The sequence below is a fragment of the Vibrio sp. ZF57 genome, from assembly GCF_001691235.1.
Taxonomy (GTDB): domain Bacteria; phylum Pseudomonadota; class Gammaproteobacteria; order Enterobacterales; family Vibrionaceae; genus Vibrio; species Vibrio crassostreae_C.
The window spans coordinates 1-57,671 of sequence record NZ_MAKD01000012.1 but is presented as its reverse complement, the minus strand read 5'-3'; the positions used below and the strand labels follow the sequence as shown (position 1 = coordinate 57,671).

At 45.9% G+C, this 57,671-nt stretch carries 54 protein-coding genes (1 of these 54 running past the window's edge); 5 read left to right on the top strand and 49 right to left on the bottom strand.

Annotated features, from left to right (window positions below; all coding sequences use genetic code 11):
* Positions 1-39, bottom strand: partial view of a phosphohistidine phosphatase SixA gene (gene sixA, locus A6D97_RS01375; RefSeq protein ID WP_017064097.1) — the 5' end (the start) only. It extends 426 nt beyond the left edge of the window; only the first 39 of its 465 coding nucleotides appear in the window; it begins with the start codon at positions 37-39; its stop codon lies off the left edge, out of view.
* Positions 40-344: 305 nt separating this feature from the next.
* On the opposite strand from sixA, the gene A6D97_RS01370 reads away from it, so the two are divergent.
* Positions 345-3,122: an insulinase family protein gene (locus A6D97_RS01370; RefSeq protein ID WP_065583673.1), complete on the top strand. Its 2,778-nt coding sequence runs from the start codon at positions 345-347 to the stop codon at positions 3,120-3,122.
* 303 nt (positions 3,123-3,425) lie between these two features.
* Here A6D97_RS01370 and fadJ read toward each other — a convergent pair whose 3' ends face one another.
* Complete coding sequence (gene fadJ, locus A6D97_RS01365; RefSeq protein WP_065583672.1) at positions 3,426-5,642, bottom strand: fatty acid oxidation complex subunit alpha FadJ; 2,217 nt, start codon at positions 5,640-5,642, stop codon at positions 3,426-3,428.
* On the bottom strand, positions 5,642-6,949 hold the full coding sequence (fadI, locus tag A6D97_RS01360; protein WP_065583671.1) for an acetyl-CoA C-acyltransferase FadI: 1,308 nt from the start codon (positions 6,947-6,949) through the stop codon (positions 5,642-5,644). Before fadI ends, fadJ begins: the two co-directional genes overlap by 1 nt.
* A 553-nt stretch (positions 6,950-7,502) precedes the next feature.
* On the opposite strand from fadI, the gene A6D97_RS01355 reads away from it, so the two are divergent.
* The 4 genes from A6D97_RS01355 (at position 7,503) to A6D97_RS01340 (ending at position 11,936) form a co-directional block, all read left to right on the top strand.
* Positions 7,503-8,051, top strand: coding sequence for a sigma-70 family RNA polymerase sigma factor (locus tag A6D97_RS01355; protein ID WP_017060646.1), 549 nt, complete (start codon positions 7,503-7,505; stop codon positions 8,049-8,051).
* The gene (locus tag A6D97_RS01350) at positions 8,044-8,772 is read left to right on the top strand and encodes a DUF3379 domain-containing protein (RefSeq protein ID WP_065583670.1); all 729 of its coding nucleotides are present in this window, start codon (positions 8,044-8,046) and stop codon (positions 8,770-8,772) included. Before A6D97_RS01355 ends, A6D97_RS01350 begins: the two co-directional genes overlap by 8 nt.
* 297 nt (positions 8,773-9,069) lie before the next feature.
* Positions 9,070-10,335 (top strand): outer membrane protein transport protein, encoded by a 1,266-nt coding sequence (locus tag A6D97_RS01345; protein WP_065583669.1) that lies wholly within the window; start codon positions 9,070-9,072, stop codon positions 10,333-10,335.
* 296 nt (positions 10,336-10,631) lie between these two features.
* Positions 10,632-11,936 carry an outer membrane protein transport protein gene (locus A6D97_RS01340; RefSeq protein ID WP_065583668.1) on the top strand — a complete coding sequence of 435 codons (1,305 nt, stop codon included), beginning with the start codon at positions 10,632-10,634 and terminating at the stop codon, positions 11,934-11,936.
* A gap of 89 nt (positions 11,937-12,025) precedes the next feature.
* Here the strand turns inward: A6D97_RS01340 and A6D97_RS01335 are convergent, their stop codons facing one another.
* From A6D97_RS01335 to A6D97_RS01110, 46 genes are all read right to left on the bottom strand, one after another.
* Positions 12,026-12,811 (bottom strand): MlaA family lipoprotein, encoded by a 786-nt coding sequence (locus A6D97_RS01335; protein ID WP_017071951.1) that lies wholly within the window; start codon positions 12,809-12,811, stop codon positions 12,026-12,028.
* Between the two features lie 124 nt (positions 12,812-12,935).
* The gene (gene ccmI / locus A6D97_RS01330; protein ID WP_017071950.1) at positions 12,936-14,156 is read right to left on the bottom strand and encodes a c-type cytochrome biogenesis protein CcmI; all 1,221 of its coding nucleotides are present in this window, start codon (positions 14,154-14,156) and stop codon (positions 12,936-12,938) included.
* Entirely contained in the window at positions 14,156-14,647 is a 492-nt protein-coding gene (locus A6D97_RS01325; RefSeq protein ID WP_065583667.1) for a cytochrome c-type biogenesis protein, read from the bottom strand. The genes ccmI and A6D97_RS01325 overlap by 1 nt, the downstream gene beginning before the upstream one ends.
* Complete coding sequence (locus A6D97_RS01320; RefSeq protein ID WP_017060653.1) at positions 14,644-15,195, bottom strand: DsbE family thiol:disulfide interchange protein; 552 nt, start codon at positions 15,193-15,195, stop codon at positions 14,644-14,646. The genes A6D97_RS01325 and A6D97_RS01320 overlap by 4 nt, the downstream gene beginning before the upstream one ends.
* A gap of 5 nt (positions 15,196-15,200) precedes the next feature.
* A complete protein-coding gene (locus tag A6D97_RS01315) occupies positions 15,201-17,171 on the bottom strand; it encodes a heme lyase CcmF/NrfE family subunit (RefSeq protein ID WP_065583666.1) in 1,971 nt (656 codons plus the stop codon).
* The gene (gene ccmE, locus A6D97_RS01310) at positions 17,168-17,650 is read right to left on the bottom strand and encodes a cytochrome c maturation protein CcmE (protein ID WP_017060655.1); all 483 of its coding nucleotides are present in this window, start codon (positions 17,648-17,650) and stop codon (positions 17,168-17,170) included. The genes A6D97_RS01315 and ccmE overlap by 4 nt, the downstream gene beginning before the upstream one ends.
* The gene (gene ccmD / locus A6D97_RS01305; RefSeq protein ID WP_009848525.1) at positions 17,647-17,853 is read right to left on the bottom strand and encodes a heme exporter protein CcmD; all 207 of its coding nucleotides are present in this window, start codon (positions 17,851-17,853) and stop codon (positions 17,647-17,649) included. Before ccmD ends, ccmE begins: the two co-directional genes overlap by 4 nt.
* Positions 17,854-17,867: 14 nt before the next feature.
* Positions 17,868-18,608: a heme ABC transporter permease gene (locus A6D97_RS01300; protein WP_017064107.1), complete on the bottom strand. Its 741-nt coding sequence runs from the start codon at positions 18,606-18,608 to the stop codon at positions 17,868-17,870.
* Between the two features lie 148 nt (positions 18,609-18,756).
* Positions 18,757-19,425, bottom strand: a complete 669-nt coding sequence (gene ccmB / locus A6D97_RS01295; protein ID WP_017060658.1) for a heme exporter protein CcmB — start codon at positions 19,423-19,425, stop codon at positions 18,757-18,759.
* Position 19,426: 1 nt separating this feature from the next.
* Positions 19,427-20,044 carry a cytochrome c biogenesis heme-transporting ATPase CcmA gene (gene ccmA / locus A6D97_RS01290; RefSeq protein ID WP_017060659.1) on the bottom strand — a complete coding sequence of 206 codons (618 nt, stop codon included), beginning with the start codon at positions 20,042-20,044 and terminating at the stop codon, positions 19,427-19,429.
* 278 nt (positions 20,045-20,322) lie between these two features.
* Complete coding sequence (locus A6D97_RS01285; protein WP_017060660.1) at positions 20,323-20,835, bottom strand: DUF2802 domain-containing protein; 513 nt, start codon at positions 20,833-20,835, stop codon at positions 20,323-20,325.
* Positions 20,835-21,329 carry a chemotaxis protein CheW gene (locus A6D97_RS01280; RefSeq protein ID WP_017064109.1) on the bottom strand — a complete coding sequence of 165 codons (495 nt, stop codon included), beginning with the start codon at positions 21,327-21,329 and terminating at the stop codon, positions 20,835-20,837. Before A6D97_RS01280 ends, A6D97_RS01285 begins: the two co-directional genes overlap by 1 nt.
* Before the next feature lie 72 nt (positions 21,330-21,401).
* On the bottom strand, positions 21,402-22,496 hold the full coding sequence (locus A6D97_RS01275) for a chemotaxis protein CheW (RefSeq protein WP_065583665.1): 1,095 nt from the start codon (positions 22,494-22,496) through the stop codon (positions 21,402-21,404).
* Positions 22,483-23,265: a ParA family protein gene (locus A6D97_RS01270; RefSeq protein WP_017071206.1), complete on the bottom strand. Its 783-nt coding sequence runs from the start codon at positions 23,263-23,265 to the stop codon at positions 22,483-22,485. The genes A6D97_RS01275 and A6D97_RS01270 overlap by 14 nt, the downstream gene beginning before the upstream one ends.
* Positions 23,266-23,275: 10 nt before the next feature.
* Positions 23,276-24,400 (bottom strand): chemotaxis response regulator protein-glutamate methylesterase, encoded by a 1,125-nt coding sequence (locus A6D97_RS01265; protein ID WP_017060664.1) that lies wholly within the window; start codon positions 24,398-24,400, stop codon positions 23,276-23,278.
* A gap of 13 nt (positions 24,401-24,413) precedes the next feature.
* A complete protein-coding gene (locus A6D97_RS01260; RefSeq protein ID WP_065583664.1) occupies positions 24,414-26,606 on the bottom strand; it encodes a chemotaxis protein CheA in 2,193 nt (730 codons plus the stop codon).
* Between the two features lie 9 nt (positions 26,607-26,615).
* Entirely contained in the window at positions 26,616-27,347 is a 732-nt protein-coding gene (locus tag A6D97_RS01255; RefSeq protein ID WP_017064113.1) for a protein phosphatase CheZ, read from the bottom strand.
* A 105-nt stretch (positions 27,348-27,452) separates the two neighbouring features.
* Positions 27,453-27,821, bottom strand: a complete 369-nt coding sequence (gene cheY / locus A6D97_RS01250; RefSeq protein ID WP_016767062.1) for a chemotaxis response regulator CheY — start codon at positions 27,819-27,821, stop codon at positions 27,453-27,455.
* Between the two features lie 42 nt (positions 27,822-27,863).
* The gene (locus tag A6D97_RS01245) at positions 27,864-28,598 is read right to left on the bottom strand and encodes an RNA polymerase sigma factor FliA (protein ID WP_017060667.1); all 735 of its coding nucleotides are present in this window, start codon (positions 28,596-28,598) and stop codon (positions 27,864-27,866) included.
* Positions 28,591-29,478, bottom strand: a complete 888-nt coding sequence (locus tag A6D97_RS01240; RefSeq protein ID WP_017060668.1) for a MinD/ParA family protein — start codon at positions 29,476-29,478, stop codon at positions 28,591-28,593. Before A6D97_RS01240 ends, A6D97_RS01245 begins: the two co-directional genes overlap by 8 nt.
* Positions 29,479-29,491: 13 nt before the next feature.
* Positions 29,492-31,045 carry a flagellar biosynthesis protein FlhF gene (gene flhF, locus A6D97_RS01235; protein WP_065583663.1) on the bottom strand — a complete coding sequence of 518 codons (1,554 nt, stop codon included), beginning with the start codon at positions 31,043-31,045 and terminating at the stop codon, positions 29,492-29,494.
* Positions 31,046-31,072: 27 nt separating this feature from the next.
* Complete coding sequence (flhA, locus tag A6D97_RS01230) at positions 31,073-33,172, bottom strand: flagellar biosynthesis protein FlhA (RefSeq protein WP_017064115.1); 2,100 nt, start codon at positions 33,170-33,172, stop codon at positions 31,073-31,075.
* 211 nt (positions 33,173-33,383) lie between these two features.
* Complete coding sequence (flhB, locus tag A6D97_RS01225) at positions 33,384-34,514, bottom strand: flagellar biosynthesis protein FlhB (RefSeq protein WP_017060671.1); 1,131 nt, start codon at positions 34,512-34,514, stop codon at positions 33,384-33,386.
* 9 nt (positions 34,515-34,523) lie between these two features.
* Positions 34,524-35,306, bottom strand: coding sequence for a flagellar biosynthetic protein FliR (gene fliR / locus A6D97_RS01220; RefSeq protein WP_065583662.1), 783 nt, complete (start codon positions 35,304-35,306; stop codon positions 34,524-34,526).
* Between the two features lie 6 nt (positions 35,307-35,312).
* Positions 35,313-35,582 carry a flagellar biosynthesis protein FliQ gene (gene fliQ, locus A6D97_RS01215; RefSeq protein ID WP_029235191.1) on the bottom strand — a complete coding sequence of 90 codons (270 nt, stop codon included), beginning with the start codon at positions 35,580-35,582 and terminating at the stop codon, positions 35,313-35,315.
* Positions 35,583-35,593: 11 nt separating this feature from the next.
* Positions 35,594-36,523, bottom strand: coding sequence for a flagellar type III secretion system pore protein FliP (fliP, locus tag A6D97_RS01210; protein ID WP_170791796.1), 930 nt, complete (start codon positions 36,521-36,523; stop codon positions 35,594-35,596).
* On the bottom strand, positions 36,510-36,950 hold the full coding sequence (gene fliO, locus A6D97_RS01205) for a flagellar biosynthetic protein FliO (RefSeq protein WP_017060675.1): 441 nt from the start codon (positions 36,948-36,950) through the stop codon (positions 36,510-36,512). The genes fliP and fliO overlap by 14 nt, the downstream gene beginning before the upstream one ends.
* Positions 36,950-37,360 carry a flagellar motor switch protein FliN gene (gene fliN, locus A6D97_RS01200; RefSeq protein ID WP_004736208.1) on the bottom strand — a complete coding sequence of 137 codons (411 nt, stop codon included), beginning with the start codon at positions 37,358-37,360 and terminating at the stop codon, positions 36,950-36,952. The genes fliO and fliN overlap by 1 nt, the downstream gene beginning before the upstream one ends.
* Positions 37,361-37,389: 29 nt before the next feature.
* A complete protein-coding gene (gene fliM, locus A6D97_RS01195; protein ID WP_017060676.1) occupies positions 37,390-38,436 on the bottom strand; it encodes a flagellar motor switch protein FliM in 1,047 nt (348 codons plus the stop codon).
* 7 nt (positions 38,437-38,443) lie between these two features.
* Positions 38,444-38,932: a flagellar basal body-associated protein FliL gene (gene fliL / locus A6D97_RS01190; RefSeq protein ID WP_017060677.1), complete on the bottom strand. Its 489-nt coding sequence runs from the start codon at positions 38,930-38,932 to the stop codon at positions 38,444-38,446.
* A gap of 90 nt (positions 38,933-39,022) precedes the next feature.
* The gene (locus A6D97_RS01185) at positions 39,023-41,152 is read right to left on the bottom strand and encodes a flagellar hook-length control protein FliK (RefSeq protein ID WP_065583661.1); all 2,130 of its coding nucleotides are present in this window, start codon (positions 41,150-41,152) and stop codon (positions 39,023-39,025) included.
* A 182-nt stretch (positions 41,153-41,334) separates the two neighbouring features.
* Complete coding sequence (gene fliJ, locus A6D97_RS01180) at positions 41,335-41,772, bottom strand: flagellar export protein FliJ (RefSeq protein WP_017060679.1); 438 nt, start codon at positions 41,770-41,772, stop codon at positions 41,335-41,337.
* Between the two features lie 19 nt (positions 41,773-41,791).
* Positions 41,792-43,111, bottom strand: a complete 1,320-nt coding sequence (gene fliI / locus A6D97_RS01175) for a flagellar protein export ATPase FliI (protein WP_017060680.1) — start codon at positions 43,109-43,111, stop codon at positions 41,792-41,794.
* Positions 43,111-43,911 (bottom strand): flagellar assembly protein FliH, encoded by an 801-nt coding sequence (gene fliH, locus A6D97_RS01170; RefSeq protein WP_017060681.1) that lies wholly within the window; start codon positions 43,909-43,911, stop codon positions 43,111-43,113. Before fliH ends, fliI begins: the two co-directional genes overlap by 1 nt.
* A 124-nt stretch (positions 43,912-44,035) precedes the next feature.
* Positions 44,036-45,097, bottom strand: a complete 1,062-nt coding sequence (gene fliG, locus A6D97_RS01165) for a flagellar motor switch protein FliG (RefSeq protein ID WP_017060682.1) — start codon at positions 45,095-45,097, stop codon at positions 44,036-44,038.
* The gene (gene fliF / locus A6D97_RS01160) at positions 45,090-46,832 is read right to left on the bottom strand and encodes a flagellar basal-body MS-ring/collar protein FliF (protein ID WP_017060683.1); all 1,743 of its coding nucleotides are present in this window, start codon (positions 46,830-46,832) and stop codon (positions 45,090-45,092) included. Before fliF ends, fliG begins: the two co-directional genes overlap by 8 nt.
* Before the next feature lie 16 nt (positions 46,833-46,848).
* Positions 46,849-47,160: a flagellar hook-basal body complex protein FliE gene (fliE, locus tag A6D97_RS01155; RefSeq protein ID WP_017060684.1), complete on the bottom strand. Its 312-nt coding sequence runs from the start codon at positions 47,158-47,160 to the stop codon at positions 46,849-46,851.
* A gap of 132 nt (positions 47,161-47,292) precedes the next feature.
* Positions 47,293-48,702, bottom strand: a complete 1,410-nt coding sequence (locus tag A6D97_RS01150; protein ID WP_017060685.1) for a sigma-54 dependent transcriptional regulator — start codon at positions 48,700-48,702, stop codon at positions 47,293-47,295.
* Between the two features lie 30 nt (positions 48,703-48,732).
* Positions 48,733-49,776, bottom strand: coding sequence for an ATP-binding protein (locus A6D97_RS01145; RefSeq protein WP_065583660.1), 1,044 nt, complete (start codon positions 49,774-49,776; stop codon positions 48,733-48,735).
* Between the two features lie 184 nt (positions 49,777-49,960).
* Entirely contained in the window at positions 49,961-51,427 is a 1,467-nt protein-coding gene (locus A6D97_RS01140) for a sigma-54 dependent transcriptional regulator (RefSeq protein ID WP_065583659.1), read from the bottom strand.
* 228 nt (positions 51,428-51,655) lie between these two features.
* Positions 51,656-52,066 (bottom strand): flagellar export chaperone FliS, encoded by a 411-nt coding sequence (gene fliS, locus A6D97_RS01135; protein WP_004736194.1) that lies wholly within the window; start codon positions 52,064-52,066, stop codon positions 51,656-51,658.
* 12 nt (positions 52,067-52,078) lie between these two features.
* Entirely contained in the window at positions 52,079-52,384 is a 306-nt protein-coding gene (locus tag A6D97_RS01130; protein WP_017060688.1) for a flagellar protein FliT, read from the bottom strand.
* A gap of 3 nt (positions 52,385-52,387) precedes the next feature.
* Entirely contained in the window at positions 52,388-54,415 is a 2,028-nt protein-coding gene (fliD, locus tag A6D97_RS01125) for a flagellar filament capping protein FliD (protein ID WP_065583658.1), read from the bottom strand.
* 22 nt (positions 54,416-54,437) lie between these two features.
* Positions 54,438-54,863 carry a flagellar protein FlaG gene (gene flaG, locus A6D97_RS01120; protein WP_017066380.1) on the bottom strand — a complete coding sequence of 142 codons (426 nt, stop codon included), beginning with the start codon at positions 54,861-54,863 and terminating at the stop codon, positions 54,438-54,440.
* Between the two features lie 81 nt (positions 54,864-54,944).
* Positions 54,945-56,075: a flagellin gene (locus A6D97_RS01115; protein WP_048611345.1), complete on the bottom strand. Its 1,131-nt coding sequence runs from the start codon at positions 56,073-56,075 to the stop codon at positions 54,945-54,947.
* Between the two features lie 587 nt (positions 56,076-56,662).
* Positions 56,663-57,671, bottom strand: a 1,009-nt coding sequence (locus A6D97_RS01110; RefSeq protein WP_065583657.1) for a flagellin, incomplete at its 5' end; no start/stop codon positions are given.

Genomic DNA, 57,671 nt, shown 5'->3' with positions numbered 1-57,671 from the left:
ATGTTCTGCTTCACCGTGGCGCATAATGAATATTTTCATGTTCAATCCTGTCTTCGTAACATGTCGAAAGTCGATATATCCCATATATCAGCGAAACGCTACTTAGGTTTGGCTCTCAATCCAGAGAAACCGCAGTCAATATAAATAATTATATCAAGTCACTTGCCAAAGAGTTCGACTTTCTTAACAATCTTGTTAAAAGAAAATAAATTACTGATAAAAATCGATAAAAGTGATTTAGAAATCGCCAAAAAGCACTTCATATCCCAAAATATGATCACAAGGTTTGCACGCCGAATCATCGGGTACATAATTTAAAAACCACCTTCTCTGGAGATGCTCCTGTGCACTTAAGCCCAAATGATGAACATCAATACCGCTACATAACCTTAAATAACGGGTTACGTGTACTGTTAGTTCAGGATCAAAATGCTCAAAAAGCAGCAGCCGCATTAGCCGTCAATGTGGGGCATTTTGATGACCCTACAGACCGAGAGGGTTTAGCTCACTACTTAGAGCATATGCTATTTTTGGGAACTGAAAAGTATCCAAAGGTCGGAGAGTTCCAAAGTTTTATCAGCCAGCATGGCGGTAGCAACAACGCTTGGACAGGAACAGAGCACACCTGCTTCTTTTTTGATGTTGAATTGAATGCCTTTGAAACCGCACTCGATCGCTTCAGCCAATTTTTTACCGCTCCCCTTTTCAACGAAGAAGCGTTAGACAAAGAACGCCAAGCCGTTGACTCCGAATACAAGATGAAACTCAACGACGACTCACGACGCTTGTACCAAGTTACCAAAGAACTGGTGAATCACAATCACCCATTCTCGAAGTTTTCTGTCGGTAATATCGATACGTTGGGTGACAGAAACGGCGAGACGATTCGACAAGAGATCTTGGCTTTCCACCAGCAACAATACTCTGCTGACTTGATGACACTGACACTGTCTGGCAATCAGTCGTTAGATGAGATGCAAAGCTGGGTTGAGGATCGCTTTAGCTCAATCACCAATCACAACCTACAAGGCAAAAAGGTTGAAGTTCCGATTGTCGGCGAGTTAAGTACGGGTGTACAAGTCCGCGTTGAGCCGATTAAAGAAGTGCGCAAACTGATCTTAACCTTCCCGATGCCAAGCATGGACGAACACTACGGCGTTAAGCCTTTGTCGTTCTTTGCCCACCTTTTAGGTTACGAAGGTGAAGGCAGTTTGATGATGCAACTCAAAGAGAAAGGCTGGATAACATCTCTCTCTGCAGGTGGTGGCGCGAGTGGCAGTAACTACCGTGATTTCACAGTCAGTTGCTCATTGACCATAGAAGGTTTAACCAAAACCGATAACATCATCCAAGCGATATTTCAGTACATCAAGTTAGTCGAACAACAAGGCATAGAAGAGTGGCGCTACCTAGAAAAACGCGCCGTTTTAGAGTCTGCTTTCCGCTTTCAAGAGCCAGCAAGACCGCTTGATGTCGTCAGCCACCTCGTCATCAACATGCAGCACTACCAAGAGCAAGATGTGGTGTATGGCGATTACAAAATGTCGCATTTCGATGACGAATTACAGCGTTCTTTGCTGCCTTACTTAACCGTAGACAACATGCGAGCGACCATTGTTGCTCAGGGATTCGAGTATGACAGGGAAGCGAAGTGGTACTTTACTCCCTACTCGGTCACACCTTTTAGCGCTGAACAAGTTCAATGCTTTACGTGCATTAACCCCGGTTGGCAGTTTGAACTCCCAAGCAAAAACCCGTTTATTTGCTACGATCTAGACCCGACTGAACTGGAAGGTGACGCTAAGTTCCCACAACTGTTAGAAGAGCTCGACGGCTTTAAGCTGTGGCACCTGCAAGACCATCAATTTCGAGTTCCTAAAGGTGTGGTGTATGTCGCTATCGATAGCCCGCACTCAGTTGCTAGCCCAAGAAATATCGTTAAAACACGCTTGTGCGTAGAGATGTTCTTAGACTCACTCGAAAAAGATACGTATCAGGCTGAAATCGCCGGAATGGGCTACAACATGTACACCCATCAGGGCGGTGTAACGCTCACTCTGTCCGGGTTTAGCGAGAAACAGCCACAACTGCTCAATATGATTCTTGAACGTTTCCAAGCACGCGACTTTAGTCCAACACGCTTCGAAACCATCAAGCATCAATTGCTCAGAAACTGGAACAACGCGTCGCAAGATCGCCCTATTTCGCAGTTGTTTAATGCAATGACTGGGATACTTCAACCAAATAACCCGCCTTATTCCGTGTTAATTGAAGCCCTAGAAACGATAGAGGTCGATGAGCTCTCCTCTTTTGTTCAAGCAATCTTGGCGGAACTTCATGTTGAGATGTTTGTGTATGGCGACTGGAAAAAAGCCGATGCACACAAGATGGCTGAAACGCTAAAAGATGCACTGCGTGTTCAAGATCAGGCTTACGAAGAATCACTGCGTCCGCTCATCATGCTCGGTGAAAACGGCAGCTTCCAACGTGAAGTGGTGTGTAACCAAGATGATTCAGCAATTGTGGTTTATTACCAATGCCCTGATATTTCACCTAAAAATATCGCGCTGTATTCATTGGCAAACCATTTGATGTCGGCCACTTTCTTCCATGAGATACGAACCAAGCAGCAGCTAGGTTACATGGTCGGTACTGGCAATATGCCGCTCAACCGACACCCTGGTATTGTGTTGTATGTGCAATCACCGAATGCCGCCCCTGCTGACTTGTTAGCTTCAATAGATGAGTTCCTCAATGCCTTTTACATGGTGCTGTTGGAGCTTAACGACTATCAATGGCACAGCAGTAAGCGCGGTCTCTGGAATCAGATTTCGACACCAGATACGACTTTGCGAGGGCGAGCTCAGCGCTTATGGGTTGCGATAGGCAATAAGGATGTTGAGTTCAACCAGAGAGAGCGCGTATTGGAAGACCTTAAGGGGTTAACTCGCTCAGACATGATGCGTTTTGTGGTTAGCCAGCTAAAACCACGCACGGCAAATCGCCTGATTATGCATGCTCACGGTAATGCTCATAATGAGGAAGAGAAGCTGTCAGCAGGTGTTAAAATTGGCTCTATTGATGAGTTTCAGTTACGCCCGAAAGATACTGAGCTAGGCTGATAAAGCTGGAATGAAAATCATAAGGTTGATGTGAAAGCATCAACCTTTTTTATTGGATGCAGCCCAAAAGCAGATCTCCTATTACGCTCCTTCGTCGCTTTAGGAGATGACGGTAGTTTTGATTGACGTGTGTTTGACCACCTTTCTAATCAACGCAATAACTTACTTTTTATCTCTCAATCATCATTCCCGAGAAGGAGGAACGACTGAGTCGGGAATCTCATTCCTTTCACACTCGTTCATAAAACAGAAAAGCCCGCATCAATTGCTTGATACGGGCTTCTTAATCAATGAGTTAGAGAGTTACTTGTAGAAAGACTCACCCAATCCAGCACGTGTCAGTAGGCCATCACATGGCGCGAAACGATCACCGTACTTCTTAGCGAAATCGTTCATCATCTCAACCAGTGACTTAATGCCGATTTGATCCATATAACGGAACGGACCACCTAGGAATGGCGGGAAACCGATACCGAAAATCGCACCGATATCACCATCACGAGGGCTGCGGATAATGCCGTCGTCTAGACAACGAACCGCTTCGTTTAGCATAGGTAACACACAGCGCATCGCGATATCGTTATCGCTCAACTTAGGATCTGGTTGCAGCTTAAGCAGCTTGTAAACTGACTTATCCACTTCCTTCTTCTTGCCTTTGTAAGTGTAGAAACCTTTACCACTCTTGCGGCCTTTACGATTGTCATTCAAAAGAATATCGAACACATCAGGACCTTGGAAACGATCGCCAAGCTCATTCACTAAAATCGGAATGATCTTCGCACCGATATCAACACCCACCTCATCTAATAAAGTGATAGGACCAACCGGGAAACCGAAGTCCAATAACGTGCTGTCGAGCTTTTCAATCGGCTCGTTCGCTAGCAGTAAATGCGCTGCTTCGTTCATGTACGGAGCAAGAATACGGTTCACATAAAAACCAGCCGTGTCTTTCACAACAATCGGCGTTTTACCTTGCTTCTTCGCTAATGCAACAACCGTAGAAATCGTCTCTTCTGACGTAGTTTCATGAGGGATAACTTCTACTAGCGGCATTTTTTCGGCTGGGCTGAAGTAGTGAAGACCGACCACGTTTTCTGGTCGCTGCGCCTTCTCCGCAATCTTATGGATCGGCAATGAAGACGTATTCGTCGCGAAAATAGTCTCTGGCTTGGCATTGGCTTCGATGTCCGCAACCATTGACTGCTTAAGGTCGAGGTCTTCAAATACCGCTTCAATCACCACATCGGTGTGATTAAAGCTCGTAAAGTCGATACCACCAGAAAGCTGAAGCATCTTACTTTCAAGGCCCGCTCGGTTCAGAATGCGACGCTTACGCTGCTTATCGAACAACTTGAAGTTGTAGTTAAGCGCGTTCAGCACACCTTCATTTGATACGTCTTTGATACGAACTGGCACTTTCGCCTTAGCAACGCTGACATGGCTGATGCCTGCGCCCATAAGACCACCGCCTAGCACACCAACACGCTTAACCGCTTTGGGTTCTGCGTCTGCGCCGTGTTCTTTTTTCATTTCCGTGGTTGCAAAGAAAATCGAACGAAGGGCTTTAGACTCTGAAGTCATAACCAGTTCTGAGAAACGCTTCGCTTCATACTGAAGACCTTTATCAAAGCCGTTCTCAAGGCCATAACGAATCACGTCTAAAATCGCATCCGCTGCTGGGTAATTGCCGCGTGTTTTCTGATTGGTCTTCTTAGAAGCTTGTTCAAAAATCACTTTACGACCAAGGCCGTTACGTGAAATCAGCTTTTCTTTGGTCGACGCTTGGCTTTTCGACGCAAGGCGCTTACCTTTTTTACTGCCCGTATTCTTTTCAACAAAGCTTTTAGCGACTTCAAGCAGGATAGTTTCAGGCACACAAGCATCCACAACACCGAGCGATTTCGCTTTCTTAGCGCGCAGTTGCTTACCCGTAAGGATTAGGTCAAGAGATGGCAACAAACCAATAAGGCGAGGTAGACGCTGTGTACCGCCAGAGCCTGGTAACAGACCTAACTGTACTTCTGGCAGACCAACGCGAGTCTTATCTGAATCGGTACATACACGGTAATCACACGCCAGTGCAAGCTCTAAACCACCACCTAAACATGGGCCGTGAATCGCTGCGACTACTGGGTACGGTAGTTCAGAAAGCGTTTGGAACATCTCCTGCCCTTGGCGAGCCAGAGACTGTGCTTCGTCAGCCGTTTTACACGCATCAAGCATTCTTACATCAGCACCAGCGATAAAGTTATCTGGCTTAAGAGAATGAACGATTAGGCCCTTAACTCGGCTTTGCTTTTCTTTGAGTTGCTCGAAGATGGCTTTCATTTCTTCAGCAAAAGCCGCTTGCAGCGTGTTCATTTTCTCGTTTGGTACATCAATCGCTAACCAAGCAATATCTTGCTCATCGATATTGAGAGTAAATGCTGTCGCTTTCTTTTTGGTTGATTCAGTCGCAGAGGTTGAATCTGGTTGAGCGACTGTTTCTTTTTCTGTTGTTGCATCAAGAGTCGTAGACATTATTCTACCTCCAAGATCATTGCTGCACCTAAACCACCAGCCGCACACGCTGTGTTCAATGCCAAGCCGCCACCGCGACGTTTCAGTTCACGTAATGTTTGAGTCATCATGCGCGCGCCAGTCGCTGCAAACGGATGTCCGTAAGCAATCGAGCTACCCAGCACGTTGAACTTCTCCATATCAATCTCACCGATCGCTTTGTCGCGGCCAAGATTCTTCTGTGCAAACTCATCGCTCGCGAACATTTTAACGTTAGCCAAAACTTGGGCAGCGAATGCTTCATGCATCTCGATCAGTGTAAGGTCTGACAACTCTAAACCGGTGTTCTTTAATACTTGCGAGGTCGCGTAAGTCGGGCCCATCAACATATCTGTTTCAACACCAATCGCTGAGAACGCATAACCACGAATATAACCAAGCACTTCTAAGCCTAGTTCTTTCGCTTTACCTTCGCGCATCAACATCACTGCTGCACCGCCATCAGTCAGTGGCGTAGCATTGGCTGCCGTTACACTGCCGTACTTTCTATCAAAAGCAGGACGTAGCTTGGCGTATCCTTCAACCGTTGAGTCGTGGCGAATGTTGTTGTCTTCCGCTAGATACTTTTTGTAAGGTGCCGGGAATGCCGTCATCACTTCGTCTTTAATCTTGCCTTCTTTCCATGCCTGAGAAGCCAAAGAGTGAGAACGGTGAGCAAGTGCATCTTGAGCTTCGCGAGTAATACCATGCGTCTTAGCCATTTGCTCAGCCGTTTGTCCCATGGATAAACCGGTCGAGTATTCAGCAACTGCAGGTGGTACTGGCATCAAATCTTTTACGGAAAGTGTTTTAAGAATTTTCAGCTTTTGACCCATAGTTTTCGTTTTACTCAGCGCTAATAGATTTGCCGCTAACTTTTTCGAAACACCGATAGGCAATACAGAAGAAGAGTCCGCACCGCCCGCAATACCGATATCAATCGTGCCAGCCATAATGCTTTCGGTCACGTTAACTGCCGCTTGGAAGCTGGTCGCACATGCTCGTGTGACACTGTAGGCATCGGTATTGATGTTCATGCCTGTGCCCAACACGATTTCACGCGCAATGTTCGGCGCTTCTGGCATTTGCACTACTTGGCCGAACACAACTTGTTCGATAAGCGCAGGATTGACATCCGTTTTTGCAAGCATTTCGCTCACAACCATTTTGCCTAGGTCAACCGCAGGCACTTGGCTAAATTCTGTGCTCTGACGAGCAAATGGGGTTCGTAATCCAGCGACAACGGCAACACGTTCTCCAGAACGCGTTTTGACTTCCTGTTTGCCCATGGTTTCTCCTTAAAGTTAAGAGGTCTGACCTGAAGCATTGTAAAGAAGTTGTTAATTAAATCAAACGAGCGTTTAAATAAACGTGATACGAGTATCTCACTGTTTGAAAATATAACTGCGCATTCAGGCGAACCTTTTTGGGGGGAAAGGTTGTCGTAAGAGACTAAACTATTGTAAGCAAAGACTGTTATCGCTGTGTAGGGAATGGTTTTCTTGAGGCAAAAAAAAACCACACAAAGCTGTGTGGTCGGAATGTATATAAAGCAATTAACTTAGCGCCAATTGAAATAATCAGTTTCCTGATTAGGAGAAAGTAAAGTCAGCCTTCAAAAGGAAGTGTCGTCTTGCTCAACATGCTAGCCACGAATGACTAACTAGACGACAAGGTGTACTATAACGAGTTCGAGGCCTTAGATTTTGAAGTAGATCAATTTTAATGTGATTTTACGATTTCCTGCCGATCGTTAGCTCTAAAAATATAAAAACGAAGCACAACGTATAGAGGACAGCTATACGCAGAGCAATTATGGAGGCTCGTGTGTCAATAATAAAAATGTTTGGAAAGAAAACAGCCAAGCGTCCGGTCAACTCTGATATGGACAAACAAAGAAAATACGAAGCACTTGTGCGCGCCTATCATCGTGACCTCTTTCGCTACGCCTATTGGTTATGCAAAGACAAAAGCATTGCCGAAGACTTAGTTCAAGAAACTTGCCTTCGTGCATGGAAGTCACTCGATAGCCTTCAAGATGAAAAAGCCGCCAAATCTTGGCTGATTACCATCTTGAGACGCGAGAACGCTCGACGTTTTGAACGCAAACAGTTTGATCTGGTTGATATCGACGATCACGGTAACGATGCTAGTGTCAGTGATGACCCGCACCATCAGCATCAGTGGTTGCAAGCCCAGATCATGAAACTTGAAATTGATTACCGTGAACCTCTCTTCTTGCAAGTGATTGGTGGTTTTAGTGGTGATGAGATTGCAGATATTCTCGATCTCAACAAAAACACGGTGATGACACGTTTATTCAGAGCTCGAAATCAGTTGAAAGAGCTGTTGGATACAGAAGAGGCAGAGAGGGGGCAACATAATGGATGATTTGGAATTTCGTCGTCGTGTATTGTCGGAACCTAAACAACGTACACAAGATATTGTTGATGCGACCGCGAATAGCGAAGCCAATAGTAACTTCTTAGACGATGTACTAGCGCTTGATAAACAGATCCACTCTGCGATGAATGTGGATGTGCCAGACGATCTTGCTGATCGCATTCTGTTCAATCAGACCTCAAGCGAAGAAAGCAAAGTGGTAAGACCTACGTTTGCGAGAAGAGCAATGGCAATGGCTGCCTCGGTAGCATTCGTTGCAGGCTTATTAGTTGGCCAAGTAAATTGGGGCAACGCATTCGTTTCACCAGCTCAAGCTAGTTTGGTTGATACAGCGATGAAGCATGTTGTTGATGAAAAGAGTTTTGTTAGTTCCATCGATGAACAGGTCACATCGCAGCAAATCAACGCAAAAATGAACCCATTTGCTTTTCAGTTTGATGACGCTTTCCCTTACCATGTTTATTACCTAAACCACTGTGGCTTTGGTAAATCCAACGCAGTACATATGGTCTTCCAAGGCGAAAAAGGCAAAGTAACACTGTTTTTAACCGGTATTCCAACAGACAAACCTATCGATTTTGATGAAAAAGGCATGTCCGGCTCGGTAACACCCGTAGATGGCAGCAGCTTAATCCTTGTGGGTGAAAATGGTGAGGATGTTTCCAAAATCGCCGAAAAGCTGGCAAAAATGATCAAACCAATGAGCTAATTCGCTCTTAAAGCCCCGTCACAAAAGGCCCAGCAATTATATTACTGATATTGCTGGGCTTTATTTATAAATAAACCACGAAACCATTCACACCACCAATACCTCTAGAGTTAAAACTCTAAAAAACAGCATTTCACACCATTTTCGTGCCAGATAGGCGTCATTTCCATAATTTTACACTCATTTTTTTCAATGGTCGGATTTGTATATCGTATACTTGCGAATAGGATCAGCCACCATTGAGCAATTGCTCAAATTAATCGCCCTGTAGAGGCGGATATATAAAGGAATAAATGAATGACTACCAACAACACGCGTCTGTTTAAAAAGTCTCTTTTAGCAGTAACAATTACACTGGCGTCTTCGCAAGCGATGGCAGCAGGTTTCCAACTTAACGCACAATCAGCTACCGGTATCGGCCGTGCTTTCGCTGGTGATGCAGTAATCGCAGATAACGCGTCAGTAATGGCACGTAACCCTGCAGCAATGGCACTTTTTGACAAAACTGAGCTTTCTCTTGGTTTTGAAAGCATCACTTCAATGATTGAAGTTAAAGATGCTACTTATAAAGGTTTTATGGGAAGCACCTCCAGCAATGCTGATTATGACGATGCTGGTGATACTTCTATAGCTCCAAATATTCATCTAATTGTACCTATCAACGAAAAGTTTGCTGTAGGCTTCAATGCTTATTCGAATTTTGGTACAAAAACTGAATTCAGCGATAGCTATGTGGGTGGTGAATACGGCGGCCTTACAGATGTAAAAAGTGTTAACTTTGGCCTAGCTGGTTCGTACCGCCTAAACGATCAATGGAGCTTCGGTGCTGGCCTTGATCTAATTTACGGTAAAGGCGAGCTAAAACGAACAATGAGCTCAGAGTCAGGCACAGGCGGGATCCCGCTTCCTTTACCACAACCAGGGCAAACGGTCCTTGACGCTGAAGCCGATGGCTGGGCTGTGGGCTTTAACCTTGGTACTGTTTTCGAATTGAATGAAAACAACCGTTTTGGTTTGGCTTATCACTACTCTCCGAAGCTTGAAGCTGAAGGCGATATCAGCTACCAAGGCATTGAATATAAAGATGATACCCTTCATATGCCTCTACCTGATATGGTTGAGTTCTCTGGTTTCCACAAGATTGAAGATACTAAATTCGCAGTTCATTACTCAGTGCAATGGATTGGTTGGAGCTCATTTGACAAGCTAGAAGCAGACAAAGCAGGTGTTCTAAACAATTACGAATGGCAGAATGGTATGCACTACTCTCTAGGTGGTACATATTACATGAATCGCGATTGGACACTTCGTGCCGGCTACATGTATGACACAAGTGCACAAGATGAAGTCACTTCAGTTTCAGTTCCAGATTCAGATCGCCAATGGTTCTCAGCTGGTTTCACATACCACATCAACGAAGCGTCAAACGTAGACTTTGGTTTCACATACTTAATGGGCGACGATGTTAAAGTTAATGAATCAACTTCTGTTGTTTCGTCAATTTCAGCAACAACTCGTGCAGATGCAATCCTAATGGGTCTACAGTACAGCCGTAGCTTCTAATAAAAGCTAGGTTATAAACCTCAAAGGGTCGCATAATGCGACCCTTTTTTATTGCCTAAACCACTGACCTACATCAATTTAAGCTTACAACTGTAGCCTGCAAGGTCAATATATGACTACAAGTGTACGCTCAAACTTCGCAACACAGCAGAAACATTTAGATTATTTCTCTAATAATTAAACACATTTACTCATTAAATCCCTAAAACACTGTTTTATTCGAATTTCATTTTTAAAGTAATGACTCTAAACGTAGAATCACGCCACTAAATACTTATGATTCAGCGAACATAATAATGAAAATGAATAAGACTCTTCTATCTGCTGCAGTGGCAGTTGGACTACTTTCGACTTCTACCGTAACTCAAGCGGCAGGTTTTCAACTAGCAGAATACTCAGCAACAGGCCTAGGCCGCGCATACGCGGGTGAAGCAGCAATGGCTGACGGTGCAGACGCACAATGGCGTAACCCTGCAATGCTGACTTACCTAGAAGGGACTCAGGTTTCTGTTGGTGCTATCTATGTTGACCCTAACATCGATATCGACGGTACTTCTACGTCCATGATGGGACAATCGACTTCGTCAAATTCTAGCGATTTTGCGCACAGTGCAGTAATCCCAAACTTTTATGTTTCTCATAAGTACAACGACAAGTTCGCATTAGGCTTTGCTGCTGGCACTAACTACGGTATGGAAACAGACCTAGGTAAAGACTTTGGTGGCGCAAACCACGGTAACGAAGCAAGTGTTACTACGATGGAGCTAAACCTAAACGCGGCTTACCAAGTACTTGAAAGCGTATCTATTGGTGGTGGTATTCGTTACATCATGGCTGAAGGTAGCTTTGGAGCGGTATCTACAGTTAACTCTCTAGTTCCTATGCCTCAAGGTACAGCTTTAAAATACATGGAAGGTGATGACACAGCGTGGGGCTGGCAAGTTGGTACCGCTTGGCAGATCAATGAAAACAACCGCCTTGGTTTTACCTACAAGTCAGAAGTAGACCTAACGCTTGAGGGCCACGCAAATGGTGTCGCTTTTGATGCTGTTGCTGGCGCTTTAGGTACTCCTGTGAAGTCAAAATATAACGGCTCAATGCAACTTGCATTGCCAGCAACCGCCGAGCTTGCAAGCTTCCATCAACTATCAGATAAAGTCGCTGTACATGCGAGCGTTAACTGGACTAATTGGAGTAGCTTTGAAGAACTAGTAGCTGACATCCCTGAATTCGGTCCTGCTCGAACTCAAGATATCAAGCAAGAGAACTGGGAAGACAACTACCGCTTTGCGATCGGTACAACTTACCAAATGACACCTAAGTTAGCTCTGCGCTCTGGTATTGCGTACGACACTTCAGCGGTAAGCGATGAACACCGTACTGCGACGATTCCGGAAACAGACCGCACTTGGTTGAGTATTGGTGCTGGCTACCAATGGTCTGAGCAACTAACACTAGACGCTGGTTTCACTTACATCCTAGCGAAAGACGCAAAAATGGTTGAAGATGACGCAAGTTCTGCGCCATTTGGTGGTGACTTCGAAGGTGAAGTGACTGGTAGCATCTGGTTAGTGGGCATCCAAGCGAACTACCGCTTCTAATCTACCGCCCTAAAAGTAGAAAATATTAAAAAGGCTCGATGTTGCATCAACATCGAGCCTGTCTTTTATCGGTTTTCTAAATCGTGTTTCTAGTAATCTTCTAGATAACCATCGATGAAATCTTCTTCTTCAAGGTCGACCTCTTCAGGTTCAATCTCGGCTTTGAAATCACGACGTTGAATGTAAACATCACGCGTTAATGCATATGGATCAGGAGAGCTATCCAACAGCGCTTCTTGTGATACTAACTGAGCACGTGTTTCCATGCCTTCAAATGCCCACTTGCCTAAGCTAGCCCAGAAATTCAAGAACGACAGAGGCACATACATACCATCGACGGTTTCAGTCACTTCTCGAGTTGTTAGTGGACCATAACCCGGCACCATGAAGTACGGACCATTTCCTACCCCGTAATGACCAATCGCATCAGAGAACGACTTATCATCGTACTTGGTGATCCCAGCTTCGCTAGCAATATCGATTAAGCCTAACAAACCAATCGTTGAGTTAATCCAAAAACGATTGAAATGGTCGAGTGCTTTTTCACCATTGCCCATAATAAGGTTATTCACCATGCTTGATGGTTCGTCTAAGTTGGCTAGGAAATTGGAGATACCAGAACGCACTGGCACAGGGGTGTAGTCAACATAAGCGAGGGAAACAGGGCGAACTAAGTAAGGATCTAGATATTCGTAGTTGATATCCCACATCGCTCGGTTGAAACCTTCAAAAGGATCATTGGAGTGGGACTCTTCGACGTATTCAGAGGTTTCGAGGTTATCATCGTCAACACTTTCGTCCGGCGCGCTTGAACACCCAACCGTTAAGCTTGCGATAAAAAGTAAACTCGAGAGTCTTAAAACACTGACAGACATATCACCTTTTCCATAAGGAATTCAAATAATAAAAAAGGCCAGCAATCGCTGGCCTCAATTGTTTGGCTAAGTCTATACCGTTTATCTGCAAATCGGAATAGATAACACCTATGCAAAGTGATGATTAATATTGCTTATTGATATCAATGGTAACTGGAGCGCCCAATTCAACCACTTCACTTTCACCGTACCAATCACCTTCGCGAGTTGAAACGTTGCCGTCTGTATCAAGCCTAGCTCTAACCATCAGTGTTTCAAGGCTAGACAGCTCTTGCCCTTCCAGCATGCTGTTGCCGTCATCTAGCACAACCGTACGAGGGAAAGTCCCTAGTGGGTAGCGTGCCGCTGCGATAGGCATTGGAGAACCATCAGCTCTGTGTACTGACACAATTAACACTGAGTTAGGGTCAGCATTCACGTCTGCAGATAGATCGAGCGTTACAGCAACAGTCTTACCTTGGTCGACACCCATAGTGTCGCCCATTTTCTTCTGAGCACTTTCAATACTGCGCGAAAGCATTTCATAGCGACTGTCTTGTGGACCAATCATCTGTTGCATGATGCTCCAGTACTTCACAGCACCCGGGTAGTCTTGACGCTCAAATGCATCGAACGCTAGCAGTGAGAACACACGAAGGTCGACGTAATCGTTTTGAATCAAACGGCTCAAAATCAAACGAGCTTGGTTTTGATCCGCTTCATCAGGTGAAAGCATCAGTGCTTGTGCGAAACCTAACTGAACATCTTCATTCTTAGGTTCAAGCTTGTAAGCTCGCTCCATAGAATCTTTTGCTGTTTCAGCATCACGGTTAGCCAGTGCAATACGACCGAGTAGTAACCAACCTGTTGAATCTTTTGGTTGGTAATGCAGACGAGTACGAAGCGCCAGAGTCAAATCTTCCAGTTCATCATCCGTTAGTGCACCACCTTCCGATGACATTAGCTTTTTAGACAACTCAGGAAGGTTCGAGCTCACTTCTTGCCAGTGTTGAACTTTGTCCAATGCACCGAACTTAAAGTACATACCATAAGTCACAGCCACGACAAGAATGATCGACGGTACAACCACACCAAGCGTAGAGATTTGAGTTTTCTTCATCTCTTCTTGTGCAGGAACATCATCAAGCAGAGACTGTTTCAAATCAGCGATCAGTTCTTGTTGGTTATCAACAAGACCTTCCTCTGCTTCTACTTCTAACTCGACAAGACGGTCTTTATAGAACGCTTTATTCAACTCGTCACGAAGCATCTCGTCATTGTTTGCCTTCTTGTTAATGAAAGGCAGAACAATTAAGAAAATTGCCGCTAGCGAAAGGATAATGGTAGAAATCCAAAATAGAGTCATTACTTCTTATCTCCGTCGTTCTCTTCATCGAGTAACGCTTTTAAGCGAGCTTCTTTGTCTGCATCCCAGTCTTTATCTGACTCTACTGCTGCTTTTGATTTTGACTTTCTGCTTCGTAAAATAATCAAACCAAATCCAAACACAACAACCGCAAACGGACCAATCCAAAGGATCGATGTAGCTAAGGTCAGTGGCGGGTTGTACGTTACAAAGTTACCGTAACGAGCAATCATGTAATCAATAATTTCTTGCTCAGACTTGCCGTCTTTTGTCATCTCGTACACTTTTTGGCGTAAGTCGACCGCTAGCTCAGCATTCGAATCACCAATCGTGTTGTTCTGACATTTAGGGCAACGTAGCGTATTACTCAACTCTTTGAACTGCTGTTCTTGATCTACGGTATCAAATTCATGGAACTCGATAGGCGCAGCAGAAACAGTCGCTGAAATTGCGAACGTAGCGAATAGAGTAATCAGTGCCTTTCTAATCATTTCGATTCCTCCAACAACTCTTGATACATCGGCTCAAGCGTCGATGCCCAGTTGGTTGGGTTCACGTCACCAACATGGCGGTAGCGAACTACGCCGTTAGCATCGATTAGGAAAGTTTCAGGCGCGCCATACACGCCAAGGTCAAGGCCTAGCATGCCATTACCATCAAACAGGCTAATTAAGTACGGGTTACCCAACTCTTTTAGCCAACCAACCGCTTTGTTGCGATCATCTTTGTAGTTAAGACCAATGATCTTAACGCCTTGATCCGCAAGCTTGTTCAGGTAAGAGTGCTCTGCATAACAAGTAGGACACCAAGTCGCCCACACGTTAAGAAGCAGTGGCTCGCCTTTAAAGATCGCTTGATCATGAAACTTACCTGGTTGTTCTAAGTCTTCTAGACCAAACTCAGGAACAGGCTTACCAATCAATACGGATTCTAGCTTAGTTGGGTCATCGCCCGACTGGTTGCGCATTAATTGCGTTGCAAAGATTCCAGCTAGAACCATGAACGCAATCAATGGAATGAATAAAATCTTCTTGTTCATTCGAATTAAGCCTCCTGCTCTTCAGCCGACTTTTTGATTGGCTTACGGAAACGGTAACGACGGTCACTGATAGCAATAGCGCCACCAATCGACATAATCAAAGAACCTGCCCAGATCCAACGTACAAATGGTTTGTAGTAGATACGTACAGCCCAAGATTTGTTGTCGTCTAAACGTTCACCCATTGCAATGTAAAGGTCGCGCGTTACGCCACGGTCAATCGCTGCTTCTGTCATCATAGACTTAGCTGTGGTGTAGAAACGTTTTTCAGCGTGAAGCGTGTTGATGTATTTGCCTTCTTTAGTAATTTCAAAGTCAGCAATGTAACCATCGTAGTTAGGACCATCTTTGTCACGAACCCCTGTAAACAGGAAGCTGTATTCTTCAAGCTGGTAGCTTTCACCTGGCGCCAGACGTACATCACGTTCGATGCTGTAGTTTTGCACCATCGCGATACCAATCACTGTCACGGCTAAACCTATGTGACCACACATCATTGCCCAGTGGCTACGAGGTAGCTTAGTTAGACCTTTCAAGAATGTATGACGGTGAGTCGCACGCTCATGCAGCTCAAAGCCGTGCATGAAGATGATCCAGAACGCCATTACCCAACCAGCAAACGCAGTACCACTGAAGCGGTCAGCCAGTAGAGCAACCATTAGCGCACTCAAGCCAAGTGAGAGTGCACCTGAAATCAGCATTGGTTTAACAAGCTTAGACAGGTTGTCACGTTTCCATCGGATCAGAGGACCGATACCAAGCAGGAACGAGAACGGGATCATTAACCAGAAGAACAACATATCAAAGAATGGTGCACCGATAGATACCGAGCCCAAGCCTAACTGTTTGTGAACTAATGGCAGTAGCGTACCGACTAATACAACGACAAGCGCTGCAATCAATAAGATGTTGTTACCAAGCAGTGCGTTTTCACGAGAAACCAAATCGAAGTTACCGCGAACACGAACCGATGCGCCTTTAATAGCAAACAACAGCAGTGAACCACCGATAACAAAGACTAGGAAACCTAGAATAAACATACCACGAGCAGGATCCGACGCGAATGCGTGAACCGATACCAAGATGCCTGAACGAACTAAGAATGTCCCTAGTAAGCTTAGCGAGAATGCAGAGATAGCCAGCAGTACTGTCCAAGCTTTAAATGTGCCACGCTTCTCAGTTACCGCTAGTGAGTGCATTAGAGCAGTACCAGCCAACCAAGGCATGAATGAAGCGTTTTCTACTGGATCCCAGAACCACCAGCCACCCCAGCCAAGTTCGTAGTAAGCCCACCATGAACCTAGTGCGATACCTACCGTTAGGAATAACCAAGCTGCGATTGTCCAAGGACGCGACCAACGAGCCCATGCCGTATCAAGACGACCACTCATTAGAGAAGCGATTGCGAAAGAGAACGCAACAGAGAAACCTACATAACCCATGTAAAGCATTGGCGGGTGAATAATCAAACCCGGATCTTGCAGTAGTGGGTTCAGGTCACGGCCATCAACAGGGAAGAAAGGCAATGTACGTAAGAACGGGTTAGACGTCACGATAATGAACAGCAAGAAGCCGACAGTAATCAGACCCATGATAGCCAAAACGCGAGCCACAGACTCTTGAGGCATACCACGACTGAATGTCGCTACTGCTACAGTCCAACCCGCTTGGATAAGAACCCAAAGCAGTAATGAACCTTCGTGAGCGCCCCAAACCGCCGTAATTCGGTAGTACCAAGGCAGTTGGCTATTCGAGTTACTTGCTACGTATTGAATCGTAAAATCATTGGTGTAGAACGCGTAACACAAGATAAAGAACGAAATCGCTAAGAATCCGAACATACCCCACGACAACGGTCGTGCGCTGTTCATCAATAATGTGTTATTTCGAGCGGCTCCATACAATGGGAGCACGCTTAGCAGCAATGCAAGTCCCAAGGACAGGATCATCGAAAAATGGCCGATCTCGGCTATCATTGAGCATTTCCTTCTTTTTGTTCAGTCGTGTATTGCAAAGGCTCATGGGTTTTCTTCATTGCTTCCGCAACTTCAGAAGGCATGTACTCTTCATCGTGCTTTGCCAACACCTCAAACGCTTCGATTGTCGTTGCATTTTTAAGCACACCCTGAGCAACAATACCTTGGCCTTCACGGAAAAGATCAGGAAGGATGCCATCGTATAGAATCGTTACTTTAGGGCCTACATCCGCCAAATCGAAGCTTACACGTAGTGATTCATTGTCACGGCTTACAGAGCCGACTACGACCATGCCACCAATACGTAGGCGTTGACCAACTTCAGGTTTCTTACCATCTTTGCCGTTGACCAGCTCAGTTGGTGTGTAGAACAGATCCATGTTCTGGTTAAGTGCGTAAACCATCAATCCAACAGTCGCACTGATACCAAAAAAGATCGCTAAGACAATGCCCAGCCTCTTTTTACGTCTTGGGTTCATAGAGTGTTCTCCATATTTTTTGCTGCATCGATACGAGCTTGACGATCAATCTTAGCTTGTACTTCATTTAGTAATTGCTTACCACGACGAACGCTTACGACCAGTAAAATGATCATCGCGAGAAATGTGATTCCAAATGCACTCCATACATAGGAGGCATAGCCTCCCATGGCAAAGAAATCACTCAAAGATTCAAAATACATAATTACCTACCCTACTACGCTTTTTCAGCCGCAAGCTTGCGAACCCATGGACGGTGACTTTCTTTACTGATGATTTCGTTACGGAAACGAACCATAGTCACAGCACCAAAGAAAAAGGCGAAGCCGAAGATGTTAAGAAGAAGCGGCCATAACATGTCACTTGAAATAGAAGGCTTGTCGAACTTAGTGATCGTCGCGCCTTGGTGAAGTGTGTTCCACCACTCTACTGAAAAGTGAATGATAGGTAGGTTGATGACACCAACGATAGCCAAGATACCCGCCGCTTTTGCTGCTGTTTTTTGGTCGTCAAAAGCGTGGTGTAGTGCGATCACACCCAAGTATAGGAATAGAAGAATCAGCTCTGAGGTTAAACGCGCATCCCAAACCCACCAAGCACCCCACATTGGTTTACCCCAAACTGCGCCAGTTAGTAACGCAATGAAGGTAAACACAGCGCCAATCGGTGCCATCGCCAGTGCGGCCATGTCTGATAGCCTTACCTGCCATACCAAACCGATAAAGGCAGCAATCGCCATCGACATGTAAACGCCCATCGACCAGATTGCAGACGGAACATGGATGTAGATGATACGGAAGCTATCGCCTTGTTGGTAATCAGAAGGCGCAAATGCAAGCCCCCACACGGTACCGACGGATAGACACAATAGCGCTAGGATCGAAAACCATGGCAAAAGTTTACCAGCAAGCTGATAAGAGGTTTCTGCTTTGGCATAGGGATGGAGCCATTTCCACATGTTGTAATCTCACTCTTACTTCATATTGCTTACAGCTATTAAAGCTATAATTATAATAATTTTATTTGTCTTGCTTTCAGTTTTATTGACTCTATGAGTTCAATCGACACATTTGGTTCACATTGGCTATACGATAACGGAACCCCAATCAGTTCACACTTACTCTAAGTGCGGCACTGATCGCAAAAGGCGTCATAGTCATCGCACCCATTAACATTGCCCCAAGCACCGCCAATTGACCGTTGTATGCAACGCCCAAAGCCGCAGCGTCAATTGCTGACGTCGCGAAGATTAAAATGGGGATGTAAAGCGGCAAGATTAACAGGCTTAACAGGACTCCGCCCTTCTGTAACCCAACGGTTAACGCAACACCAATCGCACCAATAAAACTCAATGCGGGTGTTCCTACCAGCAAGGTCAACACAACTGAGAGCCATGTATCAAAATCTAAAGACAACAAAACAGCCAATAATGGGCTGATTAAAATCAATGGTAACCCGGTCAACAACCAGTGTGCTATGACTTTGGACAATACTACCAACTGCAACGGGATTGGCATCAGCATCATCTGTTCAAGGGCGCCATCTTGAAAATCATCACGGAAAAGACGCTCTAAAGAGAGCAATGCAGAGAGCAAAGCGGCCACCCAAACAATACCCGCAGCAATACGCGCAAGTAGGTTTGGCTCTGGGCCAATACTCAAAGGGAAAAGCGTGATAACAATGATGAAGAACCACAAAGGGTTAAAGATATCCGCTTGACGTCGAAACGCGATAAGCAGTTCGCGTCGGATAATCGTGGTCATTGAAGAGATCATATTACTCACCCAACTTTATTTTTCTTAGTTTCGGGCTATCAGCAAACATATCTTGGTGTGTGGTTAACAACACAATGCCACCGTTGTCTGCATGCTGAGAAAAAAGAGATTCGAGAACTTTCACGCCCTGCTTATCAATGGCAGTCAGCGGCTCATCAAGAATCCACAACATTTGCTTGCTCAACCAAAGGCGAGCCAACGCAACTCGGCGTTGTTGGCCTGCTGAAAGTTGCCCCGCAGGTACGTCTTCTCTGCCCGCAAGCCCGACTTGAGCCAGCGCGTGATAAAGCTCTTCTTTGCTGGTACCGCCACTGTGAATCGACTGATAAAAGCTCAGATTCTCATAAGCACTAAGCTCGCGCTTTACGCCTGTTTGGTGACCAAGAAAAAGTAAATTTTGATGATAAACATCTCGACTCGATTCAATAGACTCACCGTCCCAAGAGATAGTGCCGTCATCGCGATCGCCTAAGCCAGTAATAATCCTAAGGAGTGTCGTTTTCCCGGTACCGTTACGACCTTCAACTTGAACCAGCTCACCTGGTTTCAATTGAAAAGACAACGATTCAAACAGAATCCTGTCGTCACGAATAGCAGTTAAATTTGAGACTTCTAGCATAGGTAAATTTAGTCGAGTAATGAGAGCGCTATAGTAGCACACCAACATGGTGACAAAACAGGACTAGGCGTTTTCGATAGAACAAAGTCGGTAAGAAACTGTTACCACCTCATCACAATTTACACATTTTCATCAACAAACAAGATATTGTCGTAGATACAAGCACTTATAAACATCGTTCTATATAGACCGGGCAGGCATAAAAAAAGAAGCCGAAGCTTCTTTTAAGAGGAATACGTAATAAACATCAATTGCTCAATACGAATTAAGCGCTCAATTTAACGACGTCGAGGCGGGTCTCTGCGATCGCGAGAGGCATCGGGTTGCTGATCGTACGATGAAGGGTCACTTCTCAACGAAGGGATTTTTTCCTTACCCGCGAGCTTATTCTGTAGAGACATCATTAGCTCAGCTTCCGCTTTAGGTAATTCACACTCTTCGATCAGTTCGTTAATCCCGGCACCAAGCTGAACCATTTTCGTTGCACGTGTGTACAAGCGTCCATCGGTGTCAGCATGTTCCAACTCAACAATACGTTCATTCAAGTGCTTTATCAGATCTTGCTGTTCCGTCACTTTCTGGCCAAGGCCAACCACAACAGAGCGAACCTCAAGTAATTGCTTACTCGATTTTTGAAGCTCTTTGTCCAAGTTACGAACTTGCAGGCGTGACTGATCGAGCTGCTTTTGAATCGCACGTTTTACTTTGCTAATCAAAATCAGGATAAATAACGTAAAAACCCCAACGCCTGATATCAGAGCGACAGGGCTTAAAGGAAGCGCTTCAAACATTACAGGTGAGCCATCTCATCCCATTCGTCTTCGCTTAGTAGTTTGTTTAGATCTACTAAGATAAGCAGCTTGCCATCTCGGTTACTTACACCTTGGATGAACTTAGCACTTTCATCAGTACCAACACTTGGCGTTGTGTCGATTTCGGAAGAACGTAGATAAACCACTTCAGCAACGCTATCTACTAGAATGCCAATTACTTGACGCTCAGATTCAATAACGATGATACGAGTGTTGTCTGTGATTTCACCTTGCATCAAACCAAAGCGAGAACGAGTGTCGATAACAGTAACAACGTTACCACGTAGGTTAATAATACCTAGAACGTAATCTGGAGCACCCGGTACTGGAGCAATTTCGCTGTAACGTAGTACTTCACGTACTTGCATTACGTTGATGCCGTAAGTTTCTTCTTCTAGCTGGAAAGTCACCCATTGAAGTACTTCATCATTCGTTTGCTCTTTTCTTACTTCAACTTCACTCATATGAGACATAGATAATCCTCTTGCCGTCGTTACCGACCACTATTATTAACTTGATGCTTATTGTTAGCCCAATGCTTATTACTAGCTTAATGCTTTTACATCTAGCCCTGCGTTTAGCATGGCGATTAATGCTTCAACATGAATCAAAGCACACATTTTTTCTTTTACCATACCAGCGAGCCATGGGCGTTTCCCTGCCATTTCTCGCCAACGTACTTTGTCTGTATTAAGTAGCTCGGTGCCTTTGAGCTCTGTGCCCGCCAGGCCCCACAAGCTCTCTCCAAGCATCACTATATATTGATAGTTTTCTTTGTATTCGTCACCTGATAGTTTCTCAGACATCACCCATTTTGCGGTGTCGACCACATCTAGCTGACTATCACGGTTGGTTTGTAAACCCAAATACCAAGCTGGCTTACCAATGATATGACTTAACTCTTCAAGGCGATGGATGCCGCCAAGCTCATCAAGTGGCACCGCAAAGGTCACGCCGTTTACATCAAAATACAAGACTTGAAAGTCTTCTTTGCGAACCGTACTTTCCCAAGAGGTAAACTGGTCAGCACCTCCTGCTTGAGTTTCGGGTTCAATAACTGTCTCGGGATCAGGAACGCCAAGTTCAGGCTCAACAGCCTTAACTTCTACTTGTTCCGTCTCCAACGATTCAGCTTGTAACTCTTCAATTTGCTGCGATTCAACAGGTGGCTCTAAAACAATTGATAAATCGGGTTCTGGAAGATTCCAATCCTGAATCTCTGGCTCTTCGAACACTTGAACAGACTCAACCGCGGCATCAAACATTTGCATGTCAGCTTGCTCGGCAATTTTCTGGGTGTTCTGATCCATCAACTCATCAAGGTTCAGTTCATCAACAACATTGGTCGCCTCTAAACGACTCAGTAGTTTCTGAACATCCTCAAGGTTAGGAACCTCAAACTCAGCCGCGCGTATTTCTGCGTAGCTTGAGTGGTGACTCGAAAATTGGCGCTCTGGCTCTGGCTCTGGCTCTGGCTCTGGCTCTGGCTCTTCAGATTGTGATTCGTCGCTCGACTCGTCAACAAAAAAATCGTCAGATTCAAAGCTTTCATCACCTAACAGCGCAGTAAAATAATCATCCAGTGCTTGTTCACTGGAGAGACTTGGCTGCGCCAATGTTGATTCTTTATTCGCGCTCATTTATCGCCAACCTTTCGAGATAAATAAGCAACTGTTTATAAGCAAATACACCACGGCTACCCGATGCAAAATGAGAGGCTGGCAAGCGCTTTAGGCTCGCGTCTCGAAACTTGGTATCAATCGGCACAGCAGACGTCCAAACTTGGTTTGGGTAATCATCTTTGAGCTGCGTTAATGTTTGCAGTGAGGCTTTGGTTCGCTTGTCGTACATCGTTGGGACAATCGTAACCTTAAACGGTGTTTTGCGAGACTTCTGCATGATGGTCAAAGTGCGAATCATGCGCTCTAAGCCCTTCATCGCCAAAAACTCAGTCTGTACCGGAATCAATATACGATCGCTAGCAGCCAATGCATTGACCATCATCACACCCAGAATTGGCGGGCAATCGATCAATACATAGTCATAGTCGTCTTTCAAAGCGGCTAAAGCACGCTTCAAGATCAACCCCATGCCGCTTCGATTTCCCATTACACGGTCTAATGTCGCCAAAGACATGTGCGCAGGGATAATATCGATACCTTCGACTTCTGTTTGTAAAAGCAAAGGTCTTACCGTCTGCACGTTAAACTCACGCAACTGGAACAGATCAAACAGGCTCGATTCCACCGTATCTGAATCGTAACCCAGATAGGTGGTCAGTGATGCATGTGGGTCAGTATCAACCAACAGAACACGGTGCCCCTTCAACGCAAGTAAACCTGCTAGAGTCACGGTCGTGGTCGTTTTACCAACACCACCTTTTTGGTTTGCAACACTCCAAACAATCATTTCGATTTACCTAAGCTAACCCAACTTCGACCAAGATCCTTTCCGCGATACGGTCTAGAGGGAGGTCTTCAGTAGAAATGCCAGCTTTTGCTACAGCTTGAGGCATACCATATACAACACAGCTATCTTCGTCTTGTGCCCAAATTGTCGAGCCCGCAGTTTTCAACATACGCGAACCTTCTCGACCATCTGCGCCCATACCAGTCAGGATCATAGACAACACTTTGTCGCCGTAGATCTTCGCTGCAGAGCCGAATGTGACATCCACACAAGGCTTGTAGTTCATGCGGTCGCCGCCATCGATAATTCTTAGACGTGCAGACCCTGCGCGGCCATCCACCATCATCTGTTTACCACCCGGAGCAAGATACGCCACGCCAGGTTTTAACACATCACCGTCTTGCGCTTCGCGAACTTCAATCTTACACAAGGTGTTCAATCGGCTCGCAAAAGCAGCAGTGAATGTTGCTGGCATATGCTGAACTAACACAATTGGGTGTGGATAGTTAGCAGGGATGCGAGTCAAAATCTTCTGTAGAGCAACAGGGCCGCCAGTCGACGTACCAATTGCTGTTAATTGATACTTCTTACCTGACGCTCTGAATTTCGCCGTTGATGCAACCGCAGGCTTCGCTGTCGAAGTCGAAGCTGCTGTTGAAATCGGTTGGCGCAATGGCGTAGATGTTGCTGTCGTCGCAGTCGCTCTCGGCGCAATAGGAGCACGGCGCATAAACGCACGCTTCGCTGCAATCTGAATCACACGCTGTTGAAGCAATGCAACTGCATCGTCGCGGTTACGTGCAATGTCTTCAAACTTCTTAGGAAGGAAGTCGAGAGCACCTGCATCTAACGCATCTAACGTTGCTCTCGCTCCATCATGCGTTAACGATGAAAACATCAAAATAGGCGTTGGAGACGCGGCCATGATTTCACGAACGGCAGTGATACCGTCCATGACAGGCATTTCAATATCCATCGTGATTACGTCAGGTCTTAGCTGTTTCGCTTTTTCAACGGCTTCTTTACCGTTTACTGCTACATCAATGACTTCTAGGCGAGCCTCTGAGTTGATGATCTCGCTAACGCGACGACGAAAGAAACTCGAATCATCAACGACTAATACTTTAATCGCCATATTTATCCTTAAATTAAATTCTTGACGCAGCTGCGTACTGCTTCAACAAGTCCGGCACATCTAGAATCAATGCAATGTGTCCGTCACTTGTAATTGTCGCACCTGCCATTCCTGGCGTGCCTTGCAGAAGCTTATCAAGCGGCTTGATCACGACTTCTTCTTGACCGATAAGCGTATCGACAACAAAACCAACACGTTGGCTACCAAGTTGTACGATAACAACATGGCCGTGCCCTTTACGCAGCTCAACAATACCCGCTTTAGGGGCAAGCCAGTTTTGCAAGTAGAACAACGGAATAGACTTATCGCGAACGATAATCGTCAGCTGGCCATCAACCACGTTTGTGCGGCTTAAATCTAGGTGGAAGATCTCGTTTACAGAAGCCAATGGCAATGCAAATGGATGACCGGCAACACCGACCATCAAGGTTGGTAGAATCGCTAGGGTTAGTGGAACCTTGATGGTGATCTTGGTGCCCTGTCCCATTTCTGAATCAATATCAATAGAGCCGTTCAGTGTGTTGATCGCTGTTTTCACAACGTCCATGCCCACACCACGACCAGAGATATCCGAGATCTGCTCTTTGCTTGAGAAGCCAGGAGCAAAAATCAGGTTGAAACACTCTTTATTTGATAAGCGAGACGCTGCATCTTCATCCATCAGGCCACGTTTAACCGCGATAGCACGAAGCTTATCAGGGTCCATACCGCCACCGTCATCAACGATAGCCAGTTCAATGTGGTCACCTTCTTGAGAGGCAGACAGAATCACTTTACCCGTTTGTGATTTACCCGCAGCAACACGGTCGTTTGGCATTTCAATACCATGATCGACAGAGTTTCTCACCAAGTGAATCAGGGGATCAGCAAGTGCTTCTACTAAGTTTTTATCAAGGTCCGTTTCTTCGCCACGCATTTCAAGAACGATGTCTTTCTTCAAGCTACGAGCAAGGTCACGGACAACTCGTGGGAAGCGACCAAATACTTTCTTGATCGGCTGCATACGAGTCTTCATTACCGCACCTTGAAGGTCTGCAGTAACAACATCTAAGTTAGAGACAGCTTTCGACATTTCTTCGTCGTTGCTGTTGAGGCCTAGGCTGACTAGTCGGTTACGCACCAATACCAGTTCACCCACCATGTTCATGATGGTGTCCAGTGTTGATGTATCAACACGAACTGTCGCTTCAGCTTGTTGCTTCTTAGCCGGCACTTTAACTTCAGCTTTTGCTGGAGCGCTCGGTTTTGGCTCAGCTTTAACGGCAACTGGCGCAGCAGGTTTAGGCGCAGCTTGAGGTGCTACTGCCTTAACTTCTGCTGGCTTAGTCGCGGCATCCAATTCTTCAATCGAAGGTCCATTACCTGAGCCATGTAGTTGGTCAAGTAACTTCTCGAACTCTTCGTCAGTCATCAGATCATCGCCTTCAGACATCGCCGAAACAGGTGCTGCTGGCGGCGTTGGCGGTGGAGGAGGCGTTGAACTTGCCGCTGTCGGGCTCTTACCCGCACCGTGCAATTCATCTAATAACTTTTCAAATTCGTCATCAGTAATATCACCACTGTCAGCAACAGACTGAGGTGCAGCGGGTGCTGGCGGCGGTGTTGGTGCAGAAGGCGCTGTTGGTGAACCACCTTTACCGTGAAGCTCATCAAGCAAGCGTTCAAACTCATCTTCAGAGATATCATCGATTGAAGATGCATTGATGTTTGAGCTTTCAGCAGTAGGTTCCGGAGCAATAACAGGCTCAGGCGCTGCAACAACAGGTTCAGGGATAATAGGTGCAGGCGCTTCTACTGGTGCCACTTCATCCGCAGACTCTGGTTTACAGAGACGGTGAAGTTCATCCAATAAAGATTGGTCGGCTGGCACTAAAGGTTCCTGATCTTGCACGGCGCGAAACTGTACATTGACTGTATCTAGCGCCTGCAGCATGGTATCCATCAAACCTGATGTTACGCTGCGTTGGCCGTTTCGCAGAATGTCGAACACATTCTCGGCACCATGACAAGTATCCACCAGCTCAGTTAATGCTAGGAAACCAGCACCACCTTTTACTGTATGGAAACCACGGAAAATAGCATTTAATAGGTCTTTGTCGTCAGGGTTATTCTCAAGCTCTACCAGTTGTTCTGATAGGAGTTCAAGGATCTCTCCTGCTTCGACTAAAAAGTCCTGAAGAATATCTTCGTCTAAATCGTAGCTCATACGTTACCTTTAAAATCCAAGACTGGATAACAAATCGTCGACTTCATCTTGAGATGCGACAGCGTCTTCGCGCTCTTCTGGGTTCATAATTGGACCTTCAGGCGCAATCGATGCTTTCTTCTCTGACTCTGGAGTTGGCTCTTTTTGATTCGCACCGAATACCGTGAGAATCTCGACCAAACGTCCTTCCACCTCATTCACCAAGGTAATAACTTTGCTGATTATCTGCCCAGTTAAATCTTGGAAATCCTGAGCCATCAAGATTTCAGTCAATTGTCCGCGTAGTTCAGTACTGTCGCCTTCTACTTGGACAAGCAATCCATCAATGCGGTGACATAAAGCTTTAAATTGTGCCAGCTCAATGCGGCCATGCATCAGTTCATTCCATTGAGGCCTTACTTGAAGTAAACACTCGTGTAGGTTGTCTGCGATTGGCATACAGCGATCGACAGCGTCCATCGTCTTATTTGCCGCAACTTCCGTTTTATCAATGACATACTGAAGGCGATCCCTTGCATCAGGGATTTCGTCATTTGCGATAACGCTGATGCGTTCATCGAAATTGAATTGAGTCAAAGAGTCGTGGAGGTCGCGTGTCAGACTTCCTATTTCTTGAAGCATTGGATTGTCTTGAAGACTAAAGTTATCTTCATAAATGCTTCTCACAAGAGAATCAGCATTTTGCTGCTCATCGTTCTCAAGCAGCTCTACTAATTTTTTTGCTTGTTCTAATGAAATCATCCTGAATTCGGCCTTACTCCGCATACTTTGTGCGCTTAGGCTATCGAGATAAACAGATAACTTATCAGTCAGTGTTTACCTAGAAGTGCCTAAATTTATTGATGCTTATAAGCGATCAAAAATCTTATCAAGTTTCTCTTTCAGCGTTGCAGCAGTGAAAGGCTTCACAATGTAACCATTAACACCCGCTTGCGCAGCTTCGATGATCTGCTCACGCTTCGCTTCAGCTGTGATCATAAGCACTGGAAGGTGCTTAAGTTCTGCGTCTGCGCGAATGTGTTTAAGCAGGTCAATCCCTTGCATGCCTGGCATGTTCCAGTCAGTTACCACGAAATCAAATTCGCCTTTTTTCAGCATAGGTAACGCGGTCAAGCCATCATCTGCTTCTTGAGTGTTGTTGAAACCTAAATCGCGAAGTAGGTTTTTAACAATTCGGCGCATCGTTGAAAAATCATCAACAATGAGAATTTTCATGTTTTTGTTCAAATTAGCCTCCACTGAATAGGATCAGTGTTGTTAGTCGTTCTGTGTCCAAGCACTTAACTTAGTGCGTAAACGCTGCATAGATTGGCTCAGTATTTGGCTGACACGAGATTCGCTGACACCTAACACTTCCCCAATCTCTTTTAAATTGAGTTCTTCGTCGTAATAAAGCGAAAGCACAAGGCCTTCCCTTTCCGGAAGTTGTTTTATCGAATCGATCAAAGCTTGGCGGAATGACTCATCAGCAACCCCTTGAAAAGGCGTATTATCTTGAGAGTCTTCATTCGGAGATATTACATCATCTGAGACGCCTAAATCTTCAATTCCAACCAGTCTTGAGCAATTAATGTCAGTTAAAGCACTGTGATACTGCTCTAAACTGAGCCCCATGTGTTTTGCCACTTCGGCATCACTCGGGTCGCGGTTGAGGATACCCTCTAATTCCGCAATTGCACTGCTGATTTCTCGATTGTTCTTATGAACCGATCTCGGCACCCAGTCCCCACGGCGAATGTCATCCAACATTGCCCCGCGAATCCGAATACCAGCATACGTCTCAAAGCTTGCGCCTTTGGTACCATCATAGTTTTGTTGCGCTTCAATCAAGCCGATCATGCCAGCTTGAATTAAGTCATCAACCAATACATTAGGCGGTAATCGCCCCAACAAGTGATGAGCGATACGTTTAACCAACACAGAGTACTTCTCAAAAAAAGCCTGTTGGCTATTGTGATTAGCGTGTTGGTCGTAAGTAAGCGCTTTATTCACCAAATGGTTCCTCTATAAATTCAGTACGATTCAGCAGCCTTTCAACAAAGAACTCCAAGTGTCCGCTCGGTGTTTTTGGTATTGGCCAGGTCAAGGCTTTGTTAGCCAAAGAGCTGATTGCCAATGCAGCTGGAGAGCGAGGAAACGCATCGACTACGATTTTCTGTCTCTTGACTGATTGACGTACTTTATCATCTAAAGGAATACATGCTACGAGTTCGAGGCTCACATTCAAGAAGCGCTCTGTGACCAAAGTCAACTTTGCAAATAATTCTCGGCCTTCGCGGTAGCTTCTGACCATATTTGCAACAACTTTGAATCGCTGAACTTGGTGTTCTCTGCTTAAAAGCTTAATCAAAGCATATGCATCCGTGATCGAGGTAGGTTCATCACATACCACGACAACCACGTCTTGCGCCGCTCTTGAGAAGCTGATCACCATGTCCGAAATACCGGCTGCGGTATCAACCAACAAGATATCCATCTCGTCTTCAAGCGAACCGAATGCGCGAATCAAACCAGCATGCTGTGCGTGTGAAAGTTCAGTCATGCTTTGAGTGCCCGATGTCGCTGGAATAATTTTAATTCCGTGCGGCCCTTCGACAATCGCATCCTTAAGTTCACATTCGCCAGCCAACACATGCCCAAGGTTTCGTTTAGAACGAATACCTAGCATGATATCGACGTTCGCTAGTCCTAAATCGGCATCTAGCACCATGACTTTTTTGCCTTGGCGCGCCATGCAAATAGCCATACCTAACGTCACATTAGATTTACCAACGCCTCCCTTACCACCGGTTACAGCGATAACTTTTGTGAGTGAAGGCTTGGTTAAGCGACGGAGGCCGCTAGCTTGGTCATGTATCATATTTTCATTCATATTTATCCGCCGCCTAGAGCCCTTCAGAATCGCTATTCCAGTAATGAGGTTCATTCTCTGTAGATTTTTCTAATAGCTCATTAGCCTTAGCAATCATGTACTTTGGCTGAGCTATAACGATATCTTCAGGAACTCGTTGACCATTTGCTATGTAAGCAACTGGTAATGCATTTTGTATTACGACACTGATGAATTCACCTAGACTTAGGGATTCATCCAGCTTAGTCATGATGCATCCCGACAACGGGATTCTTCTAAAGTGTTCAATTGTTTCTTGCAGCACTTTGCGTTGCGCGGTTGCAGGCAACACAAGGTAGCTATTGATAACGGAACCACTCTCTTGCATCAATGTGTCTAACTGCTCAGATAGGCGAACATCTCGTTGTCCCATGCCTGCAGTATCGACCAGAATCAGGCGACGATTACGTAACTGATATATTACATCGGCCAGTTCGCTAGAATCTTTAGCAACTCTTACAGGACAACCCATAATTCGGCCGTAGATCGATAACTGCTCATGTGCACCTATACGATATGTGTCAGTTGTCACTAGTGCGACGTTATCAGCGCCATATTCCATGGCAGCACGTGCAGCTAGCTTTGCAACAGTCGTTGTTTTACCCACGCCGGTTGGGCCAAGTAGAGCCACAATACCGCCGCGTTTTAAAATATCTTTTTGTGTAACGGAGATTTGGTCAGCAACCAGAGCTAACAGAGCCTTCCATGCACGTGCAGGTTTAGTATCTTCAGGAATGTAGCAAGCCATTTGATCGGCAAGCTCTGCAGATACACCCATACGTTCAAGGCGCTTAATAAGCATGGCTCTCAGTGGTTCACGGCGCTCAACTTCTTGCCACATCAACCCAGAAACTTGATGCTCTAACAGACGACGAATTGAGGTCATCTCTTCGCGCATCGTTTCCATTTCAGTATCAGAACCTTTGGACTGAGTGTTCTCTCGACCACGATCATAACGGGTAGGATCCAAGCGAGGTGTCGGGCGCTCTACTCTGCGGTCTTCAGCAATCAACTTAGACAAACCCGTTTCACGAGCAAATGCAGAATCAAGATTTCCGTGAGACTGTTGGTTACCGTGAGATTGCTGATGGCCATGAGACTGCAAATTGCTTTGAGTCTGATGACTATGAGGCTTATGGCCCGTGCTTGATTGGCGATTGAGCAATGCTGACAATGAATCTTCATTTTCTGCACGATGCTGTGGCTCATCATCGGCGCCATGACTGTATTGCTTAAGCATATTCGCAAAGCGCTTAGTCATTGAGCGTCCACCTTCAACATTCGACTGTAGGCTAACCTTGTCATCGTCTAGTTGACGTCGCCCAGCGGGCGCGGCCATTTGCGTATATTGGCTTTGTGCAGGCTGCTGAGGTTTATTTAATCTCTGGCTCGCTGTCGACGGGCTGGATTCGCCATCAATAGCGGCAACAATTTCCACGCCACCTGCGACCTTTTTGTTAGACATGATCACAGCTTCTGAACCAAGTTCTTCTTTAACTTGGAGCAGAGCCGTTCGCATATCTTTTGCAAAAAATCGTTTAATTTTCAATTCGATTGTCCGTTCTAATTAGGCGGCTTAATTACCAACAGCTTGTACGATACGTATCTGCTTTTCGTCCGGTATTTCTTGGTAAGACAAGACTCGTAAGCTTGGGATCGTGTTCTTCACGAACTTAGCCAGAGTCGAACGCAACACGCCAGAGGTCAATAGTACCGCGGGCTCACCTTTCAGCTCTTGCTCTTGTGTAGCGTGGCTGAGGGAGGTCTGTAAACGTTCGGCTAAACCAGGTTCAATACCAGCAGATTCTCCGCCGGATGCCTGCATGGTTTGATGCAAGATTTGTTCCAGCTCAGGAATCAAAGTTATCACTGGCAATTCTGGTTCTATACCATTGATTTCTTGAACAATTAGTCGTTTCAATGAGATACGAACCGCCGCAGTAAGTATGTCAGGTTCTTGACTCTTACCTGAATACTCCGACAAAGTTTGGACTATGGTTCGAATATCACGAATTGGAATCGCTTCATTCAGCAGGTTCTGTAGTACTTTCACAACCACACCCAACTGCAATTGATCCGGTACAAAACCTTCAACCAGCTTAGGTGTTGAGCGGCTGAGCATCTCAAGCAAGTTCTGAACTTCTTCATGACCAATAAGCTGTGATGCGTTGTTGGTTAGCAGCTGGCTAAGGTGTGTCGCCAGTACTGTAGAAGAATCTACAACGGTATAACCTAGAGCTTGTGCGTGTTCACGCTGCTCTTCACGAATCCAAACCGCTTCAAGGCCAAAGGCAGGGTCAATCGTCGGCTCGCCATCGATCATGCCATAGACTTGGCCCGGGTTAATCGCGAGCTCCATGTCTGGCTTAATCTCAGCTTCACCCACAGCAACACCCATCAGGGTAATACGGTAGCTGTTTGGTGTCAGTTCTAGGTTATCGCGAATGTGTACCGCTGGGATCAAGAAACCAAAGTCTTGAGACAGCTTTTTACGCACACCTTTAACGCGTTCAAGCAATTCACCACCTTGGTCTCTATCAACCAAAGGAATTAAACGGTAACCCACTTCTAAACCAATAATATCGACAGGTTGAACATCATCCCAAGAGAGCTCCTTCTGAGAGCCTACTTCTCCATTCGCTTCAACTGTCGCCGGAAGGTTAGGCTCTTCCGCCTTCTTCTTGTTCTTTTTATCGATGTAATACGCCCCCGCGCCTGCAACGATGGCAAGGCTCAAGAACGAGAAATGTGGCATACCCGGAACAATACCCATGATGCCAAGGATGGCGGCGGTGATCATCAAGGCTTTTGGATTGTCGAACATCTGGAAGACAAGTTGCTCACCCATATCTTCATCAGTATTTTGGCGCGTTACCATCATCGCAGCTGCAATAGACAGTAATAGAGATGGAATTTGTGCAACCAGACCATCACCGATAGTCAGTAGCGTGTAGATTTCGATTGCTTCACCAAAACCAAGATCAAACTGAGCCATACCAATGCTCAAGCCACCAATGATGTTGATGAATAAGATTAAGATACCAGCGATCGCATCGCCTTTAACAAACTTAGAAGCACCGTCCATCGAACCGTAGAAGTCAGCTTCTTTGGTGACTTCAAAACGTCTCAGACGCGCTTGGTCTTGGTCGATCAAACCTGCGTTCAAGTCGGCATCGATTGCCATCTGTTTACCCGGTAAGGCGTCTAACGTGAAACGCGCGCTTACTTCCGAGATACGACCCGCACCTTTGGTTACAACCATGAAGTTGATGATCATAAGAATCAAGAACACCACTAAACCAACCGCGTAGTTACCACCGATAACCACGTTACCGAAGGCTTCAATCACGTTACCTGCCGCGTCGCCACCTTCGTGACCATGGAGCAATACCACACGTGTCGAAGCAACGTTCAAGGCCAATCGAAGTAGAGTCGCAATCAGCAGGACGGTCGGGAATGCAGCGAAATCTAAAGGCCTGCGGGTATAAACCGATACCAATAGTACAACCATAGACAGTGCAATATTGAAGGTGAAGAACATATCCAACAAGAAAGCTGGAATGGGCAACACCACCATAGCAAGCGTTGCAAGTACCATAACAGGTGCACCAATCGCAGGCATGGCACGGTTAGGGATTTTAGGTAGCTTGTCCACAAAAGGCAGGGAGAATTTCATAAATCTAGACAGTTTCGCTATGTTGTAGCTCTCTGAACAAGTGGATTAGATCTTAGTCAGGGCTGTTTTGCTATGGGCTTATAATGTTCAGGCTACTACAGCAAACACTGTACCAACATCTCACGTCAAATTATCGCCATCACCTCTATAAAAGGAAGATTAGCTAGCTCACTATTATCAGGGTTCATAACGCAGAGCTCAAGCAATTGATCTAATGACGTAAATCAGGTGGGATCGGCATATTAGAATCTTGCAGTTTTGGTCGCTCACCACCTCGTTTTCGGTACTGTTTAAGCTGGAAAACATATGCAAGCACTTGCGCAACTGCCGTAAACAGACCGTCAGGAATTTGTTGTTCTAGCTCAGTGGTGTGATAAAGCGCCCTCGCCAATGGCGGCGCTGGAACTATATAGATGTCGTTTGCACGCGCAATCTCTCGGATCTTCATCGCCATGTGGTCGACACCTTTAGCAACCACAATTGGTGCTTTGTCTTGATTCTGCTTATAGCGCAGCGCCACTGAAAAGTGTTCCGGGTTGGTCACAATCACATCCGCTTGAGGGACATCAGCCATCATGCGACGCTGAGCCGCTTCCCTTTGAAGCATGCGAATTCGGCCTTTCACTTCCGGCTTACCTTCAGTGTCTTTGAATTCGTCTTTGACTTCTTGTTTGGTCATCTTCAATTGATCGGCGTGTTGCCAGATCTGGAACGGGATATCAATCGCCACCACAATCAGCAGTGAGCAGCTGATCAACAGGATGAAATTGAGCAAGATATCCAAGGCATGAAAGATGTTCTGCGGGTACACATCCATACTCAGCTGCATTAAATCATGCTGAGAGGCTTGAATCAGATAAATCGCCATCCCCGATACGAGCGCTACTTTAAGAATAGACTTGAGCAGTTCAACCCAACTTTGCAGGCCAAACATACGCTTGATACCACTGAGTGGGTTGAGCTTAGACGCCTTTGGCATCGCCGCTTGCATTGAGAAGTTAATCCCACCGACACCCGCAGCGCCGATGACGGCAGCAACAAACAAAGTTATCAGTATCAAAAACAGCGGGAACAGCAGGTTCACCAGTGCACCACCAGCGATTTCTAGGAGTTTGTTAGTGTCAAAGATCTCGTCGCGACTCAAAGAGAACAGGCGTTGCATCGCCTCGAACAAAGCCTTCGCCATCGATTCGCCAAACCACATTAATGCAATTGCACCGACAATAAGTACCGACGCTGACGCTAGCTCTTTTGACCTTGCAACCTGCCCTTTCTCTTTGGCCTGTTGCAAGCGTTTGGGCGTGGCGTCTTCTGTGCGTTCTTGACCGTCTGACTCTGCCATTTCAGTCTCCTAGCAATCTAACCGGATTAGACGACATATCTGTTGTTCGCCCTGCATCCAAAATAGCTCATAGTGACTATATAAGCCGCCAAGGATGTACCAACAAAGCAACAGACCCACGAGTAGCGCAAATGCAAAACCCAAAGAAAAGATGTTTAACTGAGGTGCCGCACGCGTCATTACACCAAAAGAAAGGTTAATCGTTAGCAGCGCAATAATCCCCGACAATGACATCGCTAATGCCGTTTTGAACATGATGCCGAGCCACAACGCGAGCTCTCGAAAATCCACAGAGGTTAGAGAGCCACTGCCAATCGGCAAGGTCTTAAAACTAAACACCACCAGCTGCAGCATTTTCAAGTGACCATCGGTCGCCAAAAAAAACATGGTCGCTAGCAGCATGAACAGCTGACCAAGTACCGGCGTATTTTGCCCGTTAGCCGGGTCGACCATTGATGCAAAACCCAAGCTCGATTGCATACCGAGGATCTGACCCAGCATAACAAAGGTTTGAATCATGAACTGGGTAACAAAACCCATGGCCACGCCAATCACAATTTGCTCGAAGACAGTCAGGAAGCCTTGAAAGGACAGAAGTTCAATCTCTTTGGGAACGTCCGGAATCGCAGGCATCACCGCAAAAGTGATCGCCAAGCCTAAATACAGACGAATACGCGGCGACACGAAGCGTGCCCCTGTTACCGTCATCACCATCAGCATCGCTGAGATGCGAGTGTATGGCCAAAAATAATTGGCTAACCACTCTAGTACAAGGCTCGTTGGGTATTCCATATCGGTTTAATACAGAACTTGCGGCAAGCGTTCGATGAGCTCAAAAAAGAACTCCATCATCATCTGGGTCATCCAGTGTGCGAATAGCATCAACGCCAACAAAGTTACGATCAAACGCGGCAGGAAACTCAGGGTTTGTTCGTTGATTGAGGTCGCAGCTTGGAAAACAGCCACAACCAAACCGATCAGCAGGCTAGGAATAATGATGGCGCAAACCATGATTAATACCATCCAAAGGGCATCTCGGAACAACTCTACGAATATTTCAGGATTCATTATTCCCCCAGCTACAAGGCAAAACTGCCGGCGAGTGTGGAGAGTATCAAGTTCCAGCCATCAACAAGAACAAACAGCATCAACTTAAACGGCAGCGATACAATCATCGGTGACAACATCATCATACCCATAGCCATCAATACCGATGCCACCACCAAGTCGATGATTAGGAAAGGCAAGAACAGCATAAATCCGATTTGGAAAGCCGTTTTTAATTCCGATGTGATAAATGCTGGAATCAGAACCGCCATCGAAACATCTTCAGGGTTAGTCACTTCCGCGCCAGAAATCTCAACAAAGGTTTCAAGATCTTTGATTCGAGTCTGCTTGAGCATGAAGGATTTAATCGGTTCTTGGGCAACATCAAATGCCTGTCGTGCCGATATCTGTTCATTAAGATAAGGCTGAACTGCTTGTTCGTTAACTTGATTAATCACTGGCGACATGATGAAGAAGGTCAAGAATATCGCGATACCAATAATGACTTGGTTAGACGGTGTTTGTTGTAGACCCATCGCCTGACGCAAGATAGACATCACAACCACAATACGAGTGAACGATGTCATCAAAATCACCATCGCCGGCAAGAAGCCAAGCATGGTCATTAACGCGAGAATTTGCAGGTTAATCGAGTAGTCTTCACCGCCATTGGCATTGGTTGTCATGGTAAAGGCAGGTATGCCGCCACCATTGCCAGTCAAGCTGCCCGTGGTCATGGTTGTCGATTTGGCTTGGTCTTGTTCCATCGTGCTGATAGTGACCGATTCCGAGCCAGCGGTATTCGCAGGAATGACGGTGCCGTCTTCAGCTTGTGCAAATACCGACACACTGAATACGATTGAGCATAGGAGAATAAGCTGAACCAACCACACTTTCACCGCTCGGAAAGCTCCGGCTTGGTGAAAGTAAGAGGAGTTCAAAAGTCCGTTACTTGTTTGCATCTTTTTTTATTAGCTGGGAAAGCTGACTTGAAAATGTACTTTTTTCCAGCATCTCCTGAGTAAGAGGTTTATCGAGCTTAGAGATCAGCTGAATCGATTGTGTGGTAATCCCTACCAAGAACTGTTCATCACCCGCTTGCACAATAGCGATACGCTCTTTAGTACCAACAGGGATTTGCCTAACAATCGCCAAACCTTGTTGATTCGACATCGCAGGTACTTGCATTCGCTTGAGTAGCCAAGCAATAAATAAAATGAAGGCTATAACGAAAATTAGCGACCCAAAGGTGGTCGCTAAATCGAGAGAAGGCGGTGTTGCTGCAAAGGCAATGGAAGGAGCCGTTAATAGCCCTACTCCCAAGATTCCTCGTAACAAACCTGTCATTCCGAGAAAAGAGCCCGCAAGTCTTTGAGACAAAAAGCTCATTAACGCAGCTTCTTAATTCGTTCTGTCTGGCTAATAACGTCAGTCAAGCGAATACCAAACTTGTCGTTTACTACAACCACTTCACCGTGAGCAATCAAGGTACCGTTTACCATCACATCCAGTGACTCACCAGCAATTCTATCTAGCTCAACAACCGAACCTTGGTTCAACTGAAGTAAATTACGGATACTGATCTGAGAGCGACCAACTTCCATCGAAATAGTCACTGGAATATCCATAATGGTATCCAGCTTACGACGCTCATCTTCAGAAATCGGAGATGATGAATCGGTTAGCTCATCAAGTGGTGCCGCAAGCACATCATCAACATCAATTGACGGCGCTAAAGGATCTTCACCAAGTGCTGCAGCCCATTCGTCTGCTAGCTTTTGATCTTCACTAGGTTCCATTACCAATTCCTATACTTTTATCTATTTTACTATTCGTCGTCATCATCACTGTTTTCGAGCTCAGACAATAAGTCTTTACCTAGAAAAGCGAGATCAGTTTTAACCACATGTGGTCTTTGAATTTTTTCCGAAATCTGTACTGCAAGCTTCTCACCAGAACGGCCCATTTTCACACGATAAGTCGGCAGTTCTTCGACAAACATGGTTGCGTGCTCAGGCATGTTCATTGGGATAACATCACCAGGGCGCAGCTCCATCAGATCACGAAGGGAAATATCTTGCTCTAGCAAATTCACGCGGAAATTGACGGGCACATCCATGATCTCATCACGCAGTGCGGTACTCCAACGAACATCGGTTTCCATCTTGTCTGATTGAACACCCGCATCAAGCAGTTCACGGATCGGCTCAACCATGGAGTAAGGCATGACAACGTGGAAGTCACCACCACCGCCATCCACTTCAATGTGGAACGAACTCACAACAATCACTTCGGTTGGGCTCACAATGTTCGCCATACTTGGGTTCACTTCGGAATCCAAGTATTCAAACTCAACCCCCATCACTGGCGACCAAGCTTCTTTGTAATCTTCAAAAACAATTTTCAGCAGTAACTGAATGATTCGTCTTTCAGTAGGCGTGAATTCACGACCTTCAATCTTGGCGTGGAAACGACCATCACCGCCAAAAAAGTTCTCTACGAGAATGAAAACCAGACGAGCTTCCATGGTGATGAGTGCCGTACCTTTCAATGGACGGAAACGAACCATGTTTAAACTGGTGGGTACATACAATGTGTTTTGGTACTCACCAAACTTCATCATCTGTACGCCGTTGATCGACACTTCAGCCGTTTTACGTAACATATTAAACAAGCTGATACGCATATGACGTGCGAAGCGCTCGTTAATAAGTTCAAGGGTCGGCATTCGACCACGGACGATTCGATCTTGAGATGAGAAGTCGAAATTGACCGCATTGTCATTTTCGGTTTCTAAGACATCTTCAACTTCTTCAACATCATCAACGCCATGTAACAGCGCATCAATTTCGTCTTGGCTTAATAAATCGGTCACAAATTACCTATTGAATTACGAAGTCAGTGAATAACACTTTTTCAATCACAGGCTGGCCAACAGCTTGAGCCAGGCTTGCTTTAATATCTTCTGTTGCCTTATTACGCAGTTCCACGCGGCCTGTTGGTGAGCGCAATTGATCAACCGTTGCCGAAGCGAACGTGGCCAGTAGCGTACTTTCTACAAGTGGAGAGTGGTAACGAGCCAGGTCTTCATTCTTACTGCCACGTACCATGAGCTGTGCTTTTATCTGAACTAGGCGATCTTTTTTGTCACCTGTCACATTAAACAAGAAGGGCTGAGGAATATTAACATACATAACCGGCTCTGCAGCGACCACAGCCGTTGCTGGCTGAGACTGAGATTCAGAGGCGCTATCGTCAGAACCTAAGAAAAAGTACAGCGCACCACCTATACCAAGCAGTAACACAACTACGGCAATAATAATTATAAGGAGCTTGCTCTTCCCTTTAGGTGCATCTTGTTCTTCGGCCATATCTTACTCTAACTTCCTGTTCTTGCGATTAACTGATGGTTCTTTTTATTAACTGGTTTTTTCTATTAACCAAGCGTTCTTAGCCTGATATTAGGCATAATAACTAATTCCATCACGCTTTGATGCGACATTCAATTCAAGATTGCTGTCACTATCAAGGTTTTCATCACCTTGCGTATCATTTGTGCGGTTAGCGCCGGATTGTTGCTCACCATTGTTGTATCTATCTTGTCCCTGACCGGAGTTCTGTTGTTGAACAGACGAATCGGCAAGCTGCAGACCTTGCTGAGCAAGCATCTCTCTCAAGCGAGGTAAGGTTTGTTCAATCACATCTCTCGCTTGCTGATTACTCACCGTAAAGTGCACGTTTGCCACGTCATTATTCATGGTCATGCGGATTTTCATTTGGCCCAATTCTGGTGGGTCGAGACGAATGTCCAAGTTCTTAAGGTTCTTAGACATCATCATTTGTACTTTTTCAGCCACTTGCTCATTGGCTAGCTCTTTGGTGAGCTGTAAGGGCGCTTGTTGAGCAGCTTGAATTTCAGCTCGCGTAGGTGCTGAACCCACCGTTGCCGTACCTTGTGCACCAGCCGCAGAAGCGATCTGCTGAGCAAAGGTCGAATCTTTAGAATCTTCTTTAGCACCCGCTTTACCCAAACCAGACAGTGCTGCTGCACCGGCGCCCGCTTTAAGAAGCGTATCAGTCGAGCCTGCTTTTGTGGCAGCTGGCGTTGCATTCATCGCCATTCCTTGCGCGGTTAAAGCTGGATCCAACGTTGCTTGCTGCTGAGGTGAAGCCACATTAGCTTGTTGAGCTGCGGCCTGTTGGGCTGCATGTGCATTATTGGCGTGCAGCATTGCCGCCTTGTCCGTAAGAGCATTGTTTGCTGATTGAGAAGCGGCCTGCGCTGACACTTGTTGTGTAGCCGTCGCTACAGCTGCTGTTGATGCTGCCGCAGCTAAGGCTTTAGTTTCGCTTGAATCCGTATTATCCCAATCGATAGCAGTGGGTTCACCAGACGCACTGTTCGCAGCCGGAGCTTGACTTAGCAAAGCTGTTACTTGTTGTTGAACGTTAGCGAGCTGTTGATTCAACAGGTCTAGGTTAGAGGTCGCTTTAGCCAAAGCGGCTTGCTCATCAACCGTCAACTTAGCGCCACTTTGTTGCTTATCAAGCAAGCTATCGACAACAGACTGCTCTGATTCGATTTGTCCATTCAATTGGTTTAGCGCTTTGGTATGGGCATCTACTTGCTTTGCCAGTTCAATATCCACGGCTGACAATGCTTGGCTCTGCTCGGCAGCAACCGCACTAGCTGCATTCTTTTGGCTCAGCTCTCGGCTCATACTGGCTTCAATTTGTTCTGGAGTGACGCCTTTATCCATCAACTGTCGAATTTCAGTATCAGTTAGCTGAGAAACACCCTTACCTCCGGTAAGTACAGCGATTTCAGAATCGACTTCAAGGCTCTTCTCCTGATTTGCAGCCTTAGCTTGTTGTGTCGCCTTATCCGTAACGGAAACTCCTGCAACAGAAGCACCGGTGATATTACCTTGGGCTTGTTCTACCTGACCTTGCTGAGGCAAGCCTTTGCCGTTTGGCGCTTGATTTAGGGTTTTGTTTGCCTCATCCAATTGACCAAGCAATTTATTGCCTTCGCTCATCGCTGCATTGGCTTGCGATGCCTGCGTAGCACCATCTACCGCTGATGGACCCTGAGTTTGGGATTGAGCAATATGTTCTTTAGATTCGTTAGTCGTATCCTGCGCATCTTTACCATCTGCCTTATCTGCAACAGTCTTATCAGCGACAGTGCTATCAGTGCCCGAATTGGCTTTGAGCTGAGCCTCAGATCCAGACGCAGCCTCTGCTGATGTTTTATCAGCAGCTTTCTCGCCTTCTACTTCTGAAGCTGCTTGCTTGCTTTGCGCTTCGCTCACTTCGTCAGTAGCCTTTGATTCAGCGGAATCACCTTTGTTCGCTTCGGCTGACGCTTCACCTTCGGTAGATGTCTGTTTAGTATCAGGTTTCGCAGTGCTTTCTGTGTCTTTTGCTGCGGCTTTACTGCCACTTTCTTCAAAGCCAAGCGCTTCTTTAAAGGACTCAAAGAAACCTTTAGAGTCGCCGGTTTCTTCTACCTTGGAAGAGGCAGAACCGGTGTCCAACAACGATGACATTTTGTTGGTCGCTGAATTTGAGGAAAGACTAACATTCATATATACAAGCTCTATCTACTAGCTTTGCTGCCATGAATCAGGCAACAAAAAGAAAGTCGGATGCTTTTCATGCCTTTGGTGGGCATAACGCGCAATTTTATATAAAACGGAGCAAGAAACATGCCTATAAGTTCGGTTTTCACAATATAGAGAACAGCACTGACGTCATTCGTGGCTTAGGATCACATCTTCTTTCGGCTGTATAACAGAGTCGAAAACTCATCCATTTGCTTTTGTTCTCTTCGATCTTGCAGCTTTGCTTTCTCTTTCTGCTTTTTCTCCATCAACCACTCGTAGGATTTACGTTTTTTGCGTAACTCCATCCAGTAGCTTTGGCAGTTGTCGACTTGATTTTTAAAGTGGTGCTCGGCTTCTCTCTGTTTGGATAATGTTTCATCCAACTGAGTTAAGAAGCGGTTCAAGTGACCATATTGGCTCGCCGTTAAGCCTGCCTTGCCGCGGTCAACGAGCTGCTGACAGTAATCCAGTCGATACTTTTCAATCTGCGCAACCTGCTCATAGTAGCCTTGCAGCTCAGAGTTCGCTTTGTTGAGCGCAAGTACCGCTTGGTTCTCTTGATCTTTGGCTTGATCGAGCAAAAATTCTAATGCGTTATCCATGACTAACCTTATTCACCCGTTAGCCACCCAATACATGTTTCAACATGTTGACGCACATGTCGTATGGGACGGTCTCTTTCATCTTCTGCTGCAAGTACTCATCCAGTTTTGGTTTCAACGTGAAGGCACTATCGATTGCTGGATCCGTTCCTGGCTTGTAAGCACCAATCGACACCAAATCTTGGTTTTTACGGCAGATAGACAGCACTTGCCTTACCGCTTTCGACATCAAGACATGTTCTTCAGTGGTGATTTGCGGCATAACACGACTGACGGATTTCTCAACGTCAATCGCTGGGTAGTGACCGGCATCGGCCATCTCACGAGATAACACAACGTGACCATCGAGAATTGCTCGCGACGCATCCGCAATCGGATCTTGTAAGTCATCGCCTTCGGTTAACACGGTAAAGAAAGCCGTGATAGAACCTTGTTCATCATTGCCGTTACCTGCTCGTTCCACCAGCGCAGGAAGCTTAGCGAAGACTGATGGCGGATAGCCCTTGGTTGCTGGCGGCTCACCCACAGACAGAGCAATTTCACGCTGAGCTTGAGCAAAACGGGTCAATGAATCCATGAGTAGCAGAACATCTAAGCCTTGGTCGCGGAAGTACTCGGCGACAGCCAACGCGGTTTGACAGCCTTTTAAGCGCATCAATGGTGATGAGTCGGCAGGAGCGGCAACAACAACCGAACGCTTACGGCCATCTTCACCAAGAATCTCTTCAATAAATTCTTTAACTTCTCGTCCACGCTCACCGATTAGGCCTACGACCACTACTTGCGCAGTTGTGCCTCGAGTCATCATGCCCAGAGTTACGGATTTACCGACACCAGAGCCAGCAAACAGACCGATACGTTGCCCTTTACCCACGGTTAGCAAACCATTAATGGCTTTCAAGCCGACATCGAGTGGTTCAGAAATCGGTTTACGAGCTAACGGGTTGATTGGCTCCGCATTAAATGAAGCGCGTTGCTCTGTATAGATTGGACCTAAACCGTCGAGTGGATTACCTACGCCGTCGATCACTCGACCGAGCAGTTCCATTCCAACAGGGATACCACTTTCGGTAGTCATTGGCGTGACGCGAGCGCCAGGTAAGATCCCGGTGATTTGCTCACTCGGCATCAAAAATAGGTTATCGCCAGAGAAACCGACGACTTCGGCTTCCATCTGACCAGACATGGTTTCGACTAAACACAAACTGCCGATTGGCGCTTTACAGCCGGTCGCTTCAAGCGTTAAGCCAACAACGCGTACTAATTTACCAGAGGCAATTGGTCGCGATTTTAGCCCCTCGACTTTGTACTGACTGAGACGATTCGCTAACTCAAGCATTACTCATGACCTTGGTGACGATTTGCGCCGCAGAAATTTTGAATAACGTTCTTTACACGATCTTCCATGCGGTAGTTAACGCTCGACTCACCCGCTTCAATTTGTACATCACCACGGTTGAGTGCTGGCTCTGCGACCAGCGTCCAATTACGGCAGTCCAATTCAGTCTCGCCATACGCAGAGCGAATGATCGCCACATCTTCCGGATTGAGTTTCAATGTGATTGCGTGACCAGAAATCGGCAACGACTCTACCGATTCTTTAACGGTATCTAATATGATTTGTGGGTTGGTTTGCACTTCAACATGAACCACTTCTTTGACCATGGTAAGCACCATGTCGACCAATTGCTTCTCCACCTGAGCGTTCATCAACTCTAATGGTTGAGCGAACTGGTTTGCCAGCCCCATGAAGACGGCCACCTGCTGTTGAATGTACTCTTGACCCGCGGTTACGCCTTCAAGCTTGCCGGCTTCGTTGCCTTCTTCGTGACCGGCAGCAAAACCTTCTTCTTTGCCTTTTTCATAGCCTTGCTTAAAGCCCGCCTCTTGGCCTTGATGCAGCCCTTCCTGATAAGCGCCTTGTTTAATCAGCTCGATTTGCTCTTCAGTCAGAACCAGCTCTTCATCTTCAATGGCTTCTTCAACCGTTGGCATCCAACTAGGGTCGTAGTTAAAAGCGGTTTCTTTGGCTTGTTTGCTCACGTCAGAGGTGTAGTCAGGCAGCCCCCATTTCTGAGGTTGGGCAACCGTATTATCTTCTTCAGGGCGAAGGAAGCCGCGTTTTCTATCACCTGACATATCAGTACCTATCTATGAGTGGCTTAACTGTATTGTGAATTCAAGCAGTTAAACTGAGTTAATCTGTGGTTCGAGATTGGATAAAGAAAAGCCCCAACAGTGTGGGGCTTTTGAGATTTCTGTATTAAAGGAACTCGTCGGCGCCACCAGACAGCATAATTTCGCCACTGTCTGCCATCTTCCTCGCGATACCCAAAATCTCTTTCTGAGCCGCTTCAACATCAGAGACTTTGACTGGCGGCATCGCCTCAATATCGTCTCTCATCATATCGGCAGCACGTTTAGACATGTTCTTGAAGATCTTCTCACGTAGACCTTCATCTGCACCTTTAAGTGCTTTCTGTAGAATATCTTGTGGAACATCACGTAGTAGTCGTTGAACACCTTGGTCATCAACTTCAATAAGGTTTTCAAAGACAAACATCAGATCTTGAATCTGTGTTGCCATGTCTTCGTCTTGGTCACGGATTTGATCCATCAAGACGCCTTCCACGTTGTTATCCATGTAGTTCATGATCTCAGCCGCGGCTTTCAGGCCACCAATTTTGGCAGCTTGAGCACCCGCTTGACCCGCGAACTGTTTCTCCATGATTTCATTCAGTTCAGCAAGCGCCGAAGGTTGAACTTCTTCAAGGTTGGCAATACGCATCATCAGATCCAGACGAACTCGCTCTGGGAACTGAGACAGGATCTCAGCCGATTGATCGGCATCGAGGTACGACAACACAATAGTTTGAATTTGAGGGTGCTCGTTGATGATAATGCTCGCCACCTGACGAGGATCCATCCACTTAAGCGAATCCAAACCTTTCGAACCTGTGCCGAGAAGGATTTGGTCAACAAGGTTATTCGCCTTGTCTTCACCCAGAGCAGCAACTAACGCATTACGCATGAAGTCTTCGCTGCCCATACCAATGTTGGTGTACTTCTGAATATCATCTAAGAAAGCACGGTGCACAGCGCCTACTTTCTCTTGGGATAGGTCTGTAGCTCGCGCCATCGCACTACCCACACGCTGAACCTGCTTTGGCTCTAGGTGACGAATAATACCAGCAGCATCTTCTTCATTTAAACTGAGCAACAAGATCGCAGCGCGCTCATCGCCTGAGATAGAGCCGATATCCACGCTAGAGACATCAAGCACTTCACCGCCTTCAGTTTGTTGTGGAACTATTTCGTTAGCCATCTACCATCCAATTCTTAACTACTTGAGCTGCTAGCTCTGGTTCATTCGCTACAAGTGCACGTACTGCTTTCAGCACGTCCTCGTCTTTATGAAGGTTTGGTAAGTCGATACTTGAACCAAATTCAAACAGCTCACCACCTTCAATATCACCACCAATTAAGCTGGTTTCGCCGTCGGCACCAATTGGCATGCCATCAGGTCCGTACATCTGTTCATCGTTGTCTGCTGCTGGGTTAAGCAGTTTCTTCATTGCAGGGCGAACAAGTACCAACACCACCACAATGATAACCAAGGCACTTGCAAACCAACGAACCCAATCATTGAAGTTTGGATGCTCCCAGATTGGCACATCAGCAACAACATCTGTTACTTGAGGTGCAAACTGCATGCTTAATACGTTGAGCAAATCACCACGAGTTTCATCAAAGCCCACCGTACCAATCAGTACTTGGCGAATCGCATTGATTTCGCTCGCCGGGATTGGCGTATGAACCACTTCACCCGTATCTGGGTTCAAGGATTGGCGGTCTTTGATCGCAACAGAAACCGTCTGACGATTAACCGTGCCGCTCTGTTTACGTTCATGACTGATGGTGGTGTCTAGCTCAAAGTTTCGAGTCGCTTCTTTGTGAACAGAGCCTTGACCTGTCATCGCGCCGTCTTTCATCTGAGCCACATCTTGTGGAATTGAGGCATCCGCTGGAGGCTGGTTACTCAACGCACCCGGAATACCCGCCACCGTATTTCCATTGTTGTAATCTTCTAAGGTGTATTCACTTCGAGTCGCCGGTGTATTCGGATCAAAACGTTTTCTGGTTTGCTCCACAGCACTGAAATCGAGCTGGATATCAACCTGAGCGGTGTAGTTACCAAACCCAAGAATAGGAATCAGGATGGAGTCAATTTTTTCACGCAGCGCTTGTTCTTGATTGCGCTCTAACTCGTGTTCTTTACGACGCGCCGCTGACATAGGGTCTTGAGAGCCTGAGCTCAACAATCGGCCATGCTGATCGGTCACCGTAATACGTGAGGTTTTCATTCCCGGAACGGCACTTGCCACCATATCCACAACAGAATCAACTTCTTGCTGCTTGAGGTTAGTACCTGTTTTTAGAGTTAGGAATACAGAAGCAGAGGCTTCTTGATTATGACGTACAAAAACACTCTGCTTCGGCAGGGCCAATAAAACCTGAGCTTTACGTACCTGTTTCATCTGCTCAATGGCTTTGGCAAGTTGTCTTTCGCGGCTTAATTTAAGGCGTTCTTGTTCTAAACGTTGTGATACACCAAAACCCATGTCTTGCATGAGGATGTCATCACCCGCGTTTCGCTCTTGATTCAAACCCGCTCGTACCATATTAAGCTTTAATGAGTTGTACTCACTCGCCGGTACTGAGATGGTATTGCCTTCAAGCGTGTAATCGATCTTTTGCAGATCTAAGTAATCAAGAACGGGGATCAATTCTTCTGTTTCGTAAGCCCCTAATGGACGCATTTCTGGCTCTTTTACCCAGAAAAACAGCATCACAATCAGCGCTACACAGATAGAGATAGAAAGGACTAAGACGACCTGACGAAGTAAATCAAGATCACCGACAGCCATATCGAACTTCGATGAACTGCGTTCACCTAGATCGGGATTTTGCCCTTCTCCGTCTAGCTCAGAGCCTGCAATAAGTGCATGGTCGTTGCTATCGCTTACGGTTAAATCTGTTGTTTGACTATTATCTGCCACTATTTAACTACCCAACTTATACCGGCATATTCATCAGCTCTTTGTACGATTCGACCAATTTATTTCTAATTTGGATCGTCGCCTCAAAAGCCACACTAGATTTATTACGAGCAATCATCACGTCCGATAGGGATACGCTTTGGTCGCCACTATCAAAACGAGCTTGAAGATCACCTGAGGTCTTTTGTAATGAGTTCACATTATTGATGGCATTAGTCAGCATGTTGCCAAAATCTGCACCGACCGCTTGCCCCGTTGCTGCGGGACGCGCGCTGGCAGCTTCGACCATCATCGCCTGCATTTCGCCTTGTAAACCATCTATTCTCATCTACTACCTCAGGAGTCAAAATTATGACCATCTATTTAGCTATATTATTGACAGAGCAATTAGCGTGCCACACATTAAATTGACTAGATATCGTATTACACTAGTCAGAAAGCTGACACTACTAATCTATCCTCAGTTTGGGATATCTATTCCAGCATCGCGCATTTTAGCCAACTTGTAACGCAGTGTACGAGGGCTAATACCCAGTTTTTCAGCCATATCTTTGCGTCGACCATTACATGCAATCAGGGTTTCAAGAATGATCGCATACTCTTGATCTCTAAGCTCATTACCTAACCCTTCGCTGCTAGCCGCGATTTTATTGATTGGGTTTGCTTCGGCAATCGGCTTGATTTCTGGCGCAGCTACGTCACTGCCTTCGACGATTTGTTGTAGGCTGCTTGCGTCTTGCCAATCGACACCTTCAAGAAGGATATGCTCACCAGAGATGTTCTCTTGTTCGCTCAATATTAGCGCACGCTGTACCACATTGTCTAATTCGCGAACATTGCCCGGCCACGGATAATTGACGAGTTTGCTGATCGCTTGTGCTGACATAACGGGTACAGGCATACCAAGTTTGGTGCAGTGGCGCTCAACTAAGTGCTTGGCTAAAGGCTCAATATCGCCTTTACGCTCGCACAATGGAGGCCAAGAAATTGGGAATACATTCAGGCGGTAGTATAAATCCTCACGGAAATTCCCTTCAGAAACATACTGTTTAAGGTCTCGGTTACTGGTCGCTAATACACGAACATCCAATTTGATGCTCTTACGACTACCTAATCGCTCAACTTCGCGCTCTTGCAAAACACGCAGTAGTTTGGCTTGTAGGCTAAGATCCATTTCACTGATCTCATCCAACAGAATTGTACCGCCCTGCGCTTGCTCGAATTTCCCCGGGCAAGCTTGAATAGCGCCAGTAAATGCGCCTTTTTCATAACCAAACAGGGTCGCTTCTAACATGTTGTCTGGGATCGCCGCGCAGTTAATCGCGACAAACGGGCCATCTTTTCGGCTAGAAGCATTGTGAATGTAGCGAGACATCACCTCTTTACCAGAACCACTCGGGCCCAACACCATGACGTTGGCATCGGTTTTCGCAACTTTATCAGCCAGCATCATTAGCTTGATACTTTTTTCATCAGCAACGATAGCGTCGCCGTTGTCATCCGACTTTACAGGCGCATAACGGCTGACCATGTTGAGCAGCACTTCTGGCGCAAATGGCTTTGCCATATAGTCGATAGCGCCCTCTTTCATTGCAGCAACGGCATCTTCGATGTTGGCGTACGCTGTCATTAGCAATACCGGCAAATTTGGCCAATGCTGCTTAATGTTTCTCAATAGTGCCAAGCCACCCATGCCCGCCATCTGCACGTCAGATACGACAATATCAACGGAGTTCGATTTTAATTTGACCAGAGCATCTTCCGCACAATCCGCTTCCAGCCATTCATAGCCAGCAAGCGCGAGTGTGTCGACAAGGGCTTCGCGTAGACCTTCATCATCTTCGACGATTAACACTTTGCTTTGAGCCATAGGATTCTCCAGTGTAAATTCAGTTAAAACTTATTCGTTTTCAGAAGAAGCGCTTCTTTCCAGCGGCAAGCACATGGTAAAGCATGCGCCGTCGCCTTCTTCTGATATCAATTCCAGTCGGCCTTCATGTGCTCGACATACCATTTGTACAACCGCTAAGCCTAGACCTGTACCTTGTGAACGAGTGGTAAAGAAGGGTTCCATTATTTTACCTTGAAGCTCTTTCGGTACGCCGGGGCCACTGTCTTGCACTGATATCTTAAGCTCGCCATTTACGGGCCTAAAAAACACATCGATCTGCGATTCCTTACCCGCAATTTGAACCGCGTTCAACACTAGGTTGCTTAACGCTGAGGCGATAGCATTGGCGTTGCCGAACATTTGAGTCTGTTCGCCCTCAACTTCTTGGCAATAATCAATCTGGTTAGTTTTCAATGCCGCTTCCACCATAGGGTGAAATTCAGTGATCAATTCAGCCACAGTAAATGGCTTAACGACTTTGTTGTCACCACCTTTGGCAAACAACAGCATGTCGTTCACTTGCTTCTCTAAGTCATGCAATCTATCCATAAGCTTAGATTGAAAACGCGTTTTTGTTGCCGGCGGCAGATTTGGCGCGGCAAGGTTTGATGCATACAGCATCGCACTTGAAAGCGGCGTTCGCACTTGATGGGCAAGCGAGGCCACCATTCTACCTAATGAAGACAAACGCTGAAGATCACTCACGCGAGACTGCAATAGTCGGGTCTCGGTCAGATCGGTAATCAAAATCAGCTGACCCGTGGTAGAGGCTGAAATCGCCAAACGCACTTTTCGCCCGTTCTTCAATGAGATCTCATGACCGTCATCGTCTTTTGGGTCAAAGGCACTTTGAATCACTGAAAACCACTTCTCGCCAACCAACTCAACACCAAGAATACGATGCGCTTCAGGGTTCGCTTCTCTCACTTCGCCGTGTGTATCTAACAAGATAACCCCAGCTGGCATCACGTCGAGTACTTGCTTATAGCGCTCAACCTGCTGTTCAACAGAATCTAGGTGTGATTGATTTTCTGGTTCGTTAGATACGCGCATGTCAAAAATTTGCCTCAAATACTAAAACAGCCTGAGACGTACAACACGAGTCAGGCTATTTGCTATATTTATCACATAGTTAAGCAAGCAACAACTCGACTATGGTTTATCTGTTCACTTAGCTAGAGTTACCAAATAGCTAAAAAGTGTGTGCTAGTTTTTCGTTTTCATCGAAAACTGGACACTATCGCTGCAAGTTATATTTACGCATTTTTTCAACCAGAGTGGTTCTACGCATTCCAAGCATGTCAGCAGCACGAGCAACAATGCCGCCCTGCGCTTCCAACGCTTGATTGATCATATTCACTTCCATATCCGCGAGTAGCTCTTTCAAGTTAACCCCTTCTGGCGGTAACTCTTGAGGCGCATTAGTATTGTCGGCAATATCATCTTGCTGATCAAAACTGAAATCTTCTGAGAATAAGTCAGCAAGTGCATCACGCTCTTGCTCCTCTTCAGATCCAAAGCTATTAAACTCTGGCTGGAACTCAGGGATATCGCTGTATCGATATTTAGTTGGCAGGTGATTCACATCAACCAAGCTGTTTGGATACAAGATAACCATTCGTTCAACCAGGTTCGCTAGTTCACGAACGTTACCTGGCCAGTAATGCTCCATCAAAGAGTTGATAGCACGAGCCGTGAAACAGATAGGCATGCTGCCTTCCGCTTCCATTCGAGTCATCAGCTCTTGAAGCAACAGTGGAATATCTTCTTTACGATCTTGAAGCGCCGGCATTTCAATCGGGAATACATTTAAGCGGTAGTAAAGATCTTCACGGAACGAATCATCGTCGATCATATCTTCAAGGTTGCGGTGGGTTGCCGCAATCACTCTAACATCAGCTTGTATGGTGCTATTGCCACCTACACGCTCAAAGCATCGCTCTTGCAGTACTCGTAGCAGCTTAACTTGCATCGCCATCGGCATATCGCCAATTTCATCAAGAAACAGTGTGCCACCTTCAGCCAATTCAAAACGGCCTTTACGTGCGGTAATCGCCCCAGTAAATGCGCCCTTCTCATGACCAAACAGTTCACTTTCAAGCAAATCAGGTGGAATCGCGCCACAGTTTACAGGAACAAAAGGCCCTGAACGACGTTTAGAGTGATAGTGAATGTTACGCGCTACGACTTCTTTGCCTGTACCAGATTCACCAAGAATCAGCACGTTCGCTTCCGTAGAAGAGACTTGTTCAATTAAGTGACGTACTTCTTGAATGCCAGCACTTTGTCCTACTAGGCTGCGAAACAGGGTGTTCTTGCGTGCCGAAGACACAACTTGAACACCTTTGCGGCCTAAGAAGTCTTTACAGTGTCTTAATGCATCACTTAATTGCGGGTAGTTAAGAGGAAGTTCAAGCTCACCAACATAGTTAGTCAACTCGTCAACCGGGTGATTGTTTTTGCCAATCACCAGTAAAGGGATGTGATTGGCGTGAACAAGCTTCTCATTCAGTAATGCGTTGAAGCCTTTACCTTTAATGGTACCAATAATGCAGCCGGCCCACTGTAGTGACCAGTCAACTTTACGTGCTTGTTCAGAGCTGATTACTTCGCAGCTCTCTCCTACAAACTCTAATATTGTGCTTAAATTGTGACGATCTTGAGCGTTATCGTCGACGACAAGCAGTTTTGCCAAACCTTGCATAAGTAGGAATTATTGCCTTTATTTTGGTGCGATGCAGAAAAACGGTGAGCGACGTAATCGATAAAACAGAGAAAAGTATCAATGATTATGGTCTACGTGGACAAATTTAGGAAATCAGCAACGAAAAAAGCCATTAGGCTATCTAATGGCTTCTATTTTATTTGATTAAAAAAATAAGGCAACCAGCCAATTAAGGGATATGAGATTGGTTAAAACTGCAATTTTTCTTTAAATACCTACGTCAGCGGACGTCAAGTTGTGATATTCGTTCGGAATTTGGTCCCAAGCGCTCTTAATTTCGCGAATAATATCGATAACATCATCAATAGGCTGTGGGTCATTTTTGTGATTTGCCGCAGAAATTTGCGTGATCATGAACTCATAAAGTTGATCTAGGTTTTTCGCAATATCGCCACCATCGTCCATAGATAGGCAACTACGTAGGCTAATAATGATATCTAGAGCCTTACCAAGTCGCTCACCTTTCACTGGGATGTTGCCTGCTTGCATTGCCGCTTTGCCTTGAATCAAACGCTCGATAGCACCGGCCATTAGCATTTGTACAATCTTATGCGGTGAGGCAGCCGTTAGCTGACTATCCACTGATACCTTTTTATATGCCTGTAAAGAACCGCGCATAGTAAACCTCTTCTATAAAAACTTTTTGTATTGTTGAACTGATTTAGCGCCGTGACGGTATTTATGTAGGGTCTTACCTACTCGACTCGTCTCAGACTGCATCAATTCGACTAATTTTCTGGTTCTGGTAATGGCTTCAAACCATTCAGAACTTTGCTTAACGTCGGGATGTGAGTCGATTATTTGAAGCACGTTTTGCAATAACTGTTCTCTGTTATCGACAAGCTGCGTTATTTCTTCAGCATTAATTTCACTAAATTCCAGTTTAGAGATAATTAGTTGATCGAGTTCACAAAGCTCTTGTAGCTGGCTATTCATCTATTAGCCCAACGCATTCATCATACTGCCCAGCTGAGATTGCATCTTACTGGTCGCATCTTGCATGGCTGTGAACTTAGAGTGGGTACGGCTCTCTAGGCTGTCCATGCGGCGGTCGAGCGCGCTTTGGTCATCAACCAAACGGTAGTTTTGCTCGACCAAGCTCTTTTCTCTAGTACGGATTGAACCCGTGATACCTGTGATACCTTGAATCGCATCTTCCACTTTTTTGGCGAAACCGTTGTTGCCACCAAAGAACTCACCCAACTTATCAAAGTTATTGTTGAGTTGACGGTCAAGCATATCGTAGTTGATTTCTAGCGAGCCTTGTCTTGTGGTGGTGATACCGAATTCAGTCAAAGACTTTAGATTGTCTGGCGCACCTTCGATGCTTGATGAGAACACCCCTTTCAATCGGGAGTCGGCGTTACGCACTGTACTGTCACCAGAGAGCGGGCCTTTTTGACCAGTCGTTGGATCAACACCCGCGAGGTCTTTCGACACTTGATAGAACTGGTTATAAGAGCTCACAAAGGATTCGATATCTTGGCGAACACTGTTACGGTCGTACTCCACACCAATTTCTGCCGGCGGCTTATCTTTTGGCGTTTTTCCTTTCACCGTAATATCAATACCTTCAATGGCATCTTCAATCACATTGTTATTACTAGAGAGTTGAGCAACACCATCTAGGACAACCATAGAATCTTGGCCAGCCTGAACTTCAGTCATTCCACTATAGGTATCAAAAGATTGCTGTGCTTGTTCAAGATCTGCTTGCGCTTTATCGACCTTCTCTAAGAGCTCGCGCTCTTCGGGTTCTAATTTGGCACGCTCAATTTTCTTGGCTTGCTCTGCGGTGAGTTCGCCTTTTTGAACTTTTTCAGCCAACTCCGCTTTTTCTTGTGAAATCTTCTCTTCGATACGAGCTTGTTCCGCCTCAAGCTTTTGTTGGGCTTCTTTTGGCGTCACGTAGGAATCGGTCAGAGTACCTGAGGCAGCATTTGACCACCCCGGCACATCGGGTGCCTTCTCTATCGCTTTTTCATCAAGCTCAAGTTCTGGTGTGTAGTAAGAATCTAAAAGCGTACCTGACGCGGTTTCAGTCCAGCCAGGGATATTATCTTCAGGCATCACAGACTTTGCCGCTTGAGCTGCGTCTAGGGCGGCTTGGCCGTCGGCGGCTGCTTGCTCACCGTAGCTGAGACTTTTAGAGTCTCCGTCAACATCTGAAGTAGAATCGGTTTGAGCTGCAGGGATGATATTGCCATCTTTATCGAGTGTTTCATTCGCATTTGGGTCATCGTTAGCGATCACTTCATCGATGAGTTCGACGGCTTTTCCTGCAGGGGTTAGAGCTAGAATATCTTGAGCAGCAACGCGCGCTTTCTCTAGCGCTTTAACACGTTCTTCAAGCGTTTTGTATTCGAGTTTTTTCAGGGGATTGGCAGCATCTGACTCAACATTAATGCTGATCTGCTGATCTGAACCAGACTGGTTCGAGGCAATAATAAGTCTTGGACCTTCGACATCGTTGATAATAGATGCACGAACGCCTGGGTTGCTATCTGCACCGTTGATACCACGAACAACTTCGATAAGTCTCGATCTGTCGCCAACTTGCACATCAAAGCTGTCATCACCAAGCGAAATCTGCAGCTTACCTGGGCCAAATTTCATGTCCTCTGACAGTACATCAGAAGCCACTTTATGGCTTTGGGCAAGCTGCAACACATCGATGGCATATTTGCCAGCGATCGCTTCGGTAGTCGCGGTTGCAGAGACAAGACCTTCATCGGTACTTTCGACTGTTCGCACAGCAAAAGCTTTTTCCTGACGAAAGTTTGTCATCAGGTTTTTCATCGAATCAAGGGATTCTCTGAGTCTTCCATAGGCACTAATGCTGGTATCGATTCGCGTTCGTTCATTGTCGATTCGTTGCTGTTTAGGTACACGCTCCGAATCAACAATTGTGCTGACCATGGAATTGATATCCATGCCAGACGAAATCCCCATTGGGCCAAAACTCATTAAATCACCTCAATAATACGACTTAAACCTTCACCTCAAATATTCGACTATTCGAGTTTTGGGCTGCTAGGCGTCTTAGAATTTCAAGCATTTCTTCATCAGGGATCTGGCGAATAATATCACCGGTTGTGGTCTCATAAATGGTAACCACATCTCTCCCAGATTCTTCATCGACCTTAAAAGCCACACCTTTATTGAGAGAGGAGATAAACTCGTTTACCTTCTCCACCATTTTGACTCGCTCTTCATCATTTAACTCTTGTCTATGTTGAGCTAATTGAATCGCCGCTTCGGTAGCTTCCTCTTTCGATTTCTCTACCTTGTCATAAGATGTTGCTTCTTTTAGTCGCGAAAGACTCGACGCACTACTACCTTCATCGCTTGCAATTTTAATGCCATTAGGTGAGCCATAAGGCTGGATGTTCGATGCGTTGGATGATATTTCCATAACACTCTCCCTCCCTCCTTTATGAGCCATACAGTAAAACTCTACCCAGAGTAGAGTTTACCGCTACTTACCGAGGTAAGTTTAGCCCAATAAGCTTAGAGCTGCTGATGGTGATTGTTTCGCTTGAGCTAGGATAGAAGTACTCGCCTGTTGTAGGATTTGAGACTTCGTCATAGCTGTTGTTTCTTTCGCGTAATCGGTATCTTTGATACGACTCTTAGATGCATTAACGTTTTCGTTGATGTTGTCTAAGTTGCTGATTGCATGGTCAAAACGGTTTTGGAAAGCACCTAGAGAAGCACGTTGGCTATCAACAGATTTTAGAGCACCATCAATGATAGATACTGCTTCGTTTGCACCTGCAACAGAAGTTACGTCGATATCGTTAACGGTAACGTCTTTACCAGCACCGATACCTAGTTCGCCCGCAAGGCTGCCGCCAAACTCAACATCACCTTCAACTTTTTGGCTTGAAGCGAAAAGTTGCAGTTTACCGCCTTCACCCACAGACGCTTTAACGTCTTGGCTTTGACCATTGATGTAAGTTGCTAGCTCTTCAATATCGTTGCCTTCTTTCGCAGAAATGGATAATTCTTGAGCTTCACCAAACTTATCATTGTACTTAATCGTTAGATCAGAACCAGCACCTACACGCCAAGAAGCATCTTTGCCTTCTTCTACGCCATAGCTTTTGCCGCCCATGTCTTTAGTGTCAGTGCGCATGTTCCCCATAGAGAGCATTACCGCCTCACCAGAGTCTGCGCCTATTTGGAAAGATTGGCTACCGTAAGTACCGTTAAGAAGCCTGTTACCACCAAAAGAGGTCGTTTCAGCAATACGGTTAAGTTCTGTGTTTAGAGCAGAGACTTCTTCTTGGATCGCAACACGTTCAGATTTGCTGTTTGAACCATTTGAAGATTGAAGAGAAAGGTCACGCATACGTTGCAGAATGTTGGTTGACTCATTCATTGCACCTTCAGCTGTCTGTGCAATAGAGATACCGTCATTCGCGTTTTTCACAGCCATGTCTAGGCCACGGCTTTGCGACGTTAAGCGGTTAGAGATTTGTAGGCCCGCAGCATCATCTTTTGCGCTATTGATTTTATAGCCAGAAGACAAACGCTCCATTGATTTTTGAGTACCTTCAGCCGCGCTATTCAGGTAGCGCTGAGCCGTCATTGCAGACACATTAGTGTTTACATTAATCGCCATAGTTGATCTCCTTTAGGCATTTTTTAATGCACTTATGTGACTCTCACCTCACACAAATACATGTCAATTTGTTTATGCACCAGTGTCTCTCTCACCTTACATTGGTACATATCATTTCTCTCAATCCCTTTAACGGCCCCTTAATTAGAAGCTTTAATAAAAAATGCGATTTTTTTCGTATTCTTTTCAACAACAAAGGAAAGTGTGATCGGGCTTCAATTAATAGGGCGACATTCGCTAAAGTTGCCCCATTATTTAAGTTAATGAGCGTAGTGTTGAATATAAAGTCAGAAGAGATCCCTGATATCTCGTTCTACTCGATTCTGGGGTGACGAAAGACTGCTTCGATGTAGTAAGCGAGGAAACCATCATTTCCCAATTCCCGTCACTCCCTACAGTGAGGAGCGAGCGTGATAGGGAATCTCGCTTTCCAATCAACGACCAACACCAAAACTCCCCCCTTCTCCAAATTGCAGGCAATAAAAAACCCAGCCGAAGCTGGGTCTGTTTAGCGCTCATCTCTCACCACGAGCTAATTTGTGGAAGCCTAACGTTGACGCTTATAGTCAACGTGGCTTTTTAATCGATTAACCTAGTAGGCTAAGTGCCGAGTTCGGTGCTTGCTTCGCTTGAGCAAGAATCGAGCTTGAAGCTTGAGAAAGGATCTGAGACTTAGTCATCTGAGTCGTTTCTTTCGCGAAGTCGGTATCTTTAATTCGGCTCTTAGATGCGTTAACGTTCTCGTTAATGTTGTCTAAGTTGCTGATAGCGTGGTCGAAACGGTTTTGGAAAGCACCTAGCTCAGCACGGTGACTGTCTACATACTTAAGGGCCGCATCGATTACTGCTACAGACTCTTGTGCGCCGCCAACAGATGTTACGTCGATAGTATCAACCGTTACGTCTTTAGCTGCTTGAATACCTAGCTCGCCCGCAAGACCGCCAGAGAAAGACACATCGCCGCTCACTTTGTTGTTGCCTGTGAACATTTGTAGCTTGCCGTCTTCAGTAACAGACGCTTTAACAGAATCTTGTTGACCGTTGATGTAAGTCGCTAGCTCTTCGATGTCATCACCCGCTTTTGCGCTGATGTCGATTTCTTGTGCTTGGCCGAAGTTGTCAGTGAACGACAGTTTTAGGTCGTTAGAGCCCGCTTGAACGTTCCAGTCTTTGTCTTTCGCGTTCTCAGTTTGGTAGCTCTTACCACCCATCTGAGCGTTATCAGAGCGCATGTCTTTCAGTTGAAGCATTACAGCTTCACCGTTATCCGCACCGATTTGGAATGATTTAGTACCGTGAGTACCGTTAAGCAGCTTGTTACCACCAAAAGACGTCGTTTCCGCGATACGGTTCAGTTCGTCGTTCAGTGCTGTTACTTCTTCTTGAATCGCTACACGCTCAGATTTTGAGTTTGAGCCGTTTGAAGATTGTAGAGACAAATCACGCATACGTTGCAGGATGTTCGTTGTCTCGTTCATTGCACCTTCAGCAGTTTGTGCAATTGAGATACCGTCGTTCGCGTTACGTACAGCAACATCAAGGCCACGACTTTGAACGTTCAAACGGTTCGAGATTTGTAGACCCGCAGCGTCATCT

What these genes read in the sequence shown, in the direction of transcription:
- A6D97_RS01115 (WP_048611345.1), bottom strand. Translation starts at nt 56,075, where the DNA reads ATGGCGATTAATGTAAACACTAATGTGTCTGCAATGACGGCTCAGCGC.
- A6D97_RS01260 (WP_065583664.1), bottom strand. Translation starts at nt 26,606, where the DNA reads ATGAGCTACGATTTAGACGAAGATATTCTTCAGGACTTTTTAGTCGAA.
- fliN (WP_004736208.1), bottom strand. Translation starts at nt 37,360, where the DNA reads ATGGAACCTAGTGAAGATCAAAAGCTAGCAGACGAATGGGCTGCAGCA.
- fadJ (WP_065583672.1), bottom strand. Translation starts at nt 5,642, where the DNA reads ATGTCTACGACTCTTGATGCAACAACAGAAAAAGAAACAGTCGCTCAA.
- fliR (WP_065583662.1), bottom strand. Translation starts at nt 35,306, where the DNA reads ATGGAATACCCAACGAGCCTTGTACTAGAGTGGTTAGCCAATTATTTT.
- A6D97_RS01185 (WP_065583661.1), bottom strand. Translation starts at nt 41,152, where the DNA reads ATGAATGTTAGTCTTTCCTCAAATTCAGCGACCAACAAAATGTCATCG.
- fliI (WP_017060680.1), bottom strand. Translation starts at nt 43,111, where the DNA reads ATGCTTGAGTTAGCGAATCGTCTCAGTCAGTACAAAGTCGAGGGGCTA.
- fliE (WP_017060684.1), bottom strand. Translation starts at nt 47,160, where the DNA reads ATGAGAATAGATGGTTTACAAGGCGAAATGCAGGCGATGATGGTCGAA.
- A6D97_RS01320 (WP_017060653.1), bottom strand. Translation starts at nt 15,195, where the DNA reads ATGAACAAGAAGATTTTATTCATTCCATTGATTGCGTTCATGGTTCTA.
- flhA (WP_017064115.1), bottom strand. Translation starts at nt 33,172, where the DNA reads ATGAAATTCTCCCTGCCTTTTGTGGACAAGCTACCTAAAATCCCTAAC.
- fliH (WP_017060681.1), bottom strand. Translation starts at nt 43,911, where the DNA reads ATGTCAGGTGATAGAAAACGCGGCTTCCTTCGCCCTGAAGAAGATAAT.
- A6D97_RS01270 (WP_017071206.1), bottom strand. Translation starts at nt 23,265, where the DNA reads ATGATTGTTTGGAGTGTTGCAAACCAAAAAGGTGGTGTTGGTAAAACG.
- A6D97_RS01255 (WP_017064113.1), bottom strand. Translation starts at nt 27,347, where the DNA reads ATGATTTCATTAGAACAAGCAAAAAAATTAGTAGAGCTGCTTGAGAAC.
- ccmD (WP_009848525.1), bottom strand. Translation starts at nt 17,853, where the DNA reads ATGTATTTTGAATCTTTGAGTGATTTCTTTGCCATGGGAGGCTATGCC.
- A6D97_RS01140 (WP_065583659.1), bottom strand. Translation starts at nt 51,427, where the DNA reads ATGCAAGGTTTGGCAAAACTGCTTGTCGTCGACGATAACGCTCAAGAT.
- ccmE (WP_017060655.1), bottom strand. Translation starts at nt 17,650, where the DNA reads ATGAACCCAAGACGTAAAAAGAGGCTGGGCATTGTCTTAGCGATCTTT.
- A6D97_RS01335 (WP_017071951.1), bottom strand. Translation starts at nt 12,811, where the DNA reads ATGTCTGTCAGTGTTTTAAGACTCTCGAGTTTACTTTTTATCGCAAGC.
- flhB (WP_017060671.1), bottom strand. Translation starts at nt 34,514, where the DNA reads ATGGCAGAGTCAGACGGTCAAGAACGCACAGAAGACGCCACGCCCAAA.
- fliD (WP_065583658.1), bottom strand. Translation starts at nt 54,415, where the DNA reads ATGAGTTTTGGCCCAATGGGGATTTCGTCTGGCATGGATATCAATTCC.
- A6D97_RS01355 (WP_017060646.1), top strand. Translation starts at nt 7,503, where the DNA reads ATGTTTGGAAAGAAAACAGCCAAGCGTCCGGTCAACTCTGATATGGAC.
- A6D97_RS01145 (WP_065583660.1), bottom strand. Translation starts at nt 49,776, where the DNA reads ATGCGCGTATCTAACGAACCAGAAAATCAATCACACCTAGATTCTGTT.
- A6D97_RS01130 (WP_017060688.1), bottom strand. Translation starts at nt 52,384, where the DNA reads ATGAATAGCCAGCTACAAGAGCTTTGTGAACTCGATCAACTAATTATC.
- fliP (WP_170791796.1), bottom strand. Translation starts at nt 36,523, where the DNA reads ATGCAAACAAGTAACGGACTTTTGAACTCCTCTTACTTTCACCAAGCC.
- A6D97_RS01280 (WP_017064109.1), bottom strand. Translation starts at nt 21,329, where the DNA reads ATGTCTCATATGAGTGAAGTTGAAGTAAGAAAAGAGCAAACGAATGAT.
- A6D97_RS01345 (WP_065583669.1), top strand. Translation starts at nt 9,070, where the DNA reads ATGACTACCAACAACACGCGTCTGTTTAAAAAGTCTCTTTTAGCAGTA.
- A6D97_RS01350 (WP_065583670.1), top strand. Translation starts at nt 8,044, where the DNA reads ATGGATGATTTGGAATTTCGTCGTCGTGTATTGTCGGAACCTAAACAA.
- fliQ (WP_029235191.1), bottom strand. Translation starts at nt 35,582, where the DNA reads ATGAATCCTGAAATATTCGTAGAGTTGTTCCGAGATGCCCTTTGGATG.
- A6D97_RS01240 (WP_017060668.1), bottom strand. Translation starts at nt 29,478, where the DNA reads ATGAATGAAAATATGATACATGACCAAGCTAGCGGCCTCCGTCGCTTA.
- fliS (WP_004736194.1), bottom strand. Translation starts at nt 52,066, where the DNA reads ATGCGCGGTTCTTTACAGGCATATAAAAAGGTATCAGTGGATAGTCAG.
- A6D97_RS01275 (WP_065583665.1), bottom strand. Translation starts at nt 22,496, where the DNA reads ATGAGCGCGAATAAAGAATCAACATTGGCGCAGCCAAGTCTCTCCAGT.
- A6D97_RS01300 (WP_017064107.1), bottom strand. Translation starts at nt 18,608, where the DNA reads ATGTGGAAATGGCTCCATCCCTATGCCAAAGCAGAAACCTCTTATCAG.
- flaG (WP_017066380.1), bottom strand. Translation starts at nt 54,863, where the DNA reads ATGGAAATATCATCCAACGCATCGAACATCCAGCCTTATGGCTCACCT.
- A6D97_RS01325 (WP_065583667.1), bottom strand. Translation starts at nt 14,647, where the DNA reads ATGATTAGAAAGGCACTGATTACTCTATTCGCTACGTTCGCAATTTCA.
- A6D97_RS01340 (WP_065583668.1), top strand. Translation starts at nt 10,632, where the DNA reads ATGAAAATGAATAAGACTCTTCTATCTGCTGCAGTGGCAGTTGGACTA.
- A6D97_RS01150 (WP_017060685.1), bottom strand. Translation starts at nt 48,702, where the DNA reads ATGGCTCAAAGCAAAGTGTTAATCGTCGAAGATGATGAAGGTCTACGC.
- cheY (WP_016767062.1), bottom strand. Translation starts at nt 27,821, where the DNA reads ATGAAAATTCTCATTGTTGATGATTTTTCAACGATGCGCCGAATTGTT.
- A6D97_RS01285 (WP_017060660.1), bottom strand. Translation starts at nt 20,835, where the DNA reads ATGTTTGAAGCGCTTCCTTTAAGCCCTGTCGCTCTGATATCAGGCGTT.
- fadI (WP_065583671.1), bottom strand. Translation starts at nt 6,949, where the DNA reads ATGGGCAAACAGGAAGTCAAAACGCGTTCTGGAGAACGTGTTGCCGTT.
- ccmB (WP_017060658.1), bottom strand. Translation starts at nt 19,425, where the DNA reads ATGATCTCTTCAATGACCACGATTATCCGACGCGAACTGCTTATCGCG.
- fliL (WP_017060677.1), bottom strand. Translation starts at nt 38,932, where the DNA reads ATGGCCGAAGAACAAGATGCACCTAAAGGGAAGAGCAAGCTCCTTATA.
- fliO (WP_017060675.1), bottom strand. Translation starts at nt 36,950, where the DNA reads ATGAGCTTTTTGTCTCAAAGACTTGCGGGCTCTTTTCTCGGAATGACA.
- A6D97_RS01315 (WP_065583666.1), bottom strand. Translation starts at nt 17,171, where the DNA reads ATGATAGCCGAGATCGGCCATTTTTCGATGATCCTGTCCTTGGGACTT.
- fliG (WP_017060682.1), bottom strand. Translation starts at nt 45,097, where the DNA reads ATGGCTAACGAAATAGTTCCACAACAAACTGAAGGCGGTGAAGTGCTT.
- fliJ (WP_017060679.1), bottom strand. Translation starts at nt 41,772, where the DNA reads ATGGATAACGCATTAGAATTTTTGCTCGATCAAGCCAAAGATCAAGAG.
- ccmI (WP_017071950.1), bottom strand. Translation starts at nt 14,156, where the DNA reads ATGACTCTATTTTGGATTTCTACCATTATCCTTTCGCTAGCGGCAATT.
- A6D97_RS01265 (WP_017060664.1), bottom strand. Translation starts at nt 24,400, where the DNA reads ATGGCGATTAAAGTATTAGTCGTTGATGATTCGAGTTTCTTTCGTCGT.
- ccmA (WP_017060659.1), bottom strand. Translation starts at nt 20,044, where the DNA reads ATGCTAGAAGTCTCAAATTTAACTGCTATTCGTGACGACAGGATTCTG.